At 46.3% G+C, this 57671-nt stretch carries 58 protein-coding genes and 1 tRNA gene (2 of these 59 cut by a window edge); 43 read left to right on the forward strand and 16 right to left on the reverse strand.

The features are described 5' to 3' along the window. On the reverse strand, positions 1-475 hold the 5' portion of the coding sequence (locus tag AC8GFK_RS00260; protein ID WP_506625243.1) for a CatB-related O-acetyltransferase. 188 nt of this gene lie to the left of the window's left edge; the window shows 475 of its 663 coding nt (coding positions 1-475); it begins with the start codon at positions 473-475; the stop codon falls past the left edge of the window. A 73-nt stretch (positions 476-548) separates the two neighbouring features. On the opposite strand from AC8GFK_RS00260, the gene AC8GFK_RS00265 reads away from it, so the two are divergent. From AC8GFK_RS00265 to AC8GFK_RS00275, 3 genes are read left to right on the forward strand one after another with little or no spacing between them, the layout of a single operon-like run. Continuing rightward, complete coding sequence (locus AC8GFK_RS00265) at positions 549-1733, forward strand: methyltransferase domain-containing protein (RefSeq protein WP_506625244.1); 1185 nt, start codon at positions 549-551, stop codon at positions 1731-1733. Positions 1734-1769: 36 nt separating this feature from the next. After that, complete coding sequence (locus AC8GFK_RS00270; protein ID WP_506625245.1) at positions 1770-2324, forward strand: SIS domain-containing protein; 555 nt, start codon at positions 1770-1772, stop codon at positions 2322-2324. 7 nt (positions 2325-2331) lie between these two features. Beyond that, positions 2332-3552 (forward strand): NAD(P)/FAD-dependent oxidoreductase, encoded by a 1221-nt coding sequence (locus AC8GFK_RS00275; protein WP_506625246.1) that lies wholly within the window; start codon positions 2332-2334, stop codon positions 3550-3552. On the opposite strand, the gene AC8GFK_RS00280 is transcribed toward AC8GFK_RS00275, so the two are convergent. Further along, positions 3533-4213: an HAD family hydrolase gene (locus tag AC8GFK_RS00280; protein ID WP_506625247.1), complete on the reverse strand. Its 681-nt coding sequence runs from the start codon at positions 4211-4213 to the stop codon at positions 3533-3535. The genes AC8GFK_RS00275 and AC8GFK_RS00280 overlap by 20 nt on opposite strands. A gap of 62 nt (positions 4214-4275) precedes the next feature. On the opposite strand from AC8GFK_RS00280, the gene AC8GFK_RS00285 reads away from it, so the two are divergent. Together AC8GFK_RS00285 and AC8GFK_RS00290 are read left to right on the forward strand one after the other, a co-directional pair. Beyond that, positions 4276-5679, forward strand: coding sequence for a TIGR04372 family glycosyltransferase (locus AC8GFK_RS00285; RefSeq protein WP_506625248.1), 1404 nt, complete (start codon positions 4276-4278; stop codon positions 5677-5679). 45 nt (positions 5680-5724) lie between these two features. Further along, positions 5725-7251: a glycosyltransferase 61 family protein gene (locus tag AC8GFK_RS00290; RefSeq protein WP_506625249.1), complete on the forward strand. Its 1527-nt coding sequence runs from the start codon at positions 5725-5727 to the stop codon at positions 7249-7251. Positions 7252-7261: 10 nt separating this feature from the next. Here the strand turns inward: AC8GFK_RS00290 and AC8GFK_RS00295 are convergent, their stop codons facing one another. Then, positions 7262-8131, reverse strand: a complete 870-nt coding sequence (locus AC8GFK_RS00295) for a sugar nucleotidyltransferase (RefSeq protein ID WP_506625250.1) — start codon at positions 8129-8131, stop codon at positions 7262-7264. Continuing rightward, complete coding sequence (locus AC8GFK_RS00300; RefSeq protein WP_506625251.1) at positions 8128-9099, reverse strand: dTDP-glucose 4,6-dehydratase; 972 nt, start codon at positions 9097-9099, stop codon at positions 8128-8130. Before AC8GFK_RS00300 ends, AC8GFK_RS00295 begins: the two co-directional genes overlap by 4 nt. A 42-nt stretch (positions 9100-9141) precedes the next feature. Here AC8GFK_RS00300 and AC8GFK_RS00305 point away from each other — a divergent pair, with 42 nt between their 5' ends. Genes AC8GFK_RS00305 through AC8GFK_RS00315 form a run of 3 tightly spaced genes read left to right on the forward strand, consistent with a single transcriptional unit; the run spans position 9142 to position 11844 of the window. After that, positions 9142-9549 carry a sugar 3,4-ketoisomerase gene (locus AC8GFK_RS00305; RefSeq protein WP_506625252.1) on the forward strand — a complete coding sequence of 136 codons (408 nt, stop codon included), beginning with the start codon at positions 9142-9144 and terminating at the stop codon, positions 9547-9549. Between the two features lie 25 nt (positions 9550-9574). Further along, on the forward strand, positions 9575-10657 hold the full coding sequence (locus AC8GFK_RS00310) for a DegT/DnrJ/EryC1/StrS family aminotransferase (RefSeq protein ID WP_506625253.1): 1083 nt from the start codon (positions 9575-9577) through the stop codon (positions 10655-10657). 23 nt (positions 10658-10680) lie between these two features. Beyond that, positions 10681-11844 carry a glycosyltransferase gene (locus AC8GFK_RS00315; RefSeq protein ID WP_506625254.1) on the forward strand — a complete coding sequence of 388 codons (1164 nt, stop codon included), beginning with the start codon at positions 10681-10683 and terminating at the stop codon, positions 11842-11844. Here AC8GFK_RS00315 and AC8GFK_RS00320 read toward each other — a convergent pair. After that, positions 11841-12812: a hypothetical protein gene (locus AC8GFK_RS00320; RefSeq protein WP_506625255.1), complete on the reverse strand. Its 972-nt coding sequence runs from the start codon at positions 12810-12812 to the stop codon at positions 11841-11843. The genes AC8GFK_RS00315 and AC8GFK_RS00320 overlap by 4 nt on opposite strands. Continuing rightward, positions 12809-13813, reverse strand: a complete 1005-nt coding sequence (locus AC8GFK_RS00325) for a hypothetical protein (protein WP_506625256.1) — start codon at positions 13811-13813, stop codon at positions 12809-12811. The genes AC8GFK_RS00320 and AC8GFK_RS00325 overlap by 4 nt, the downstream gene beginning before the upstream one ends. 185 nt (positions 13814-13998) lie before the next feature. Between AC8GFK_RS00325 and AC8GFK_RS00330 the strand changes: the two genes are divergently transcribed. The 8 genes from AC8GFK_RS00330 (at position 13999) to AC8GFK_RS00365 (ending at position 24950) form a co-directional block, all read left to right on the forward strand. Then, the gene (locus AC8GFK_RS00330; RefSeq protein WP_506625257.1) at positions 13999-14787 is read left to right on the forward strand and encodes a putative sugar O-methyltransferase; all 789 of its coding nucleotides are present in this window, start codon (positions 13999-14001) and stop codon (positions 14785-14787) included. A 38-nt stretch (positions 14788-14825) separates the two neighbouring features. Continuing rightward, entirely contained in the window at positions 14826-15701 is an 876-nt protein-coding gene (locus tag AC8GFK_RS00335) for a glycosyltransferase (protein ID WP_506625258.1), read from the forward strand. Then, the gene (locus AC8GFK_RS00340) at positions 15688-16626 is read left to right on the forward strand and encodes an alpha-1,2-fucosyltransferase (protein ID WP_506625259.1); all 939 of its coding nucleotides are present in this window, start codon (positions 15688-15690) and stop codon (positions 16624-16626) included. The genes AC8GFK_RS00335 and AC8GFK_RS00340 overlap by 14 nt, the downstream gene beginning before the upstream one ends. 25 nt (positions 16627-16651) lie before the next feature. After that, positions 16652-18499, forward strand: a complete 1848-nt coding sequence (locus tag AC8GFK_RS00345; RefSeq protein WP_506625260.1) for an ABC transporter ATP-binding protein — start codon at positions 16652-16654, stop codon at positions 18497-18499. Positions 18500-18617: 118 nt separating this feature from the next. Further along, positions 18618-19934, forward strand: a complete 1317-nt coding sequence (locus AC8GFK_RS00350) for an RNA polymerase sigma factor (protein ID WP_506625261.1) — start codon at positions 18618-18620, stop codon at positions 19932-19934. 141 nt (positions 19935-20075) lie between these two features. Next, complete coding sequence (locus tag AC8GFK_RS00355; RefSeq protein ID WP_506625262.1) at positions 20076-21959, forward strand: hypothetical protein; 1884 nt, start codon at positions 20076-20078, stop codon at positions 21957-21959. Positions 21960-22050: 91 nt separating this feature from the next. Then, complete coding sequence (locus AC8GFK_RS00360) at positions 22051-23748, forward strand: O-antigen ligase family protein (protein ID WP_506625263.1); 1698 nt, start codon at positions 22051-22053, stop codon at positions 23746-23748. Further along, on the forward strand, positions 23745-24950 hold the full coding sequence (locus AC8GFK_RS00365; RefSeq protein WP_506625264.1) for a nucleotide sugar dehydrogenase: 1206 nt from the start codon (positions 23745-23747) through the stop codon (positions 24948-24950). Before AC8GFK_RS00360 ends, AC8GFK_RS00365 begins: the two co-directional genes overlap by 4 nt. On the opposite strand, the gene AC8GFK_RS00370 is transcribed toward AC8GFK_RS00365, so the two are convergent. Further along, the gene (locus AC8GFK_RS00370; RefSeq protein ID WP_506625265.1) at positions 24947-25897 is read right to left on the reverse strand and encodes a GDP-mannose 4,6-dehydratase; all 951 of its coding nucleotides are present in this window, start codon (positions 25895-25897) and stop codon (positions 24947-24949) included. The genes AC8GFK_RS00365 and AC8GFK_RS00370 overlap by 4 nt on opposite strands. 90 nt (positions 25898-25987) lie before the next feature. Between AC8GFK_RS00370 and AC8GFK_RS00375 the strand changes: the two genes are divergently transcribed. The 3 genes from AC8GFK_RS00375 to AC8GFK_RS00385 all read left to right on the forward strand — a co-directional run bounded on the left by AC8GFK_RS00375 (position 25988) and on the right by AC8GFK_RS00385 (position 28778). Then, on the forward strand, positions 25988-27343 hold the full coding sequence (locus AC8GFK_RS00375) for a ferredoxin reductase family protein (RefSeq protein WP_506625266.1): 1356 nt from the start codon (positions 25988-25990) through the stop codon (positions 27341-27343). A 65-nt stretch (positions 27344-27408) separates the two neighbouring features. Then, the gene (locus AC8GFK_RS00380; RefSeq protein WP_506625267.1) at positions 27409-28023 is read left to right on the forward strand and encodes a hypothetical protein; all 615 of its coding nucleotides are present in this window, start codon (positions 27409-27411) and stop codon (positions 28021-28023) included. After that, entirely contained in the window at positions 28020-28778 is a 759-nt protein-coding gene (locus tag AC8GFK_RS00385; RefSeq protein ID WP_506625268.1) for an FAD:protein FMN transferase, read from the forward strand. The genes AC8GFK_RS00380 and AC8GFK_RS00385 overlap by 4 nt, the downstream gene beginning before the upstream one ends. On the opposite strand, the gene AC8GFK_RS00390 is transcribed toward AC8GFK_RS00385, so the two are convergent. Then, complete coding sequence (locus tag AC8GFK_RS00390; RefSeq protein WP_506625269.1) at positions 28775-29701, reverse strand: aldo/keto reductase; 927 nt, start codon at positions 29699-29701, stop codon at positions 28775-28777. The genes AC8GFK_RS00385 and AC8GFK_RS00390 overlap by 4 nt on opposite strands. 80 nt (positions 29702-29781) lie before the next feature. Here AC8GFK_RS00390 and AC8GFK_RS00395 point away from each other — a divergent pair, with 80 nt between their 5' ends. Genes AC8GFK_RS00395 through AC8GFK_RS00410 form a run of 4 tightly spaced genes read left to right on the forward strand, consistent with a single transcriptional unit; the run spans position 29782 to position 33256 of the window. Continuing rightward, on the forward strand, positions 29782-30210 hold the full coding sequence (locus tag AC8GFK_RS00395) for a heme-degrading domain-containing protein (protein ID WP_506625270.1): 429 nt from the start codon (positions 29782-29784) through the stop codon (positions 30208-30210). Continuing rightward, complete coding sequence (locus AC8GFK_RS00400; RefSeq protein WP_506625271.1) at positions 30207-31115, forward strand: carbohydrate kinase family protein; 909 nt, start codon at positions 30207-30209, stop codon at positions 31113-31115. Before AC8GFK_RS00395 ends, AC8GFK_RS00400 begins: the two co-directional genes overlap by 4 nt. Continuing rightward, the gene (locus AC8GFK_RS00405; protein ID WP_506625272.1) at positions 31115-31879 is read left to right on the forward strand and encodes an aldose epimerase family protein; all 765 of its coding nucleotides are present in this window, start codon (positions 31115-31117) and stop codon (positions 31877-31879) included. Before AC8GFK_RS00400 ends, AC8GFK_RS00405 begins: the two co-directional genes overlap by 1 nt. Before the next feature lie 15 nt (positions 31880-31894). Continuing rightward, positions 31895-33256 (forward strand): transaminase, encoded by a 1362-nt coding sequence (locus tag AC8GFK_RS00410; RefSeq protein WP_506625273.1) that lies wholly within the window; start codon positions 31895-31897, stop codon positions 33254-33256. A 32-nt stretch (positions 33257-33288) separates the two neighbouring features. Here the strand turns inward: AC8GFK_RS00410 and AC8GFK_RS00415 are convergent, their stop codons facing one another. The 4 genes from AC8GFK_RS00415 to AC8GFK_RS00430 all read right to left on the reverse strand — a co-directional run bounded on the left by AC8GFK_RS00415 (position 33289) and on the right by AC8GFK_RS00430 (position 36507). After that, positions 33289-34053: a formyltransferase family protein gene (locus tag AC8GFK_RS00415; RefSeq protein ID WP_506625274.1), complete on the reverse strand. Its 765-nt coding sequence runs from the start codon at positions 34051-34053 to the stop codon at positions 33289-33291. Positions 34054-34110: 57 nt separating this feature from the next. Next, positions 34111-35202 carry a DegT/DnrJ/EryC1/StrS family aminotransferase gene (locus tag AC8GFK_RS00420; protein WP_506625275.1) on the reverse strand — a complete coding sequence of 364 codons (1092 nt, stop codon included), beginning with the start codon at positions 35200-35202 and terminating at the stop codon, positions 34111-34113. A 115-nt stretch (positions 35203-35317) separates the two neighbouring features. Then, positions 35318-35791, reverse strand: coding sequence for a GNAT family N-acetyltransferase (locus AC8GFK_RS00425; protein WP_506625276.1), 474 nt, complete (start codon positions 35789-35791; stop codon positions 35318-35320). 2 nt (positions 35792-35793) lie between these two features. Next, the gene (locus tag AC8GFK_RS00430; RefSeq protein ID WP_426851983.1) at positions 35794-36507 is read right to left on the reverse strand and encodes a response regulator transcription factor; all 714 of its coding nucleotides are present in this window, start codon (positions 36505-36507) and stop codon (positions 35794-35796) included. 17 nt (positions 36508-36524) lie between these two features. Here AC8GFK_RS00430 and AC8GFK_RS00435 point away from each other — a divergent pair, with 17 nt between their 5' ends. The 10 genes from AC8GFK_RS00435 to AC8GFK_RS00480 all read left to right on the forward strand — a co-directional run bounded on the left by AC8GFK_RS00435 (position 36525) and on the right by AC8GFK_RS00480 (position 42989). Beyond that, a complete protein-coding gene (locus AC8GFK_RS00435; protein ID WP_506625277.1) occupies positions 36525-36938 on the forward strand; it encodes a thioredoxin family protein in 414 nt (137 codons plus the stop codon). A 56-nt stretch (positions 36939-36994) separates the two neighbouring features. After that, a complete protein-coding gene (locus AC8GFK_RS00440; RefSeq protein WP_506625278.1) occupies positions 36995-37441 on the forward strand; it encodes a DUF4395 domain-containing protein in 447 nt (148 codons plus the stop codon). A 26-nt stretch (positions 37442-37467) separates the two neighbouring features. Beyond that, the gene (locus tag AC8GFK_RS00445) at positions 37468-37875 is read left to right on the forward strand and encodes a Fur family transcriptional regulator (protein ID WP_095530744.1); all 408 of its coding nucleotides are present in this window, start codon (positions 37468-37470) and stop codon (positions 37873-37875) included. Between the two features lie 33 nt (positions 37876-37908). Continuing rightward, a complete protein-coding gene (gene ygfZ / locus AC8GFK_RS00450) occupies positions 37909-38814 on the forward strand; it encodes a CAF17-like 4Fe-4S cluster assembly/insertion protein YgfZ (protein WP_506625279.1) in 906 nt (301 codons plus the stop codon). A gap of 91 nt (positions 38815-38905) precedes the next feature. Next, on the forward strand, positions 38906-39040 hold the full coding sequence (locus tag AC8GFK_RS00455) for a hypothetical protein (protein ID WP_257789649.1): 135 nt from the start codon (positions 38906-38908) through the stop codon (positions 39038-39040). Then, positions 39040-39540, forward strand: a complete 501-nt coding sequence (locus AC8GFK_RS00460; protein ID WP_506625280.1) for a heme-binding beta-barrel domain-containing protein — start codon at positions 39040-39042, stop codon at positions 39538-39540. The genes AC8GFK_RS00455 and AC8GFK_RS00460 overlap by 1 nt, the downstream gene beginning before the upstream one ends. Beyond that, the gene (locus tag AC8GFK_RS00465; RefSeq protein ID WP_506625281.1) at positions 39541-40461 is read left to right on the forward strand and encodes an asparaginase; all 921 of its coding nucleotides are present in this window, start codon (positions 39541-39543) and stop codon (positions 40459-40461) included. Positions 40462-40481: 20 nt separating this feature from the next. Further along, a complete protein-coding gene (gene mshA / locus AC8GFK_RS00470; RefSeq protein WP_506625282.1) occupies positions 40482-41741 on the forward strand; it encodes a D-inositol-3-phosphate glycosyltransferase in 1260 nt (419 codons plus the stop codon). Continuing rightward, positions 41742-42221, forward strand: a complete 480-nt coding sequence (locus tag AC8GFK_RS00475) for a type III secretion system chaperone family protein (protein ID WP_506625283.1) — start codon at positions 41742-41744, stop codon at positions 42219-42221. Between the two features lie 18 nt (positions 42222-42239). Then, complete coding sequence (locus tag AC8GFK_RS00480) at positions 42240-42989, forward strand: phosphoglyceromutase (RefSeq protein WP_506625284.1); 750 nt, start codon at positions 42240-42242, stop codon at positions 42987-42989. A 3-nt stretch (positions 42990-42992) separates the two neighbouring features. On the opposite strand, the gene AC8GFK_RS00485 is transcribed toward AC8GFK_RS00480, so the two are convergent. After that, positions 42993-43487 carry a hypothetical protein gene (locus AC8GFK_RS00485; protein ID WP_506625285.1) on the reverse strand — a complete coding sequence of 165 codons (495 nt, stop codon included), beginning with the start codon at positions 43485-43487 and terminating at the stop codon, positions 42993-42995. A gap of 116 nt (positions 43488-43603) precedes the next feature. Between AC8GFK_RS00485 and AC8GFK_RS00490 the strand changes: the two genes are divergently transcribed. From AC8GFK_RS00490 to AC8GFK_RS00510, 5 genes are read left to right on the forward strand one after another with little or no spacing between them, the layout of a single operon-like run. Next, the gene (locus AC8GFK_RS00490) at positions 43604-44086 is read left to right on the forward strand and encodes a CarD family transcriptional regulator (RefSeq protein ID WP_095530736.1); all 483 of its coding nucleotides are present in this window, start codon (positions 43604-43606) and stop codon (positions 44084-44086) included. 19 nt (positions 44087-44105) lie between these two features. After that, positions 44106-45227 (forward strand): 2-C-methyl-D-erythritol 4-phosphate cytidylyltransferase, encoded by a 1122-nt coding sequence (gene ispD, locus AC8GFK_RS00495; protein ID WP_506625286.1) that lies wholly within the window; start codon positions 44106-44108, stop codon positions 45225-45227. A 19-nt stretch (positions 45228-45246) separates the two neighbouring features. After that, positions 45247-46650 carry a cysteine--tRNA ligase gene (cysS, locus tag AC8GFK_RS00500; RefSeq protein ID WP_506625287.1) on the forward strand — a complete coding sequence of 468 codons (1404 nt, stop codon included), beginning with the start codon at positions 45247-45249 and terminating at the stop codon, positions 46648-46650. 2 nt (positions 46651-46652) lie between these two features. After that, entirely contained in the window at positions 46653-47603 is a 951-nt protein-coding gene (gene rlmB / locus AC8GFK_RS00505) for a 23S rRNA (guanosine(2251)-2'-O)-methyltransferase RlmB (RefSeq protein ID WP_506625288.1), read from the forward strand. Positions 47604-47620: 17 nt separating this feature from the next. Continuing rightward, positions 47621-48400, forward strand: a complete 780-nt coding sequence (locus AC8GFK_RS00510) for an SGNH/GDSL hydrolase family protein (RefSeq protein ID WP_506625289.1) — start codon at positions 47621-47623, stop codon at positions 48398-48400. On the opposite strand, the gene AC8GFK_RS00515 is transcribed toward AC8GFK_RS00510, so the two are convergent. Continuing rightward, entirely contained in the window at positions 48397-51405 is a 3009-nt protein-coding gene (locus AC8GFK_RS00515) for a glycoside hydrolase family 2 TIM barrel-domain containing protein (protein ID WP_506625290.1), read from the reverse strand. The two genes, AC8GFK_RS00510 and AC8GFK_RS00515, sit on opposite strands and share 4 nt — an antisense overlap. 129 nt (positions 51406-51534) lie before the next feature. On the opposite strand from AC8GFK_RS00515, the gene AC8GFK_RS00520 reads away from it, so the two are divergent. Continuing rightward, a tRNA-Thr gene (locus tag AC8GFK_RS00520) sits at positions 51535-51609 on the forward strand. A gap of 32 nt (positions 51610-51641) precedes the next feature. Beyond that, complete coding sequence (locus AC8GFK_RS00525) at positions 51642-52160, forward strand: beta-class carbonic anhydrase (RefSeq protein WP_506625291.1); 519 nt, start codon at positions 51642-51644, stop codon at positions 52158-52160. Here AC8GFK_RS00525 and AC8GFK_RS00530 read toward each other — a convergent pair whose 3' ends face one another. Together AC8GFK_RS00530 and AC8GFK_RS00535 are read right to left on the reverse strand one after the other, a co-directional pair. Further along, the gene (locus tag AC8GFK_RS00530) at positions 52161-52931 is read right to left on the reverse strand and encodes an alpha/beta fold hydrolase (protein ID WP_506625292.1); all 771 of its coding nucleotides are present in this window, start codon (positions 52929-52931) and stop codon (positions 52161-52163) included. It lies immediately after the preceding gene. A gap of 2 nt (positions 52932-52933) precedes the next feature. After that, positions 52934-54166, reverse strand: a complete 1233-nt coding sequence (locus AC8GFK_RS00535; protein WP_506625293.1) for an NAD(P)/FAD-dependent oxidoreductase — start codon at positions 54164-54166, stop codon at positions 52934-52936. 23 nt (positions 54167-54189) lie between these two features. On the opposite strand from AC8GFK_RS00535, the gene AC8GFK_RS00540 reads away from it, so the two are divergent. The 3 genes from AC8GFK_RS00540 to groL all read left to right on the forward strand — a co-directional run. Further along, on the forward strand, positions 54190-55659 hold the full coding sequence (locus AC8GFK_RS00540) for an SDR family oxidoreductase (protein WP_506625294.1): 1470 nt from the start codon (positions 54190-54192) through the stop codon (positions 55657-55659). 51 nt (positions 55660-55710) lie between these two features. Further along, complete coding sequence (locus tag AC8GFK_RS00545) at positions 55711-55977, forward strand: DUF3263 domain-containing protein (protein ID WP_095673007.1); 267 nt, start codon at positions 55711-55713, stop codon at positions 55975-55977. Positions 55978-56104: 127 nt separating this feature from the next. Beyond that, positions 56105-57671: the 5' portion of a chaperonin GroEL gene (gene groL / locus AC8GFK_RS00550; protein ID WP_506625295.1), read on the forward strand. It continues 56 nt past the right edge of the window; only the first 1567 of its 1623 coding nucleotides appear in the window; its start codon is at positions 56105-56107; the stop codon falls past the right edge of the window.

Genomic DNA, 57671 nt, shown 5'->3' on the forward strand with positions numbered 1-57671 from the left:
CACTTCCGGCCCCGACTACACATCCGTGGCCAAGCTTCGTACCAGCAAGCACCACAGAATTATCGCCAATCCAGCAATCAGAACCTATCTCTGTTTGAATTTTAGTCGGACGTAATCCACTTTCAAAGTTCTTGGAGAAATCTTCTGAATAACCCCATTCTTCAAGGCTTTGACCCCACTGAAAAGCGCCGATAGACAGATAGCTTAGCGGGTGATTAAACCCACCAATTGACACCCTAGATCCGATTAGTGTAAATCGATCCACAATCGAATCTGAAATATAGCTACTCACCCCAATATTTGAAAATGATCCAAAGGTTGATCGGTTAATTGTTGAATACATTCCTACCACATTATGACCACTTAAAAAGGAATTTCGAATCTCGGCTAGTGGGCATAAGGTCAATGTCCCATCTAGTAACTTTTTTTCATTGGCTGTAGAGTCATTGCGTTCATTAATCGCTACAATAGGCATCGTACGCCTCCTTGATATCCAAGACTACCCGAGTGGAGTTTAAATGCGAAGCCGCCGATTGACGGAATGTAGATTGTGCGGTTCTGCAAATCTTAGCGCCATTCTGACATTCCCAGATTCTCCGGCAGGTGATCTCTACAAGCCTCAAAGAGATCTAGCAATCGAACTGCCCAGATTTCCATTGGGGTGTAACCTTTGTGTTGATTGTGGTCACGTCCAACTTAATTACTTCGTCGACCCATTTATGATTTATTCCGAATACATCTACATCACAAGTGATTCTGTAGGATTGGACAAGCATTTTGAGAGTTATGCGGATGACTTACTTGGTTATGTGCACTCGACCAAGCCTCGAACCATTCTCGAAATTGGGTGCAATGACGGAACGCTGCTAGAAAAATTGTGCCGCGCTGGACACACCGGAATTGGTTTAGATCCTGCGGAATATCCACTCAGCATTGCGGCCAGCAAGGGGCTAACGGTCGTTCATGACTATTTTTCTGCGGAGACCGCGACCCAGATAGAAGAATCCTATGGAAAAATGGATATCATCATTGCAAATAATGTGCTCGCAAACGTAGAAAATCTGAATGAAGTTTTTAGCTCCTTCAAGTCTCTAATCTCGAGTGATGGTGTGATTGTATTTGAAACAGGGTATCTTGAGCACGTCATTTCTAAGAAAGTCATAGATAACATTCATCATGAACACATTGATTATTTCTCAGTTACGCCCCTTATCGGTTTCTTGAAGAAATTTGACTTGTTTATTGACAGAGTAATAATCAATGAATCCAAAGGCAGTTCAATAAGGATTTTTGCTAAGCCAGGGGCAAGTACAAGAACTTCCTCGGATGTTGAGGCTATCGCATCAAACGAAGTGGCTCAAGGTTTCTTTGATGTTGAGAAATACTCTAAGTTAAACCTAGAAATTCAAGAAGAATCCATTCGTATCAAGAATTTAATTAAAAAAGCTCGCAGTCTTGGGCATCAAATAGTGGGATACGGAGCAGCCATAGGATCAACCACATTGATTTTGACGCTTGATCTCGAAAATGAGTTCGATTTCCTGGTTGATGACAATCCGAGACGAGTAGGTCAGTACGCACCCGGGACTGGAATAAATGTGAAGTCGCTAGCTGATGTTAATTCTGCAGAGTGCACTGTCGTCATTCTTGCGTGGAGGTATGAAGACTCTATTTTACCCAAATTAATGAATTTAAAAACAGTGCGATCTGTAACATCTATATGGTCCAAATGAATTTCAAGGTACGTTCATACTTAAGGAGAGACTCTTATGTCACTAAAGTCGATATATCTGCCTAGGCTGACTGACGCATTTACAAAATTGGATGCTGAAAAAGTTCTAGAATCTATAGCTTTAATGACTAAGAAACTTGATGAACGAAGAACCATATTCATTATCGGTAACGGTGGAAGTGCTGCTACAGCGAGCCATTTTGCAATAGATTTAGGGAAAACTAAAACGAAATCAGGAATGCCAGGTTCTGCAATAAGCCTTTGTGATAATTCAAGCATTATCACCGCGGTAGCAAACGACAATTCCTTTGAGAAGGTCTTTAGCAGCCAATTAGAGATGCTAGGCAAATCAGGAGATTTACTAATTTCTATTTCGGCATCAGGGAAATCACCAAACCTGGTCCAGGCTGTGGAGTATGCAAACGCAAGCGGCATTGACACTTTATCGCTCGTGGGGTTTGATGGCGGGAAATTGAAAGAAATTTCTTCACTCTGCCTTCACGTGCCAACCGAATTAGGTGACTATGGAATAGCAGAAGATGCCCATTCCGTAATATGTCACTTCATAACTGAGCAATTACGAAAGATCTGAATCTTTCGTGAGTAATGACGCCTCTTTCGATTATTTAATCGTCGGATCTGGAATTCTGGGGCTAAGTATTGGCATCAGAATATTGCGAAATAATTCTAAACTTAGAGTGGCAATAGTAGAAAAAGAAAGCACCCCGGGAAGCCATGCAAGCACTAGAAATTCCGGTGTTTTGCATGCGGGAATATATTATGAACCAAACTCCCTGAAGGCGAGATTCACTGCAGCCGGGAATGCTAGCCTGAAGAAATACATTCGTGACAATGACTTGCCTCTGCTAGAGACAGGCAAAATCCTTGTAGCAAAGAATGACGAAGAGTTATTGAGGCTTGAAAGATTAGCAGTGTTAGCCAAGAACTCAGGTGCTCGTGTTTCACTTTTGGATGAAAATTTACTTGAAAGTATTGAACCATTAGCTAAGACTTACAAGAAATTCTTGTGGTCACCTGATACCTGTATAGGTTCACCAAAGCTGGTATTGCAATCGCTAGTTTCTGATTTTCAGAAACACGGTGGGAAACTTTTTTTGAATTCTGAAGTAAGAATTATTCGGAACAGCAAGGTCGAAATAAACCAAAACCAGGCTATTAAGTATCGTGTCTTGATTAATTGCGCTGGAACAGGCGCTTTATCACTTGCCAAGATGGAAGGCTTGGGAGAAAAGTATAAACTTCTACCCGTACTGGGATCATATTTATCTTCGGATCTAAAGAAATTACCTTTAAACACCCTGGTTTATTCCGCCCCTCATCCCTTGAGCCCATTTTTAGGGGTGCACTTCACACAAACTATTGACGGCAAGATAAAAATAGGTCCAACAGCTATACCACTTCTGAATCGCGAGCAATACACAATTAAGACTCGATTGAAAATGAATGAACTGATGGAGTCTCTCGGATCACTTTACTTATTACTGACTAGGGATCCTATTTACGCCTCAAAAGTTCTAACAAATCAGTTAATGAACGGTACTGCAAAGGGAATGATCAAGAATTCAATTGAACTTGTTCCAGATGCAGCCAAGGTTGAAACCTGGAACCGTGAACCTGCAGGAATTCGTGCACAATTACTTAATTCCCAGAATGGAAAAATGGTGGATGATTTTATTGTTGAACGCAATTCAAGTTCGGTCCACATTTTGAATGCAGTTTCACCAGGCTGGACCTCTGCCTTCCCATTTGCAGATTATGTTCTAGAGAATTTTCTTGGGCTCAGTTCAAGCGAAGTTTAAGGAAATTCATTATCAGATGGGAATTTTCTAGAAAATTTGAAACCGTAAGATCTGGTTTTAATTTCGCCAGTTCGTCTAAATTGAATTTTCCAGACGCAACCGCAACAGAGTAGGCATTGAGCGTTCGAGCAACTTCGATGTCTGCAGGAGTATCGCCAATTACTATTATGGAATGAAATTTTCTGAAATCAATTCCTGCCTTGGCTTTTGCTGCAATTTGTTGCCGATTTTCTCCTACACCACAAGTAAACAGGAAATTTGAATTAAAAGTATCCACCAAATCCACCGCACCAAGTTTGCTCATAGTTCTTTTCGGTGTATTACCAGTAAGGATGCCGTGCGTAAATCTTCTTGCAGTTTCAGACTTGAAAAATCCTAGTATCCCGGGGCAAATTTCAAACTTGGATTCAGGATCAATTCTTTCGGATTCTCTATCAAGTGACTCAAGTGACTCGCGTAGTAGCGCCAGGTCATATTCAATCCCTTCTTGTTCAAGAATCTTAGAAAGGATTTCTGAATCCGTCACCCCGGGAGTCTTAAACTTAGGTTCATTGACGGGAAGCCCCAGATTACTTAGGGCTTGACAGTGGAGAGACTTGCCCGGGGGTCTCTGCGAGTTAAGAATGGTTCCATCGATATCCCAAAGAATAAGCGAATCCACTTTTTAAGCCTCAACTCTCTAAAGATCAGTTGTATCTCTACTTGCATTGTAGGATTCAATCCATGAATCGCCTCAACCAACGGATTAATCACCTGTTGAGAAGGTTGAAACAGTCGGCGATTTCGCGCTGGAATAGAGTATGGCTGACTTTATCTTGGAGTTTGATTCGCGGCAAATTAGTTATGCCGAGTCCAGTTGAGGAATTGAATTTTGTATCTTCAGGTCTGTTTCCAAGTAAATATTTTGACTATTATCGTTTGCAAGAGATTAATTGGTTTGAAGCAGAGAGAATCTCACGAGCTGGCAATTATCATGCTGCCGTCAGAATCAGACACGAAATCCTTGAAGAACTTTATACATTTAGTGAAGTCACGGCCCCTGGGTATTTCCCCCCAGTGCTTGGTACCCAATGGACGTCGAATTTCGGTCATCTCGCTTGTCTCGGTCACCATGTGCTGGCTCAAAAGCTTGGAGTTATTCCAGAAGGGCGACGCTATTTAATAACCGACGGCAAATCACCTAATGAACAGTTGTTGCAATCAGTCAGCCAGAATTTCACTCCAGTGTTTCAACCTTCTGGAACCCGATGGAGTGAAGCACCAAGTTTCTGGCACTTCAGCGAAAGATTGCGAACAGTTAGGGGCCATTCGAATTTCATTGACTTGAATGAATTGTTTGACACGATATTCATTTCAAGCAATTATCAGAAGCTTGTCAGTGAAGATTTCTTCTTGAAGTTAGACCTGGAATATACAGAGTCGGCACGAATTCAGCTTGAGAGTATGGGGCTCCCCCGAAATGCAAAATTTGTTGTACTGCATGTTCGGGAGAGTATTGACATTACAGATCCCCGAACTCAACCGCTGGACTCATTCTTTGATGCAGTAAATGAAATCACTTCTCAAGGGTTTTGGGTGATTCGGATTGGCGATCGTGGAATGAGAAAACTCCCAACTTCTAGGATGGTTATTGACCTAGTTGGAGCGATTGGTGCTGGAGCAAATCTGCACGCTTATGTTTTAGCAAACTGTCTATTCTTCTTGGGCACGGCATCGGGACCTTCTTGGGTCTCTCGCCTTTACGGGCAACCGTCCTTGCTCACAAATTTGAATTGCGTTGGCATCCAGGCGAATCGTGCACCAAAAGGCAGCATACATATCCCCAAGAGATACATCGGCAGAGATAAGCACGAACTTTCTTTGAGTGAACTTTACTCTACGGGACTCGCATTTGGAGAAATGAGCCTTAAAGAATTGAATGTTCGAGGAATATCACAAATCAGCAATTCCCCGCGTGAAATTTTAGAGGCAACCAAAGAAATTCTGTCGAATGTTAGCGGATGTTTTTCAAGTAAACTTCAGACTGAACAGCTGAGAATTCGCGAAATTAGAGAAGATTTCAAATCCATTGCTTGGGGGAATTTTGCAGACTCATTTATCGAAGAAAATCCTAACTGGCTGCGATAATTCCAAGGCACATCAAATGTGTCTAGTAGAGGAAGGAGCACAAATATGAGTCTTCTCCTGCTTGTGATTCCAACAAACAGGATGGCTCGGCAAGTATTGGACACATCTGAAATTGCCTGTACCTGTGGATCCAAAATTAACACCGGACAAAATCGTATTCGATTCCTAGTTGACTTCTTAGATGAACTATTGAACGCAGTGAATTACAAAAGTGGCTACAAAGTTAATGTGCGAAGAAGAGTGCTACTTTTGCTTAGAATTCTCATTAAGAGACCAGCCCTCCTATTCCATTTGTGTTTTAAATCAAAAACCTACACACATTCTCAACCATCAGTGAGAAGTGCTCATGAGATAGTTATCCAAGAAAAGCAGACATTGTGGTACACAACATCCGCAGGCAGATTTGGTTTCCCGTGGAATTATGAAGCGCAATCCAATTCTCTCAATGCAGTTAGACGTTTAGACTTGAGCTTCTTGATAGGTGTATATTCAAGTTCTGATTTAACATACGACAACCACGATAGCTATTTTGATATTGATATTGATACTTTTACAAAACACTCTGAATCTGACAGAAAGCTTTCTATTGTCAAATCAACTTGGAAAAAAACGGAACTCCGGCAGCTTTCGAATTCGAAAGTTTTGCATGGCACAGTTATTACCAAGGACGGAGTTGTTCACTTGCAGTACCTTGAAAGTTATAAGGCCCCAACAAGTCCTGACAAACTACCGAACTCTCTTTGGTACATAGAGAGTGAACTATCTCATCCTCAGTTTTCATCTCCAAAGCCGAGTCGAGACGCTGGCTACTTGTCTGAAGCAATTCTAATTTCGTCTGAAGGTGAAAATTTCTACCATTTTATCTCAGAATCTCTTAGGGTTCTTGCATTCTCGAGGATTTCCGGAAATAACTGTTCCAACATAATTATTCGTAGTGGTCTCCCGGAACAGTTCTATGGACTAATCCGAATGATTTCCCCTGAATCAAAAATAGTAAAAGTTGGCAAGAATGAGTCAATTGACGTTGGATTATTGCATTTCGCGCAATTCGAAAGCCCGCTTTCTCAAGACCCAAGATTCTTCTTTGACATGAAGCCATCGGAGGTACTTGACTCCGATGAGTTTTTGGTATGGCGATGGATTAGGAGCATGTTCGATACTAAATCTGGAGCAGTGCAAAGAGTTTATCTCCCTAGGGAAAAGTTTGAGTCTCGGGGTCTATTGAATTCTCAATCCTTAGGATCGAATCTGTCCGCCCTTGGTTTTCAAGAAATTAAGATGGGTGAAATGGATGCAAACGCACAGATTCAGTTGTTTAGGAATGCATCTATTTTCTTTTCGGCATCTGGTGCTGGTTTGCTAAATACAATATTCATGCCGGCTAATTCGACTGTGATTGAATTAAGGTACCCGACCGGTGCAAGTTGGGAATTCTTACCCCACTTGTTTGACATAAATTATGAATTTGTCGAAATCAATAAATTGTTTTCTGGAAAAATCTGGGAAAGTCTTGATGTCTATTTAGCTCCAACACGTGATGTTTTGGCTAATTTATCTAGATTTTCAGAATAGATGGAATATTTCAGTGTTCCATGGCTATCTTCATGACCTGAGTAGCATAGGAACAATCACCTAATGCATATAGAGAGCTTTTGAATTGATCGGATGAAGTAATTCCCGCTGAGTATGCTGCTTCCTCTGGGCTACCGATCAGAAGTCCTTGTCTTGATTGGAGAGATTCGACAAATGAAGCGGCTCTAAAAAGACTTTCAGGTGTTCCCAAATCAAACCAAGCGTTTCCTCGCGAAATTTTTCTGATTTCCAAGTTGTTATGATCAAAGTAGCTCTTTAGTAGATCAAGGATTTCCAATTCCCCCCTTGTAGAGGGTTTCAAGGTATTGGCTCTTTCCACTGCAGAATTGTCGAATTTATATATTCCTGGTATCGCCCAATTGGAAACAAAGGTTGATGGCTTTTCAACTAATTCTTGAATTGAATCGTCTTTGTCACTGAAAGCGACCACCCCGTAATCTTCAGGATTACTCACTCGGTATGCGAAAGCAACCGCACCACCTTCAAACTGAATATTCTTTAGATTTACACCAAATTCAGGTCCATGGAATAAGTTATCGCCCAGAATGAACCAAAAAGATTCGCCTTCCAAGAACTGAGAAGCGAGACTAATGCCTTGAGGAATCCCTCCAGGTCTGGGTTGTACTTGATACGAAATCTCAATTCCGAATTGTTCCCCACCGCGCAGTAAAGTTCGAAATCTATCCAACTCTGTTGGAGTAGTTACAACCAAGACTTGCGTTACTCCTGCATGAATGAGCGTTGAAAGGGGATAATAAATCATCGGTTTGTCATATACAGGCAAAAGCTGTTTGCCTGTAGCCAATGTGCACGGCCTTAGCCGGGTTCCTTGCCCCCCGGCAAGAATTATGCCCTTCATAAACTCAACCTTTCTTGGCTTGTCTTAACCCATTCCGGGTTGCCAAGGTACCACTCGTAAGTTTGAAGGAGCCCTTCATGAAGTTTGTAGATTGGATTCCAGCCAAGCTCTTGTCTTATTCGAGCATCATCTACTGAATAACGAAAATCGTGACCTAAGCGGTCTGGGATGTACTCGATTGACGAAGTTGATTTTTTTGAAATTTTGATCAATTCACCTGCAAGTTGGTTATTGGATAGCTCCGTTCCCCCAATATTGTAATGAAAATTCCGCAGTCTATCTTCTTTCATCAATAGATTAATCGCGCGGCAATGATCAATCACATGCAACCATTCCCGCCTGTTCTCCCCGTCTCCATAAACGCCGATACTTCTATTTTCGATAATTGAAGAGATGGCTGTAGGAATGAATTTTTCTACACTTTGTCTCGAGCCATAGTTATTTGCACATCTTGAAATGACTACATTCACTCCATGCGTATTCCGATATGCATCACAGAAGAATTCAGCCGATGCCTTAGATGCCGAGTAGGGACTTCTTGGAGCAAGCGGAGAATTTTCATTCCAGGATTCTGTCGCAGCTGAACCATAAACTTCATCTGTCGAAACTTGAATCATTTTCTTTGCAAAGCCTAACTTAACTAGCTCCAGAAGATTTACTGTGCCTCTAATATTTGACTCAATGAAGGGTGACGAGTCTTTTATGGAGCGGTCTACATGCGACTCGGCTGCAAAGTTCACGAAACAGTCAGAATCTTCAAAACCTTTAAGAGAATTTTCAAGTGAACCACGATCTGAGATATCTATTTTTTTCAAGGTAATTTCATCCCTCACGGCTGAACTCAAGTTCAAATCATTTGCCGCGTAAGTCATTTTATCCAAGACCAAAATCTGATGGTTATCTTGAAGCGCAAGTTCAACGAAATGTGACCCTATGAAACCCATTCCCCCGGTAATCACGATTTTCATGCTCTTAGAGTAGACGATTCATGATTAAGATATGATTTTAGGGTGAAGATAGATTTGAGAACGATTTCCGGTATCTTTCCCTCAATTTCTGGAACCTTAGGCGTGCTCGACGCCCCGGACCTCCCGTTCAATCCACGTCGCCTCTATTGGATTCATTCAGTTCCCAAAGATGAGAGTCGAGGAAATCATGCTCATAAGGAGTTGAATCAGTTTTTTGTTGCGCTAAAGGGTGAAGTGAGCATTGAAATCTCTTCCAATAAGCAGAAAGAAGTTGTGACTCTTGATTGTGACAGTAAAATTCTCGTTCTAAAATCTGGTTACTGGAGGAAACTTTTTAACTTTTCTCCTGATGCTGTCATATTAGTCGGGGCAGATTCTGAATACAACTCTAATGACTACATACATGACTGGGATGAATTCTCAGCGTGGAGGGAAGAGAACTTTGACTAGGGACGTTCCGTATTTTTCTTTTTCAATGGCTCCTGCAGAATTGAAATCTAAATGGAAGAATGCTCTTGGAAATGTTATTGACCTGGGAGTTTTTATTGGTGGCCGACAAGTTTCTGACTTTGAGTCTGAGTTTTCAGAATTCTTAGGTGTTCGGGAGTCAGTTGGAGTTGGTAACGGCCTCGACGGATTGACAATTGCTCTAAAGACCCTCGGGATTGGCCCAGGTCATAATGTTGCAGTGCCGGCCCACACATTTATTGCCTGTTGGTTGGCAATTGACTTGGTTGGCGCAACCGCGATTGGAATAGATGTAGATGCGAGTGGTCTGATTGATTTAGAAAAACTCAAGGACTGCGATGTAAAAATAGATGCAGTGATGCCCGTACATTTGCATGGTGCAATGGTTGACATGCAGGAATTAGTGACATGGACTTCTACCAAACAAATTAAAATAATAGAAGATGCTTCACAAGCACATGGAGCAGTTCTGCAGGGAAAATATGCAGGTACTTGGGGTGATGCGGGAGTATTTTCCTTGTACCCTTCAAAGAATTTGGGTGCTACTGGAGATGCCGGGATTGTCACTTTTAAAGAACTCGCTCATTCAGTAGAAGCTCGATCAATTCGAAATTACGGTAGTAACCCGCAGAATAAGTATGACCATAGAATTCCCGGTATGAATAGCCGACTTGATCCCATGCAAGCAGCAATTCTTTCAGTCAACCTGCCATTCCTCGATATGTGGAACGAAACGAGAATTACACTTGGAAGTCGATATACATCACGACTCAGCGGCACTTTCAAGATTCTTCAAGATGAGTCCCACTACTCCGTTCGGCACCATTATCCGATTTTGGTAGCTAATGCTTCAGATTCCATTGAGTACTTAAGCAAATTTGGTGTTGGTGTTGAAAGACACTATCCCGAAGTAGCGGCAAGTGCATACCAACGGTTTAAGGATTTGCCAAAACTAAACTTTGAGAACGCAGAGGCTATCTCAAGGCAAACAATCAGTTTGCCCATCTCCCAATGGCACACAATGGATGACGTGGATTATGTCTGTGATGTTCTCCTTGCAGGATACAACAAAGGAGTTATTAGAACTTGAAAATTCTGCATTTGGCTACTTCCATGGGCGGCGGTGCAGGTAGAGCGGCACTCAGGATTAAAACCGCACAAAATCATTTTGGGATCGAAGCAACTATCCAAAGTAGAGATGCGATACAACTCTCAGGAGGTGGAGAGCTAACGCCAATTCAGATTAGCCCTCTCAAGCAAATTGAATCTAGCACGTTAACTTTCTTACAGTCCAAGTTTATCCAGAACTCAAATGATCTTGTCACTCCACTCAGCATCTCCAGTATGAAACTTACCAAGAATGAATTAAACCAGTACGACTTGATTAATATACATGCGACATACAACTATTTAAACTCCAAAAGTATATTGAAGTTAAGTGAATTGAATAAACCACTTGTGTTTACCCTGCATGACCAAAGGAGTTTAACCGGTGGGTGCCACTACTCGCGGAGCTGCATGAATTACCAAATAGATTGCTCCCCTTGCCCCCAAGTGAGAAATCCGTGGAACTTTTTGATAAGTAACTCATTCAAGGCTCAAAGAGAAGCAATCGCGAAGATTAAGAGAATAAGTTTTGTCACGCCTTCTAATTGGCTAGCGAAAATATGCCAAGATTCAGCAATCGGACAAGGAATTTCAGTATCAGTGATTAATAATCCAATCCCATCGAATTACTTTGCTGACCAGCCAGTGAGAAAAGCAAGCGGGACCCTAAAGATTGGATTTATATCTGCAAATTTGGATAATCCGTACAAAGGCCTAGATGTACTGATGGCGACGCTAGATTTACTGTCCTCGCGGCCCGGTGAGAACTATTCTCTAAAGTTAATCGGTCAAGGCAAATTGCGCGAAGCTACAAAAACAAATCGCATTACGCAAGTTGTTGCCAACTCCGACGAAGAGGTAATTTCGGAAATAATCGATTTGGATGTATTAGTTGTGCCAAGCACAGAGGACAACTCGCCTAGTGTGATCGGCGAGGCGTTAGCCTTGGGGGTCAGGGTCATTGGCTCGAATGTAGGAGGAATTCCAGAGATTTTACAAAAATTTGGGATGCCTACGTTTGAATCTGAAGACTCAAAGTCGTTAGCTGGCCATTTGAGCAACTTAACGGATTCATTTGATCCCACCAACGTAAGGTCGTTAGCTAAGGAAGTTTTTGGTGAAGAAAATATCGCAAAACAATATTTTGAGTTGTATGACAGCTTGATCTAGAAATAGTTGAAGTTCCCTGCGGCTCGATTAGAGCGTTCTTTAAGTGAAATCGAACGTGCATGTTTTCCTGAGACTAAATCAAAAAATTGTGTAATTCTCGTTGAGAACAGGTGACGAAATGCAATTCCGTAAAAATGCTTTTTTAACCAGTCATTAACGTCGTGATTGAAACTTGGTGCACATTTGGGCACATTGAATGAGGCGGGCACATGATTCAACCATTGAGAGTGATTCTTTGTGTGCGTTGCCGCCGAATCAAAACCAACATTTGAAACTAGACTGGCTTGAGGCAGAACAGCTTCCGCGCCATGCGCGATCATTTGGGCGATTAAGACGTTATCCCATGCGTCGACTATTCCGAGAGATGAACGACGGGAACCTGCATTCCAATACTGACGTTCAGATGGATCAACAAGAGACGATGCGCCAATAGTTTTTGGATTCAAAATCAAATCCATAACAAGTCGCCACTTATCTCGACTCGTAGCCCACCCCCAAATCAATGCATAGCGCGAGGTAATCCATGCATCATCCATCAAATGTGACGGCGCAAACTGTGTTCCGCACGCCATCCATACATTCGAATGTTGCTCGATAATTGCTCTCGCTGAAAGCGCAAAATTCATAAAATCTTCAGAAGGAATGCAGTCATCTTCAAGAATTATTCCGTACTCCTCATTGGAAAAAAACCAATCGCATGCAGAGAGCACAGCAGCGGAGCAGCCAACATTCTCTGAATGTTTTGCAATTTTGATTTCAAGTGGCGAATTCTCTTGCATTCTTAAGAGCGAGAGAAATAGAGTTTCTGATTCAGCTTTAGCGAGTGCGTTCTCAAGATTTGCAGAGTCAAGCGCAATATAAATTTTGGTCACACCTGACTTAGCTAAAACTTCAATGATTCTTAGCACAGGTTCTGATCTTCGGTAGGCAATTATTAGTGCGGGAATTGAAGGATTAGACAGTGTCATTGCTTTATCATTCTCCTAATTCTTCTCCAGATTGCCTGCATTGCAGACTTACAAAAAACTGAGAACACAAAAATCTTTTGCGGTGGCAAACTTGAATTTTCAACCGCACGTTTGATTACTTGGGCTTCCTTTTCGGATTTGAACATAGATAAATTCTTAGAATGAATATGCAAACTATATAAAGGGATTAGCTCTCCATTAGACTTGAGACGAATAGATGGGAAAGTACGATTCTCTGTTGTGACCAATGTCAACTTGCCGACATCTAGGAAAGAATTTGGGTCTTTTTTTCTTAAAATTGAAAAACCTCTTGCATTTCGAGGATCATCACCAAAAAGGAACCTACCAAAATCAAAACCGTCAAAGGCGGCTTTAAAATAAATTTCAGAATCAATCACCTTCTGGCGGCAAGATAGAGCCTCTAAACTCCGTGCATGTGAAAATCCTGATGGTAGAATGGACACTAAATCAGGAAATTCAGTCATAAAGTTAAACAGAACCAGCATATCTGTGGTGGAAGAATTTTGCCGTGAGCATTCAAGTGAGTAATTTGCAAGCAGTTTCGCTGCGGAGTGATTTCGAATATATAAGGTACTTGCAATTGCCTGGGAATCACTAACAATAGGAAAAGCTAGGTCATACTTCAATTCACTCAAAGTATCGAATGGAAAATCATTCGAAATCAATACATCTGACTCAATATGTAAAAATGGCGCCTTATGTACCTCAGCAAAATCCGAGAGGGCAAAAAATCGTGCAAGGGAAGTCAACCAAAAATTTCCACGAAAATCTTTAGGGTGAATTAGTGAAGAATTCAATTCATGCCAACGATTATCTTGGCTTAGATGATGTATTCGTAAGTTTCTACCTCTTAAGTGACCAACATCCTGGTCTGTCAGCAGGTGAACATTCCTCGCGGGGAAAAGGCGCAATGATCGCTCGATGTTTAACTCTAAATGCCGGGGCAATTTAGTGTTGAAGTGTACAAAGACCAAATCCATGCTGAGTACTCTACAGGTGGCTTAGAGAGAGGAGGTTACTTCGTAATTGAACCCCGCTGTTGTACTGTTTGCAGATGATCCAGAATGTTAAATCTTTCTGCCTACGTATTATTGATGCACTACATAGATTTCTTCTGTCGACATTTGTGGGCTTTCACAGCCCTAGGTCACTAGGCTCTAGACGATTGAGTGATAGCGAAAAAACTCCTTACGTCAGATGTATCGGTGCAATAGCGAGCAGTAAAGACCTGAAAAAGAGATTCAGACGAGTGTTTATGTACAGGGAAATAGTTGAAACCGTCTCTTACGCACAGGGAAAGAGGTATCTAGATCGATTAAACACGCTAAATAAACAAGAAAACTTAGATATCTCTTCTTATGCTTTAAATGATTTGATAGGAAACCCTATTACCTATAAGTACTCAGCTTCCTTGAAAATTAGTCCAACAACGCTTAGGTACTTGAGTGTTTCAAGCGAATTGAGGGAAATCTTCGGAAATCAACTAGGCGGGAGTTTTGTAGAAATAGGTGCAGGTTACGGTGGCCAAGCCGCAATTTTGATGAAAGATTTCGACGTTACGAGTTATTCGATTTTTGATCTGCCAGATGCTCAGTTAATTACAAAGTATTTTCTGGAAGAACTTCAAACATACGCGCTTGTAAGAATGTGCACTCTAAGTGACAACGCCAAAGAAAACTATGACCTTGTCATCAGCAACTATGCGTTCTCGGAACTCCCAAGGGAAATACAGGACCTTTACATCACTCAAGTACTTCAGAAATCTAAACGTGGATACTTAATAATGAATAGCGGGCTGTCAGACATTACTGGCCGCCAAAATGGGAAACACACCCTGACTGAACTCAAAGAGAAATTGCCACCCTTTGATGTTTATGAGGAGTCGCCAAGCACCGGTCCCGATAATTACGTAATTGTTTGGGGTCATGAGAAATCTCGAAACCCAGTAGTTTGATGGCGAGACCTGTGCTAAAGCGAAGCGTTGAACTTACCGTGGTTGTTCCTGTCACTCTAATGGCCGGGAGGCTTGCGAGATTAGAAGAGTGGTTGAATATTGCGAAAAGGTATCCAATTCAAGTGTTGATAATTCATGATAAGCGAGACCTTGCAACTGGTGAGCAATTAGCAACACTTATTCGTCAGCTAAGTACGGAATTCATTGAAGTTATTGAAGGCAATTACGGAAATCCCGGTACGGCAAGAAATCAAGGAATAACTAGGGCGAATGGGAAATGGATTACATTTTGGGATAGCGATGATTCCCCTTTCGTTGAGTCAGTTATGTCCGAAATCGAAACCATCCCCAATTCCATAGAAATAATTGTTGGGAGTTTCAGAAAAGTCGACGAGAACACAGGAGTAATTTCGAATTGGGATAAACCAAGAAATCTTCAAGATATCGCAATGAATCCTGGAGTGTGGAGGATGATTTTTCGAACTTCTTCAATCGAGAGTTTTCGTTTTCCTGGATTGCTCATGGCTGAAGATCAAGTCTTTTTGAGTAAAATTAGAATTGCAGAAAGACGAATTCAATTTACTTCTAGTGAGTTTTACACATACTTTGTAGGAAATTCAACACAGTTGACAAAATCCAAGTTAGCGCTGGCCGACTTGCCGCGAGCCATGCTTGAAATAGGAACTCGAAATTCTCAAGTGAGCAACCACCAGTTGAAGTTTGACATGTTCTTAATTGCAAGACAATTTATTACTTCCTTAAGAAAAGCGACCAAGGAGATTAAGATTGCAGCCATCGTGGCAATCTTAAGAATTGGTAAGGGTAATAGTTTGATTTCAAGTGTTTACTTGACACAATCAGTCATTTATATATTTGCGGGAAAAGCACGGTGGAACAAGCATGAAAAAAGTTAGACTCGTTTCTTTGACCGGTGGGCTAGGTAACCAATTGTTCCAATACGCTGCCGTTCTCTTTGAAAATTCCGAGTTCAATGTACATCTAGTATCTTCACTTGGAAATCCAAGACTTTCAAAGTCCGGAAAGGCCGAAATCTACTCTTTCAAAATCAAAGAAACCGAAGTTTCCACTAGTGCAAGCCGGTTTACGAGAAAAGTTGCAGGTTACTTACTCCGCCAGGGTTTATACACAAGAGGGCTCGAGCGATTGAGAAGTTTTAAAGCGGCAACAATTCTGGCGGGCACAATAATTTTAAGCTTTCACTTCCGGCAGAAAATTAAATTAATAATTGCCAAGGGCGTTGGATTCTCGGAGTTAGGGCAGTCAAATGGAGCCCAACTATTAATTGGTTATTTTCAAACTTACCACTGGGCCTCCGCGCCTCAAGTATTGGAGAAACTGCAAAGTTTAGAGCTAAGCGTGGAATCTACGAAATTGCAACAGTATCGCGATTTAGCATCAGTTGAAAAACCGCTTGTAGTACATGTTCGTCTAGGTGACTACAAGAACGAGAACAATTTTGGAATACCTACTCAAAAGTACTACACCACAGCAATTCAAAAACAGCTGGCGAGCAAAAAGTATGGCGCTATTTGGTTGTTCTCAGATGAATTGGACGAGGCACGGCAGATTCTCCCCCTTGATCTAAACATGGAAATTCGGTTAATTCCTGAAGTCGAGGAATCCGCTGCAGCAACTCTTCAAGTCATGAGACTTGGCTACGGGTATGTAATCGCAAATTCAACCTTTAGCTGGTGGGGTGCCTTCTTATCCTTTAGTAAAGATTCATCAGTCATCGCTCCTTCTCCGTGGTTCAGGAATTCGCCTGAGCCAGCACAATTGATACCGCCTCATTGGACACGTTGCGATGCTGGGTGGTAGTAATTTCGGACGTAGTATTCGTAACATGAATCTATCGCCTAGCGTAATTCGCAAAACTCTTGCAAATTCTGTCTTAGGGCGTTCAATCTCTTTACTAACCCAAAGCGATAGAAGAAAAATCTTGGCCGTCGTGGTACTACAAATATTAATGGCATTGTTAGATTTAATTGGTGTTGCCGTTATCGGTGTGCTGGGTGCCTTGGCTGTAAATGGGGTTCAATCAAAGCAACCAGGTAACAGGGTTAGTGCGGCATTAAACCTGCTAGGTCTGGATGGGTATTCTTTTCAGGAGCAAGCTGCGATTTTAGGCTTAGCCGCTGCAACTATATTAATTGGCCGGACAATTTTTTCAATCATCTTCACAAAACGAACTTTGTTGTTTTTAAGCAGAAGAGGCGCAGTTATTTCCTCTACTTTGATTTCGAGACTTCTTGCCAAATCATTGCTAGCAGTTCAAGAAAGAACTACTCAGCAAACGCTTTACTCTGTAACTCAAGGCGTTAGAGTAATCACGCTTGGAGTCTTGGCATCTGCTGTTTCATTAATTGCAGATGCCGCCATTCTGATAGTAATGGCCGCAGGTCTTTTTGTAGTTGATCCATCGATTGCCATTAGTTCATTTCTAGTATTTGCCCTAATTGGATTTGCACTGTACAAGTTAATGCACGAAAAGGCACGAACTTTAGGAATTCAAGAATCAGAATATACAGTTCAAAGTTCGGAGAAAATCGTAGAGGTCCTAAATTCTTATCGTGAAGCAATCGTTAGAAATCGTAGAGAATTTTATGCCAGAGAAATTGGAAACATCCGGATGCAATTGGCGGATACCCTCGCAGAAGTTTCGTTTTTGCCGAGCGTGAGTAAGTACATTGTTGAAACAACTGTAGTGATAGGCGCGCTGTTGATAAGTGCAGTCCAATTCTATTTACAAGATGCGAGTCACGCAGTGGCAACTCTCGCCGTTTTCTTGGCAGCGGGAAGTAGAATTGCACCAGCCGTATTGCGTGTTCAACAAAGTTCAATCTCTATTCGAGGGTCACTAGGGGCAGCAACTCCGACCTTAGATTTAATTGATTTCCTTGGATCTGAAACTTCACCAGAGCCTGTGAATGATTTTGTAAGTATCGACCATGATGGATTCAATTCAACTGTTGAATTGAATAACGTCTCATTTTCTTACCCTGATGCACACAAGCAGGCGGTTTCAGGTGCGACCCTTCTCGTAAGCGCGGGTCAATCTGTGGCAATCGTCGGCGGTTCTGGTGCAGGAAAAACATCTCTCGTGGATTTGCTTCTGGGTGTCCTGACCGCAGATTCTGGGGAAGTTAAAATTTCGGGATATCCACCACTTGTAACTATAAGTAAATGGCCGGGAGCAATTTCTTATGTTCCTCAAGATGTGGCGATTTCAAACGGAACAGTTCGGGATAACGTAGCACTCGGGTTCTCCAGACAATATGTCGACGATAATTTGGTGTGGGAAGCACTGGAAATTGCCCAGCTGTCTGAACATGTACGCGAGTTGCCAAATGGTCTCGATACCGAGGTTGGGGAAAGAGGTACAAAACTTAGTGGTGGACAAAGACAGAGACTTGGAATAGCCCGAGCTATGTTCACAAGACCCAAGATGCTGGTGCTTGATGAAGCGACAAGTTCGCTAGATGGACAAACTGAGTTTGATATCTCAACAGCAATCTCGAATCTTAGGGGGACAGTTACAGTAATTATGATTGCCCATAGGCTGTCTACCGTGAGGCATGCAGATCAAATCGCCTACCTTCGAGATGGGCAAATTCTCGCCACAGGAACCTTTGACGAGGTAAGAGGCCTGATTCCTGACTTCGACCACCAAGCCGGCCTGATGGGCCTCTAGTCAATTTGTCCGTTTTGTCCCCTTCCCGCGACAATCTAGACTGGGATTCGTAGTAGGGGATAGAGGCAGCGACGGTTGGCTCTGTAAGACCATAACCGGTTAATGAAGGATCAATAAAGTGGCACTTAGCGTATGGACTGTTGCTGAACTGGGGGCTTTTTACACTGAGCACCGTTCAGAGCTACTCGCGCATGCCAATCGCGTATTGAAGGATTCAGCTAAGGCTGAAGAGATCACTCAAGACTCTCTTATTAAGTTCATGCTCGCTGCCCCTGAGCTTGAATCACAGGAGCACGCACTCTCTTATTTGCACCGCACCATTGAAAACCTCTGCATCGACTACTTCCGCATGGAAGGGCGCCGTCCAAACCTTGTGGTTATCGATGATGCCCAGGCTGAAGTTGAGGCTGCATGGCAGGTTTCAGGTGATCATTCAGAAGTTCTTACTCAGGCGGAAGATGCAGCAATTATTCGCCAGGCTTTGGCACTTCTCTCCCCTGCTGAGCGTGCAGCGCTTGTTATGTGGGAGATGGAAGGCCGTTCAACAGAGGAAATCGCAGCGGAGCTTGGAATCAAGGAATCTGCAGTGCGCCACACTGTTTCGCGCGCTCGCACATCTCTTCGCCGCGTACTTTCAGAGCTTGTTATCGATCAAGAGCGTGGCCTTACTGCTCTCGACATGCTTTCAACCACCTATAAGAAGGCATCTGAGCTTGCAGCCAAGTCTTCAAAAGTTGCTCTCTCCCTACTATTAGTAGTGACAGCCTTCCTTGGCTTTAACTCGATGACTGGCCGTGAAGGCGTTCTTCCAACGGTCAGCTCAAACGATTCTTCAGGTGCGGTTGCTGGGTCTAGTTCAACAGACTCACCATCACCAGCTCCATCTATCTCGATGCCAGCCAAGAAGTCATCAACCATGGTTTCTGGCGTATACGTCAAGAGCGCAAAGGCCTACTGGCCTGGCCTTGATAATGAGGGCGTCCCAACAGGATTCACCGTCGCAGGTGAAAATGGTCCAATCGGGAAGATCCGCGTAAACCGCAATACTCCGATTGCGACCGAAGAAGGCACAATTTTGGCCACCCAGGCCATCACATCTGGGGGTGGACCAAACGTGATGATCGATCAGACCATCACAGTCGATGGCAACGGCACAAAGTATGAGGTCGGTTACGTTTCCTTCGGAATCAACGGGAATTGGGCGGTAGCTAACGCTGACGCCACGAGCGTGGATTTTGAGCGTATGTCCAATGGCCAGTACCTTATGACCGTTACAATTTCCCTACTCTCGACCCCAACTTCAGAGTTCGTAATCCCCGTGGGCGACCGCGGCTACGACCTTGTTGGCGCACCTAAGACAATCACGTCTCGTCTCTTGCTCAATGCGAGCAAGACCCAAATTTTGGCTCAGGCGGTACTTGTACCCGGAGCATAATTAAATAAGTTTCTTCACCGCGTCCGGATACACGGTGGAGAATTTGATTCATCAGCACGTGCGATGAATCGAGAGGAGTTGAGAAATCAATTCCAAGCCGACCTACGGAAATTCCGTAGATCGACTATCGAAAGGAAACAAATGTCTACAAAGACAACATTCAAGCGCATCGCGCTTGTAGCTGTTGCTGCGTTGGGCCTCGGAGTTCTCTCTGTTGCACCATCATCAGCGAGCGTTGCGAACTTGTCACTTACAGTGACAAACGGAACAGCAGCTAATGGAAAGTCAGATTCATCAACTGCAGCAACAATTTCTGTTGCGGGACTTGTTGATGTTGGAGCGGGAGATTCAATTACCGTAACATTCATCGCCAAGGACATCACAGCAAATACATCTGCAATTGCACGCATGAGCTATATGGACACAACAACTGGCTCATCATCATCAACTCTCGTTTCAACTAGCCGTGGCGCTTATGCTGCAGCTACAAAGTGGGGAAGCACAAACGGCGTTGAATCCATTACAGCAAGCTCTGCGCCAATGGTTGTATTCTCAGGTTCCGCTGGATACATCGGTGCTAAGTTCGGTGTTCAGCTAGAGTCAAAGACTGCTGGTCTTGATACAGCTGGTGTATTTACATACACCGCTCTTGTATCTTCATACGCTGGTGCGACACTAGTTTCATCAACATCTGCAGACTTCACAATCACAATTGCTGCTCTGGCTTCAGCATCAACAGCTGTTGATGTAAGCCGGACAACTTCATTCATTTGTGCTGGTGACGTTTCAACATGTACTGCAGATGCTGCAGTAACAGGTGAAGCTACAAACAACACAGGCGTCGATGCAACAATTATCTTGAACCAGTACAACGCTTCAGGCGTAGGTACAGCTACAGTTCTTGATTCAGTAACAGCAACTGTCACAGGCGCTGGATTGATCAGCTTCGATGGAACCACTTACGGTAAGTCAGTAAAGATTGCATCTACAGGAAGCCAGCGCATCCGTGTGCTTGCTGATGGAACTGCGGGCGTATCGACTATCGCAATCTCAACACTAAGCGGATACTCAGCATCTAAGTCAGTGACTTTCTACGCTAAGGCTGCAAAGACAATCACAGCTGCTGTTAACAACCCAGTTCTTGCTGTTGGTGCTAACGCAGGTGCAGTTTCAGTAGCAGCAGTTGATGCTAACGGAACTAACTGGACAGGAACTGCATACATCGTTGCTTCAGCAGCAGCAGATGCACTTGTTGCTGGTTCAGCTACAACACCAGTTCAGTGTGCTGCTTGGAACTCAACAGACGGAATCCTCTGCCCAGTAACAGCTATTGCAGCTGGTACAGCAAAGTTCAAGGTCATTGATGCTTCAACAGTTGCTGCAGCTACAGCGACTTCAAACGAAGTTACAGTAACTGTTTCAGCTGCTGCACCAGCGTCTGTAAAGATTGCTTTCGATAAGGCGTCATACGCACCATTCGAGAAGGCACTCATCACAGTGACACCTTTGGATAAGGATGGAAAGACACTTGCAGGCGCAGATCGTCAGAACCTTCTTGCTACAGGTGGTATCACAACAAATATCGCATTTGGTTCACTCAGCGATACTTTGACTGCGACACGCGTAACATCTGTTGCTGCTAACGGCACAGGTGCTACAGCAGGATCACAGACATACGTTGTATACATGCCAGCACAGGGTGATGTAACAATCAAGGCAACAGGTGGAACAGCTCTTCCACTAACAGGCCAGGTTGCAATTTCAGCAACAGCTTCTGTTGTGAACTCATCAGTTGATGCAGCTACAGATGCAGCTAACGAAGCTACAGATGCAGCTAATGCAGCTACAGATGCAGCTCTTGCAGCAGCAGATGCAGCAGATGCAGCAACAGCTGCAGCTCAGGATGCATCAGATGCAGTTGCAGCACTTTCAGCAACTGTTGCTAAGTTGGTCGCAAGCCTCAAGGCTCAGATCACATCATTGACTAACCTAGTCATCAAGATCCAGAAGAAGGTTCGTGCTTAATTAGCCGCCTTTGACTGAAAAGATCAGAACCGAATCCCGGTTCCCCTTCGGGGGAGCCGGGATTCGGCCTTTCTACAGATAGAATTTGTCCATGAGTACTGCGATTAGCGAAAAATTAATAACTAAAATTCTCTCAGTAGGCGCGGCGTTAACTACAATTTTGATTATCAGCGGTTCGGTAACTGATCCAGTTAACACACCAAAATTTGTGGCAATCGGCGTAATAGGCTTGTCCGCCCTGGGTGTCCTGATTTCTTCAGCTACTCGCAACTTGCTTAGGGCGCACAAGCTCACCCTTCTATTTGTATGCCTGTTCATGCTTTCAATGTTGTTCGCACTAATTTCGAGCGATTCCCCGGTCACGCAAAATTTATACGGTAGCTACGGGCGCAACAATGGGTTCCTGACGTACCTGTTCTTGGCTTCTATTTTCTTGTCAGCGTTAATTGTTAGAAGACCATCTAATTTTGAAGCTGTAATTAATGGCCTGCTATTTGCCGGAATCATAAATATCGCATACTGCCTTTGGGTGATTATGTTTGGAGACTTCGTAGGATGGTCTAATCCGTACGGAAACATTCTCGGAACATTGGGTAATCCAAACTTTATTGGATCCTTCCTTGGCATATTCTTTACCGCGTATCTAGCTTTTGCATTGAGATCCTCAGCTCCAAAAATGATGAGATATTCACTTCTTGTAGTTCTCCCAGTTACAGCTTTCGAAATTTATGACTCTCATGCCATTCAAGGACGGGTTGTCGCAGCCCTTGGAGTAGGAATTCTCGGATTTCTCTTCATCCGTTCTCGATTCGGCAATGCAGCAACAATTGGTTATTTGCTGGTGAGTTTTGTGACGGGCTTATTTGCACTCCTAGGAGCCTTACAAATCGGTCCATTAACTAGCTACATTTATAAGACTTCTGTCTCTTTGCGAGGCCAGTACTGGCTTGCAGGCTGGAATACTGGCGAAAGTCATCCAATTACTGGCGTCGGAATGGATTCCTTTGGTGATTGGTATCGACGGTCTCGCGATCTCCATGCGATTGAGCTTCCGGGTGTCAATACAGTGGTCAATGCAGCCCACAATGTTCCACTCGACATGTTTGCCTTTGGTGGGTGGCCGCTATTCCTTACATATCTATCAATTATGGGACTCGCTGGTTTAGCCGCGATAAAAATGATAATTCGAACCAAGGCATACGACCCAATTCTTGCCGTATTGGTGACCGCCTGGGTGGGATATCAAGTGCAATCAATCATTAGCATTAACCAAATCGGGCTTGCGGTCTGGGGATGGTTGCTGAGTGGCTTGCTTATTGCGTATGAGTGTTCAACAAGATCCGAGACTAAAGAATTCAACCAATCAGAAAATCAGGCAAAGAGAAAGACGCAAAGCCAGTCAATCCAACCGCAGATGTTTTTGATTGGGCTCGTTGGGGGGGTTGTTGGATTGCTGATTGCCCTTCCACCTTTTGCGTCAGATGTAAAATGGAGGAGCGCTCAATTGGCGCGAACGGTTCCCGCCATTGAGGAATCCATGCAGGCCAGCTACTTTAACCCTCAGAATTCGACGATGTATGTGAATAATATTCAAACCCTCGAGCAGAGCAATTTATTTAATCTGTCACACAAGTATGCACTTGAAGCTGTGAATTGGAATCCCGAGGCCTTCGACCTTTGGAAAATTCTTTATTTAATCAGGGATTCAACTGCAGAGGAAAAAGCGCTAGCACTTGAGAATATGAAGCGCTTAGATCCACTAAACCCAGATGTAACTTCTATTCAATGAAAGTTGCAATCATTGGACAGGGGTATGTCGGTCTCACAATTTCTGCATTTGCGGGGGAATTCTTTGAAGTAATCGGGTTCGACAATAACCAACGGGTTGTTGATCAGTTAAATTCAGGAATTTCACATATTGAAGGTGTTGAAGGTTCGGTGTTGCAAACTTGGATTAAGGCTGGCAGATACCGCGCTACCACCAATGGGATTGAGATTGCAGATGCTGACCTCGTTGTCATTGCGGTTCCAACGCCACTTACCAAAGATCGCCAACCAGACCTAGCGTTTATTGATGCTGCTTGTAGAACAATTGGTGAAAATGTCACAAAACCAGTTTTGGTAATAAACGAATCGACATCATTTCCTGGGACGCTTCGTAACTACATCAAGCCAGCGATTGAAAAATACTCAAAGAACTTGATTGAACATTTATACGCAATCTCCCCTGAGCGAGTAGATCCAGGTCGTGGGGATTACAACCAAAAGAACACACCTCGTTTATATGCGGGATTAACACCTAAAGCCAATGAGATGACGCTTAAGTTCTATTCCAAGTTCTGCGATGAGTTAGTTGAAGTTTCTTCTCCAGAGGTAGCAGAGGCTGCGAAGCTGTTTGAGAATACATTCCGTCAAGTAAATATTGCCCTCGTGAACGAATTTGCTCAGATTGCTCACTCATTAGGAATCAGCGTTTATGAGACTTTGGATGCAGCAAACACAAAACCTTATGGTTTTATGAAATTTACACCGAGTGCTGGTGTCGGTGGCCACTGCATTCCGGTGGATCCAACATATTTGGCAGCAGTAGCTGAGGAACATGGGGCTCCTGCCACTTTCATTCGTCGAGCAAATGAAGTGAACCTTGAGATGTCGAAATACGTAGTTGATCGAGTTCAAACTGATAACGGTGGATCACTTTCAGGTAAGAGCGTTCTTGTGGTCGGTGTTGCCTATAAGCCGAACGTGGCAGATGTTCGAGAAACTGCCGCAGAGCTCGTCATTGAGCACTTGCGTAAACGTGGCGCGGTCGTCTCTTGGCACGACGATGTAGTCGAAAGCTGGAATGGCGAGTCATCATCGCTTTTGTCAGGGGCGGATATTGCTCTCGTAATAACCAAGCACGATGACGTTAAAGAACGCGATATTTTGGCCAGTGCACCGTATGTATTTGATACGACTGGAAAAGTTGCTGGAGCTAAAGGGCTTTAAGAAAAACTCTTTGCAACGCTATCGATAATTGAATCGAGAGTGTGGGTTGGAGTCCAACCAACCGCTTTCTTGATTTTTGAGACATCTGGCACTCGGCGCTGCATATCTTCAAAGCCTGCAGGGTAAGCATCTGAATATGGGATGAACTTAATTTCTGACTTTGAATTGGTCTGCTTGATGATTTGCTGGGCTAGTTCTTTGATTGTGGTTTCGCCAACGCCACCGACATTAAAGTAGTCACCAATTGTTGTGTCGGAATCGAGTAACGAAAGCACTGCGCGGACGGCATCTTCTACGTGACAGAAAACCCGTGATTGACTGCCGTCGTCGTAGATGGTGATGTCTTCGTTCTTGAGAGCAGATTGAACAAAGCGGGGAACAACCATTCCGTATTGGCCGGTTTGGCGCGGTCCGACGGTGTTGAAAAAGCGGACTGTGGTGACTTTGAGGCCGTGGGTCTTGTGAAGGGTGTGTGCAACAGCTTCTTCTAGTGCCTTTGCGTCGGAGTATGTCCATCGAATCTTTTGTGGGGCGCCGACTACACGATCTGATTCTTCATGAAGAGGTTGGTTTGGGTTCTTGCCGTAGATCTCAGATGTTGATGCTATGAGTAGGCGCTTGTCATGTTTGGTTGCGGCGTTTAGAACTACTTCAGAGCCTGCGAAGTTGCGGTCGATGGATTCGATGGTGTGTTCCATGATGTTCTTAACACCAAGGGCTGCTGCCATGTGAAAGATGGTGTCTGATTCAGAGACCATCTTGTCGACGAGTTCTTTATCGCGGATGTCACCTGCGTGGACAATGATTTTGCCTTCGAGGTGAGTGATGTTCTTCCTTGAGCCAGTGGAAAGGTTGTCGAGGATTGTGACGCTATCGCCACGGGCGATGAGGGCATCGGCGAGGTGAGAGCCAATGAAACCGGCACCACCGGTGATGAAAGCGCGCATGGGCGTGAGTCTATCTTTTATGCTGCTTTGTTAAGTGGTGGCTCGGGTTACTTGCAGGTGGTTCTCAGGAAAGTAGGGGAAGGTTTGGGTATGAAAAGCACTGGGGCCACCTATAAGAAGCACTCATCGGCTGGGGTTGATTGGGCTTCGTGGTTCTTAGGGATTGGCTTGGGGCTGACGTTGGCTCTGCAGGTGACGACGATGAGGAAGAGCGATATCTCATCGGTCTATGCGGTGGTCGCATCTGTATCGCGCTTGGCGGCCCTTACAGGGACTTTCTTTGCGGTGGTGGGCATCTTCTTGATTGCGCGCATTCCGTGGGTTGAACGCGGGGTGGGGCACGATCGATTGGTGACCTGGCATCGAAAGCTGGGGCCATGGAGTTTGTATCTCATTGGGACGCACGTGCTCTTTATCGTGGTGTCATCTGCTGGCCAAGACGGCGTGATGCTGGCTGTCGAGATGTGGCGGATGGTTAATTCGATGGCGTGGATGTGGCCGGCGCTGGCGGGATTTATCTTGATGGTAATGGCGGGAGTGACTTCATATAAGAAGGCGCGAGCGAAGATGAGTTATGAGACATGGTGGATTATCCATATCTATACATACATTGCTATCGCTGTTTCATTTATGCACCAGGTGCTTAATGGTCAGATGTTTGTGGGGCATCCACTTAATCGACTGTACTGGACTTCTTTGTATGTGTTGATGGCAGTCTGTGTTGTCTGCTACCGATTTGGTATTCCACTGTGGCGCTCGCTAGAACTCAATTTAGTTGTGGACAAAGTTGTGGTTGAAGGCCCCGGGGTTATCTCGGTGATCATGAAGGGGCGTAATCTGCATAAGCTTTCGGCTGAGGGTGGACAGTTCTTTGGGTGGCGCTTCTTAATTCGTGGTCACTTCTTGATGTCACACCCCTATTCTCTCTCGGCTGCGCCGACTGAGAATTTCTTACGTGTGACTGTGAAGGATTTGGGTGATCACTCTCGCTCACTTGCATTCTTAAAGCGAGGAACACGAGTATTCGTTGAAGGTCCATACGGTGCATTCACTGCGGGGCGTGCAACAAGACCACATGTGGTGATGGTCGGTGGTGGCGTTGGTATTACGCCGATTCGTGCGCTGATGGATGAGTTTAAGAATGGCGTGCAGCTAGATGTTATCTATCGCGTATCGCGTAAAGAGGATTTAGTGCTGAAGGAAGAACTTGATTACTTACAGGCTAATTCGGGGGGCACGATACGGGTTCATTACTTGGTGGGATCTCGCAACGAACATCCGATGGATGCGAAGGCGCTTGAAGAATTGGTTCCACGGATTGCTGACTCAGATATCTACATCTGTGGCCCTGGGCCGCTTGTAGAGACCGTGAAACAGGCTGCTGAGGACCTAGGAGTGCCTAAGAACCGCTTCCACGATGAAGCTTTTGCCTTCCACTCTGAGTGAGGATTGGTAGATATGACACCGTTCGGACTCAGTTACCTCTCAGGGTTGAAAGAGATAGTTACCCCATGAAACGCGCATTATTAATTGCAGGTGGCACAGTCGGTGGGCTTGGTGCTGTCTTGGCCATTACACCGCCGCAGTTCACGTCGACTCAAGATGTTAGTGGGCTGACTGGATCACTTGGTGCAGTAACTGGATCTACTCAACCAACTGCACCAGTTGCGACTCAATCTGCAACGACTGTGGCGCCTACTCCTGCAGCAACAAAGGCTGTTGGAACAAAACAGCCAAATACTTCTGGGGCACCAGCAACTACGCAGAGTGCGACTCCGTCGGCTACGCCGACGGTTGCAACCCCTAGTGGCGGATATTCAGGAACTGTTACGGGTGCATCTTTTAATGCGCGTAACTACGGAACACTTTCAGCGACAGTGACATTTAGTAATGGATCTATTACAAATGTAATTGCTTCGCAATCCCCGCGATCATGGAGTCAGAATTCACTCTCTGCAATTATTCCCTTTGTAAATTCGGGCAAGATCACCGTTGAACAGGTGAAGCAATATTCAGCAGCAAGCTTGCCTTGTGGAACTTCCAATAGCTGTAAATCGCAAGCATCATTTACTGCCGATGCATTCTGGTCATCAGTGAAATCTGCAATCAACAAGGCAGGGTTGTGACAGTAAAAAGACTTGTTGAAACCTGGGGAACGGTTGTCGTCATTGAGGCAACCTCGTCAGGGTTAGATGAAGTTGCTGTTAGTGCTGCGATTGATGAAGTAGAAGAATTCTTTTTTCAAGTAGATCGAGATTTCTCGACATATATATCTGATTCACAAGTTTCACAGATTCGACGTGGTGAGTTATCGATTGAAGATGCAAGTGAATATGTGCAGCAAGTTTGGGCGCTCTGTGAATTTTCTCGTGAGTTAACTTTGGGTGCATTTGATCCTTGGAAAGCAGTAGGAGGATTTGATCCGTCTGGGCTAGTTAAAGGGTGGGCTGCTGAAGTCGGTGCGCAGATGCTGGTTTCGGCAGGGGTTGAAAAGGTATTGATTAATGCCTCTGGCGACATTGTTCTGCGGGGTGGGAAGCCTGAAGGTGGGCCGTGGAATATAGGTATTGCTAGCCCTGATGATGTTGAGAAATATGTGAAGTTCTTTGATGTGGTTGATGGATCAGTTGCTACTAGTGGTGATTATGAAAAGGGTGCGCACATCGTAGATCCACATACGGGGCTGATTGCTATCGGTGCGCGCTCTGCCAGTGTTATTGGACCTGATGGGGCTATCTGTGATGCGTTGGCAACTGCGTTGATGGTTGATGGTGTGGATGCACAGAAGTGGATTGGACGACCTGAGTTAGCTGAATACTCTTTTTGGACAATTAATCGCCACGATGGAACAGCCTGGTCGTATGGAGCTAATAAAGGTTAATAAGCGCTAGCTGCGTTGAGTTTCTTTACTTCGTACTCTGAAAGATGAACAACTTCGATGATTTCATTCAGTTGTTCGACTGTGCGAGCCGATGTAATCGGTGTACTGACAATTGGGTTTGAACGAAGCCAAGCGAGAGCAATTGCCGAAACTGATGAGTTATGTGCCTTTGCGATTTCATCGAGGGCTGCAACTACCACCCAGCCTTTATCGGTTTGATATTCCTTAACGCCATCTGCGCGGACAGAATCAACGGTTACACCAGGGCGGTACTTGCCTGAAAGGAATCCGCGGGCGAGTGAGTAGAAAGGTAGGGCGCTGATGTTGTTTGTTGCGAGAACTTCTTGTTGTTCTGATTCAAATGGGTTGCGCTCCATTAAGTTGTAGTGATCTTGAAGAGCGATGTATTGAGGCAAGCCTTCTTCTCTAGAAATATTGAGGGCTTCTTGTAATCGTGCGCCTGTGTGTTGTGAGGCGGCGATATGGCGAACTTTTCCTTCGCTGATTAATTGAGCGTAAGCACCCAAGGTTTCTGCCATGGGTACTTCGGCATCGTCGTGATGTGAATAGTAGATATCGATGTAATCGGTTTGTAGGCGGCGGAGTGAGTCGTTGCAGGCGGCGATGATGTTCTCAGGGCGAAGGCCGGGGCGGGTGGAAAGCTTGGCGACCTTGGTTGCAATCACGAACTTGCTGCGATCTTGTGACTTAAGCCAGGTGCCGATGATGGTTTCGGATTCGCCGCCCTTATTGCCTGGTTTCCATTCGCTATAGACATCGGCGGTATCGATGAAGTTGCCACCGTGGGAGGCATAGGCGTTTAAGACATCGTGAGACTGCTTTTCGTCTGCGGTCCAGCCAAATACGTTTCCGCCGAGGCAGAGTGGGTGAACAACGAGGTCAGTTTCTGGAATTGTCAGCATTGAGCCATGATACTTGCGTGGTGGCGACGACTGGTGGGTTTACAAGTGAAGGTTTGGCTCTTGAGGCCAAGGCTTTGCAGTTGTCATCGTTGACGCAGGCAGAGGCACTTGAAATCGGTGCGATTGGGCAGGCGATTGGTTTAGAGCGAAAGCTCCCGATAGCAGTTGAAGTACGGATGAAAGATTGGATTGTCTTCCATGCATCACTGCCTGGATCATCACCAGAAAATGATTGGTGGATTGGTCGCAAGGCCCGCGTTGTGAATTTAACAGGGCGTTCAACAATTCATGAGCGAGTGATTGCTGAAGAGCAAGGCATTGATTGGCATGCGGAAAAAGGATTAGAAGATGAGTTGTATGCAATTCATGGTGGTGGGCTTGCGCTCAATGTCGTTGGGTTGGGTTTAACTGGGGTCTTGATTATTAGTGGGTTGCCACAAGTGGAAGATCACTTGTTAGGCGTCGAAGTCATTACCGAATATTTAGCGCGCAAGGGAGAACAGCAGTGAGTATCTGGGTTTGTGGTGAGGTGCTTATTGATTTAATTCCTGGCGCTGATGGTGTGCGCGTTCCGCATGTGGGTGGCGGGCCAGCAAATACTGCGAAGGCACTAGCGCGCTTAGGTCGCGATGTGCAATTTATTGATGGTATTTCTAATGATCAATACGGAGTCATGTCTCGTAAAGAATTGCTTGATGATGAAGTGAAGTTAGATCTTGCTTTAAAAAGCGATAAGCCAACATGTTTAGCGATTGTGTCACTGGCTGAAAATGGCGGGGCGTCGTATGAATTTGAAATCGATGGAACAGCAACCTTTGATTTCTCACTTGATTGGTTGCCAGACCCATTTCGCTATAAGCCGAATGTGCTTCATATAGGCACTCTGGTCACGGTTATTCAGCCAGGGGCAGATGTTCTTTATGACTGGGCTATTCGCGTGGCTGAGTTTGCCCCGATTGTCTTTGATCCCAATATTCGCCCTGCAGTAATGGGTGATCGCGATAAGTATCAGATGGCCGTTGAAAAGTGGGCTGCTATCTCATCCGTTATCAAGGTCAGTGATGACGATATGGCGTGGTTATATCCAGATCAGAAATATCAAGATGTTGCACAGCGCTGGATTAGCGATGGTGCTGCGCTCGTTGTGATTACACGTGGTGCCGATGGACTACTTGGAATTACCGCTGATGGTTCTGTAGAAGTACCGGGTGTGAAGATTGAGGTCGCAGATACCGTTGGTGCAGGAGACACGGTGGGTGCAATTATTGTTGAAGCGATGATTGAAAAGGGAATTCTTAATCTAACTGCTGAAGTATTGAAGGAGACTCTGCACCGTGCAGCTGTTGCTGCAGGAATTACATGTTCTCGTAAGGGCGCACAGCCTCCTTACAAACATGAGTTGAAGGGTATTTGATGCAATTTATTGATGATGCAGAATTTCAGGTCGCTATCGATCTCGATGGCGGAGGAAAGATCACATCCATTAAATGGCGCGAGATGGAATTTACGGTTCCATTCCGCGGCAACTTCCTTTCCAACGGTTGGTATCCAATGGCTCCGTGGGCGGGGCGCATTCGTGATGGTTTGATTACATCTGGTTCTGGTATTGAACATCAGCTGCCTACAAATATTGATCCACCGAATGCGATTCACGGTTTTGGTATCACTTCATCGTGGCAAGAGATCGGCCCGGGGCGCTCTTTATTGCATCTGCCAAAGCCGTATATGGGTGCAACAGTCGAACAGACAATTGAAGTTCTTGATGATGCAATTCGTTGGTCACTTGAATACGACGACAACGGATGCGATATCCCTGTCTGGCTAGGAATGCATCCGTGGTTTGCGCGTGATCTAGAACGCGGCGGAGCGGCTGAAATCGAATTTAGCGCTGCAAAGATGTTAAAGCGTGGCTCTGATGGACTGCCAACGGGTGAACTCATTTCACCAACGCCAGAGCCTTGGGATGATGCCTTTACGGAAGTTCGCGGAACTCCATCGGTAATTTGGGAAGATGTTGCCCGTATCGATATTGAATCCGATGCTCCGTGGTGGGTTGTCTATAACGAGGATCCAGATGGGGTTTGTATCGAGCCACAGACTGCGCCACCGGATGCGGCTAATTTAGGTATTAGTGGTGAGAACTACATCGAAGCCCTATTCGTTTTCTCTCAAGGGTAAATAGAATCGGCTCTTATGAGCACACAGATAAATCGCCAACACCTCAAAGAACTTCGCGCAAAGGAAGAACAGCGCTTTCTTGATACCCATAAGAAATCTGCTGCAGCCTTTGAAGATTCGAAGAAGGTCATGCATGAAGGCGTGCCGATGTCATGGATGGCTAAGTGGCCAGGCTCGCATCCCGTATTTGTGAAGGAAGCTAAGGGTGCGCGCTTTACCGATGTTGATGGTCATACATATGTTGATTTCTGTTTGGGCGATACCGGGTCGATGACAGGTCACTCACCTGATGCGACTGTGGCTGCAATCCGTGAGCAGGTTGGTAAAGGCATTACAGCGATGTTGCCTACCGAAGACGCTGCAATTGTCTCTGGGCTATTGAAAGAACGCTTTGGTCTGCCGTTGTGGCAATTCACTGTGTCAGCTACCGATGCGAATCGCCACGTAATTCGTTACTCACGCATGATCACAGGCCGTAGCAAGATTGTTGTAATCGATCGTTGCTATCACGGCTCTGTCGATGAAACTTTTGCAACTCTTGATGATGCTGGGTTTACAGTAAAACGTGAAGGAAATATTGGCGCGCCTGTTGATTTAGCCGAGACCACTCGCGTTGTTGAATTTAATGATTTAGCGGCGATGGAAAAAGCTCTTGCGCACGGTGATGTCGCAGCAATCTTGATGGAACCTGCGATGACCAATATCGGAATAGTTCTGCCGCAAGATGGTTACTTGGCTGGCGTGCAGGAATTAGCAAAGAAGTACGGCACCTATTTAATTATCGATGAGACTCACACAATCTCTGTGGGTCCTGGTGGAATGACAAAGGCACTTGGTTTGAAGCCTGACTTCCTTACTATCGGTAAGGCACTAGCGGCCGGTATTCCAACTGGAACATTCGGGATGACTCAACAGATAGCGGATGCAATCAAGAAGATGGTGGAACTAGAAATCATCGACCTCGGTGGCATTGGTGGAACTCTTGCTGGAAATGCGCTTTCACTTGCTGCGATGAAGGCGACGCTCACTGAAGTTCTCACAGAGGCAAGCTTTGAACGAATGGTTGCTTTGGGTAATCGTTGGTGCGATGGCATTGATGCTGCGATTAAGGAATTTGATCTTGATTGGCACTGCAACCGTTTAGGTGCACGCGGTGAGTACATCTTTAAAGGTAAGCAGCCTGTGACAGGTAAAGAAGCCGCTGATTCAGGTGATTTCGAACTCGAGCAGTACATTCACTTGCGCCTACTTAATGATGGCTATTTGATTACGCCGTTCCACAACATGGCTCTGATGTGTCCAGATACAACTGAGGCAGATGTCGATGGTCACACTGCAGCGTTTAGAACTATGTGCGCGGAATTAAATAACTCCTAGGTTGTGATTCGAGGGCTTATTCTCACCTTCACCTAGTTGGAATTGGGATGAAATTCCATCCCATTCAGTTGTATGTGAAATTCCCCTGCTTCTGTTTCAATCCAGAATCCGTTGCCTTTGTTACAGGTCGCTCTACAAAGTTTAAGAAGCTGTGCGATTTGAATACTCGAATTCTCCTTCAATGTTGTTTCATTCTTAATTTCACGTTTCAAATGTGAGGTTCCACCTTCTTGAGCCATTAATTCATAATCGCCACTAAAAATTCTTTTCAAGTTCACTCTGAGTAAGTTTATGCAGCTGCGAAGTTGTCGAGATTGCAATTCCTCTGAAGTCATCCAACTTGGAATGGGAAAAGTTTCTTGATAAAGAATTGCTCCTTCATCCACTCCAGCCGTCATTTGGTGAAGAGTTCCTCCACCGGCCGTCTCATCCATAATTGCCCAGAAACTCTGGTGAGAACCGCGATTGAAGGGAAGGGCAGATGGATGGGTATTAACACAAAATCTACTTGCAAGAAACTGTTCGGGGATGATTTCACCGAGACCCAAGGAAAGACCCAATAAATTTGGACCACTAGTTTTTTGATAAAAATCAAGATCTTCCCATGGCCTTTTGTTACAGCTGATAAGTAATCCTGGGAATTTTTCTTTGAGATTTAATCTATTGGCGATTTGGGCTGCCCCTTCTCCGCCAATCGCAACCAAGGGCAAATCGTGTTCAAGAATGACTTGAACACAATCCGTACTATAAGCCGAGTCATCGCCCACCATTGCATAGACTGCATGAAATGATTTCAACTTAACATTTTCCTATCCACATCTAGTTTATTTGATTTCAGTAAAGGCATTAGTTATTTAATTCTCGAATTCATTAAAGAAATCTTGCACAACTTCACACACGTAAGCTACCTGTTTATTAGAAATAGCAGGTCCCGATGGAAGATAAATTCCAGTTTTTGCATACATATCAGCATTTGGCGTGCTTCCGAACCCGCCGAGATACTTTGCTTGCGACGTACTTGGATAGAATGGCCTTATTTCAACATTTCTAAATTTCGCAAATTCAATTAGTTTCTCTCTAGATTTTGTCACAGTCGCCTCAACGTATGGCCCGACTTCTCCACTGGGAAAATCTAATTCAATTAAACTAATGTGGGATGAATCCTTCAGTCCCTCACGGTAAAGATTCATCACCTCATTAGCCCTTTGAATTCTTTCAGCCAAATACTTTATTTGATTATTAGCTATTGCAGCGTGGAAATCTGTTAAACGAAAATTAAATCCAATTGACTCCCATTTCGCGGCAAAGGGATCCGCTGTTCCATGAATGCGCATGAGAGAAATCTTATTTCCCAAAGGTTGGCTGTTCGTGACGCAAAATCCTCCCTGCCCGCTACCTACGATTTTTGCAATTGAAAGTGAGAAACATCCAATTTCTCCAAAAGTTCCTAATGGTTGATTCTTTATCTTACTTCCGAGTGCCTGCGCGGCGTCTTCAATCATAGGTAAATAATTCATTTTGCAAAATTGTAAAACTTTGAGAAATTCTCCGTGTCGACCATTCATGTGGACTACAACCAAGGCTTTGCAATCTGGAGTGAATTTATCAATCAAGTCGGTGACTGAAATTACGGGAGAGTCAGCACGAACGTCTACATAAATTGGAATAGCCCCAAGAATTGCAATGGCATTTGCAGCTGCAATCCAACTTCGATCCTGCACGAGCACTTTGTCGCCACGACCGATTCCCAAAGCCATGAGAGAAATAAGAATTGCATCGCTTCCAGATGAAACGCCAATAGCGTATTTTACACCCAGCAAATCAACCAAAGTAGTTTCGAACTCTTCGCAGTATCTACCCATGCTAAAACTACGTTGTTCGGCGACGCTCTTTACCAACAGGGGAATGTCCTCCCCCAAGTCGACTTGCCAGTATGGAACCTTCATAGTGTAAATCTACCTTGTCTGAAGGGTCTCACATGTGAACTAGAGTAAAATCTAATCGAATTCCATTATTTTCCAAATTCATTAATTCGACCTGGGAATTATTCGCTACGTGAATCTAGAAAAATCTTAGTGACTGATACAAGCCCTTGCCTGCTTCGTTATCGTCATCGACATACAAGATTGATTGCTTGATGCCCTTTTCTTTCAGGTAAATAAGGCCTTCTGTGCAGACTGCTCGACCTATGCCTTTCCCTGATTCAGAGGGATCTACGCCAATTACATACAACTCACCGATGGGATCTTGATTGACGAATGCATTGTGAATCTTGGTCCAGCAGAAACCAACAATCTTGTCGTTGTGAACACATAGGAAGAACCCTTCGTTATCAAACCAAGGTTCAGCCATTCTGTTTTCGAGATCTGCCATCGCCCAATTACCTTGGTCGGGGTGCTGAGCGAAGATGAGGTTATTCAGCTCTAGCCATGCTTCAGGGTGAACTTCGGGATTAAAGGTGATGAATTGGTAACTGTGTTCGATGTGTGCGATGGGCTCTTGAAGAGAACGGTTGAGCTTAAGGATGTGGCGCATGGTTAAACGAGTTCAGAGATAGAAGTTTCCTTGCCACCGTTTTGTACGGTGAAGCGGTATCCGACGTTGCGGACAGTGCCGATGATTGATTCAAATTCAGGGCCGAGCTTTGAGCGAAGGCGACGGATGTGAACGTCGACTGTGCGAGTTCCACCGAAGTAGTCATAGCCCCAGATCTCTTGAAGAAGCTGTGCGCGAGTAAAGACGCGACCTGGGTGTTGTGCGAGGTACTTCAGTAATTCGAATTCCTTAAATGTTAAGTCAAGGGAAGTGCCCTTGATCTTGGCTGTGTAAGTATTTTCATCAATGACAACATCGCCTTGGCGGATTTCAGATGATGTGGGATCAAGTGACTCAAGTTGCGCCGCATGTGCGCCAACTGCGATGCGGATACGCGCATCTACTTCTGCAGGTCCTGCAGTATCAAGGATGACATCGTTAACGCCCCAGTCTGCAGTGAATGCAGAGAGGCCGCCTTCAGTGGTGATTGCAATAATGGGCGCACCGACTCCGGTTGTTGAGAGAAGTCGTGTGAGTGATTTTGCTGTTGGGAAATCGCGACGAGCATCGACAAAGACAACATCCATAAGTGGTGTATCAACGAGAACAGATGCTTCAAGTGGCATCACTTTGCAAGTGTGTTGCAAGAGGCCGAGAGCAGGAAGAACTTCTGCGCTCGCTCCTTGTGAATTAGTAAGTAGCAACACCTTGGCCATTGTGTGAGAATACTCTTGTGAAAACGTATCTACCACTCGCGATTGTGCTGGTCCTTGCATCGGCATATGGCTTCTGGTGGAAGCGTAAAGAGGGCGCGATTCGCTCGAATAAAGCTATTCCGGGCCATCGCTTGAGCGCTGATGTCTTGGGCGAGGCTCTGGGATCACGAGCCACTATGGTGCAGTTCTCATCAGCTTTCTGTACACCGTGCAGAGCTACCCATTCATTGTTGTCTCAGATGGTCATTCCAATGAACGATGTGAAGCATGTGCAGATCGATGCCGAGTCACATCTTGAATTGGTCCGTGAATTAGATATTCGCTCAACTCCGACGACTTTGTTTATCAACAAGGACGGCATTGAAGTAGGGCGTGCTGCGGGCACACCTAAGCGTGAGCAAGTTCTGGCTGCGCTCGCTGCCATTCAGTAATTACTGCGAATTGTTCGCAACTCGCATATGTCGGGGCGGTTCTCTACCCTTCAACCATGTCTGAAGTCCTTGATAACAAAGATGTGCAGAAGATCTATATCGATGCACGTGGTCCACGCTTTTCAGCAAGCATCACAACAATTGTTCTTGCGATTGCGCTCGTTACCCAAAATAAGTGGGTACTTGTTGCACAGGGACTTGTCTTCTTAATCGGTGCAACTCGTGGTCCGCAGTTCACTCCATACGGATTGATCTTCAAGAACGTTATTCGTCCGCGCCTTAACAAGGTTGCTCCAACTGAAGATGTTCGCCCACCGAAGTTTGCGCAGGCTGTTGGATTTGGTTTTGCATTGGTCGGATCCATTGGCGCATTTGCTGGAGTAGATGCAGTCTTCACTGTGGCCGTTGGGTTTGCGCTGGCTGCCGCGTTTCTCAATGCGGCATTTAATTACTGCCTAGGTTGCGAGATGTATCTGCTGGGCTTGCGTTTTACTTCGAAGTAACCGAGATAAGAAAGTAGACTTCAAACATGGCTGAAAAACACGAACTCCACGAAAAGGGCTTACGCCTTACTCCGCAGCGCGAACTTGTTTTGTCTGCTGTTCGTGCGTTGGGACATGCGACACCTGAAGAAGTTGCCGAGAAGGTGCGCCAGACACATCCTGGTATCAACCTCTCAACTGTTTATCGCAACCTTGAAACACTTGAAAACGTTGGCCTTGTTCAGCACACACACCTTGGACACGGTGGAGCGACGTATCACGCAGCTGAGGAGCTCACGCACTTGCACCTTGTCTGCGGTACTTGCGGATCTGTAGGAGACGCACCAATCGATGTTGCAGCGAACTTCGTGCAGAATCTTTCTGATGACTACGGCTTTAAGACCGATGTCACGCACTTTGCCATCTATGGCACCTGTGCTGCCTGCGTTAAATAGCAGTTATCACCTGGCGCTCGTAGACTTACGAGCATGACAGCCGTATTTGTTGAAGAAGGCCCCGATAAGGGCGCTATCTGGCATTTCGGTGAACCGAATAAAGAACAACGCGCGCTTGCCGAAGGTAAAGCGTGGGCAGATTTATCTCATCTTTCAGTGATTGCAATTTCAGGTGAAGATCGCCTGAAGTGGTTACATGATTTAACGACACAGTACTTAGTTGATTTCGGTGCAGGTACCTGGACATCAGCGATGGTCTTGGATCCGCAGGGACATGTTGAGTATCAATTCAATGTAGTTGATGACGGAACTTCTTCTTACCTTGTGATGGACCCACACTTTGTTGAAGGTCTATCTGCTTACCTGAACAAGATGCGATTTATGTTGCGCGTTGAAGTACGAGACGCAACCGAAGATTTTGCAGTGATGCGCGCCCCTGGTGTTGCTAATGAAATTGGTGGGCCGTTTGCTTTGGTACCGCGTGCAGAACTTGAAGAGATGAAATCTGCATTTGATTCAACTGCAATGCAGGTTGGTACATGGGCACTGGATGCAGAACGAGTTGCTGCAGGACGCCCACGACATGGGATTGATACTGACTTTAAGACGATTCCCAATGAGCTCGGTGTATTAAACGGTGCGGTCCATATGAATAAGGGTTGCTACCGCGGGCAAGAGACTGTGGCAAAGATTTATAACTTAGGCAAGCCACCGCGTCGTTTGGTGATGTTGCACCTTGATGGCCATGCTGTTGTGATGCCACCGTCAGGAACTCCTGTCATGAACGGTGAAGTCCAAGTTGGTTTCCTAGGTACCGTGGCTCGCCATCATGAATTGGGTCCGATTGCTCTTGCGATTGTTAAGCGCAATACGCCAGTTGATGCGCAGCTCACCGTTGAAGGAGTGGCTGCCGCACAACAGATCATCGTGGAGGCGTAAGTGAAATTTCTTGGTCAACTCTTTCTTGTCTCACTGGCATGCCTTGCAATCATGTGGGCTGTTCGTAAGTTCTAGCCGTTACTCTTAGCCCATGGAGCTCTTCACAACTGTGGTACTGGCGCTAGTCGCACTTGTTGTGGGTGTGGGGCTCGTTATTTATGGGATCCGCGGTACTCGCGAATCTCAGGCACGCGATGGACGTACATATAAGAGAGGCAGGCTCTAATGGCCTTCACAATTCCCGAAGGACTACATCCTGATCTCAATCCGCTTGCGTGGATGATCGGTACTTGGCGCGGTAAGGGCCGTGGTGAATATCCAACGATTGAAACCTTTGAATATGCGCATGAAGTGGTCTTTAACCACGATGGTCGCCCATTTATGAATTACTACTCACGTTCATGGATCATCGATAAAGATGGCGAAATCATTCGTCCGGCGGCATCAGAAGCTGGTTTCTGGCGCGTGAAAGAAAACAAAGTCTTGGAAGTTGTTATCTCGCATAACACTGGCATTACTGAAGGTTGGGTCGGACAGTTTGATGGCCCAAAGATTCAGTTGGTAATGGATCAAGGTTATTCAGCGCCATCAGCAAAGATTGTTACAGCAGGCGTGCGTTTATACGGTCTTGTTGAAGGTGAATTGTTCTTTGCTTATGACATGGCTGCTGAAGGACAAGAACTTCAGGCACATATCTGGTCAACTCTCGAGCGTCAGAGCGAATAAATGAACGACGCAGTATTAGCTGAGTACGTACGCGATGGTGTTGTTGAATCTGTACACCGCGGTTATTTGGTTGCGCTGAATTCAGATGGTTCAGTGAATTTAGCGCTGGGCGATATCGAACATTTATTCTTTCCACGTTCTACAGTGAAATCAATACAGGGCGCAGCAATGGTGCGTGCTGGGTTGAAGTTAGAGCCACGTTTATTGGCACTCGGATGTTCCAGCCATTCAGGTTCTGAAGAGCATTTATCTGCCGTTCGTGAGATCTTGGGCATGGCGTCACTCGATGAAAGCGCTCTGCAGTGCATGCTTGATAAGCCACTGGGCGAACCTGAAAGACGTGCGTGGGGCGATAAGCCAGCGACTCGTATCTCAATGAATTGCAGCGGAAAGCATGCAGCGATGTTGCTGACCTGCGTTACTAATGGCTGGCCGATTGAGAATTACTTAGACCCAGCACATCCGCTGCAGGTTGCGATTAAGGCTGAACTCGAAGCACTTGCAGGAGAGACAATCACGCTGACTTCAACTGATGGTTGTGGCGCTCCGCTATTTTTGATTTCTGTAATTGGTTTGGCTCGCGCGATTCGTGCAATCACAATCTCTGTTGATCCAATTCACCAATCGGTTTTGGAAGCTTCCCGTGCATTTCCTGAAATGGTTGCAGGTAAAGGTCGCTTAACAACGCAGATGATTGAGGCTGTTCCTGGTCTGTATATGAAGGATGGCGCTGAAGCAGTTGAGATTGCATCGATGCCTGATGGACGCACACTGGTATTTAAGGTTGCAGATGGTTCTCTTCGACCATTCCGCGTATTGGTGCATGCAGGTTTGAAGCGTCTGGGTATTGATAGCCCATACGAGGCTGAAAACGTGCTTGGTGGTGACCGAATCATCGGCACCATTCGCGCTACTTTCTAGACGCGCGTACCCTTTCACCTATGACTTCCCGCCGTATCGCCACCTTGATGGTGCATACCTCACCGCTTGATCAAGCGGGAACTGGCGATGCCGGTGGAATGAATATCTATGTTTGTGAAGCTGCGCAGAACATGGCAGCGATGGGCGTGCAGGTAGATATCTTTACGCGTCGTACAAATAACGAAGTCGCTGATGTTGTTGAGGTTGCACCTGGCGTGCGGGTTATTCAACTAAATGTTGGGCCGGTATCTGGTGTAACAAAAGAACTTTTACCAAAGCTGATTCCTGATTTATCTGTTGCCTTTAAAGAGGCTTTGCTTGCTACTCGTTACGACATAATTCATTCGCATTACTGGATCAGCGGCAAGGTCGCGATGCCAGTTGCGAAAGAGCTCAAAATTCCTTTGGTGCACACAATGCACACGATGGCGCGAGTCAAGAATTTAAATTTGGCTGAAGGAGAAGTTCCTGAGCCAATGATTCGTGTTCAGGGTGAAACCCAGGTTGTGGCAGCTGCCGATGCGCTGGTTGCTAATACCGATGCTGAAGCTGCCAGCTTGGTATCTCTCTATGAAGCATGCCCAGATAACGTTCTGGTTGTAAGCCCTGGTGTGAACCTGAAGGTATTTACCCCGGGTGCAGGCCGTGCTGCAGCTCGTGAAGTTCTGGGCCTTGATAAAGATTCACACATCATCACCTTTGTGGGCCGTATTCAGCCACATAAGGGCCCTGAGGTATTGATTAGATCTATCGCTGAACTTGTTTCGCACTCACCGCACCTACGCACCAAGTTGATTTCCAACATCATTGGTGGCGCATCAGGTGCGAACCAATCAGAAGTGGAACGTTTGAAAGAGTTAACAACCTGGCTAGGCATTGATGATGTTGTTCGCTTTGCTCCTCCTGTTCCACGTGAAGAATTACCTCAGTGGTATCGCGCATCTGATTTAGTCTGCGTGCCAAGTTATTCCGAAAGCTTTGGTCTTGTTGCACTTGAAGCACAGGCATGTGGCACACCTGTTGTAGCTACTGCAGTTGGCGGACTTCGCACCGCTGTCGCTGACGGTATTTCAGGTGTTCTTGTAGACGGACATGATCCACGTGCGTGGTCATCTGTTTTGGCTCGTTTGCTGCAAGAACCACAGCGTCGCGTGCTTCTTTCCATGGGCGCAATCGAGCATGCATCGCACTTCGGCTGGGATGCTACATCTCGCGGAACTCTTGATATTTATGACCGTGTTTTAACTGCACGTGCTGAGCAAGCGAAGAACATCGGCTAAATGGCACTTGATCCACGTGAGGTCATTGAAGATTTTCTTCAATCCCATGATTTAGATTTCGACCGTTCAGATAACAACACCTTTATGGTGACTCTGCCGGGTGAGAATAAGTTACAGACTCATTGTGCGCTGATTGTTGGTGATCACTCTTTGAGTATTAACGCTTTTGTTATTCGTAAACCAGATACCCATGAAGATGCAGTGCATAAATGGTGCATGGCGAAGAATGCTGCGCTGTATGGAGTTGCCTTTGCGATTAATGAATTGGGCGATATTTACTTGGTGGGGCGATTGCCACTCGATGCAGTCAATGCGAAAGAGATTGATCGCTTGATTGGTTCGGTGCTTCAGTATTCGGATTCATCATTTAATCCATTGCTCGAATTAGGCTTTGCAGATGCAATTCGCCGCGAATGGGCTTGGCGAGTAAGCCGTGGAGAATCTTTAGCGAATCTTGAGGCATTCAAACACCTCGTTTAATGTGAGAGAATTCGCCTCATGTCGAACTTCAAACTAATCCTCCTGCGCCATGGCGAATCCGAATGGAATGCCCTCAATCTCTTTACCGGTTGGGTCGATGTCAGACTCTCGCAAAAAGGTGAAGCTGAAGCTGCGCGCGGTGGAAAGTTATTGGCAGAGCGCGGGTTGTTGCCTGATGTAGTTCACACATCATTATTGCGCCGTGCGATTCACACATCGCAGTTGGCTCTTGATTCATGCGATCGCCACTGGATCCCAGTGAAGCGTTCATGGCGTCTTAATGAGCGTCACTACGGGGCCCTGCAGGGCAAGGACAAGGCGCAGACCTTGGCTGAATACGGCGAAGAGCAATTTATGTTGTGGCGTCGTTCGTATGACACCCCACCACCGCTGATTGAAAAGGGTTCTGAGTTCTCACAAGATGCCGATGCGCGTTACGCGGACCTTGGTGCAGATCTGCCTCTGACAGAGTGCCTTAAGGATGTTGTGGTCCGTATGGTTCCGTACTGGACCGAGTCAATCATTCCTGACCTAAAGAGCGGCAAGACAGTCCTTGTTACTGCTCACGGCAACTCATTGCGTGCGTTGGTAAAGCACCTTGAAGGTATCTCTGATGAAGATATTGCCGGGCTAAATATTCCTACAGGAATTCCACTGCTCTATGAATTAGATGCAGATTTCAAGCCGGTAAAAGCTGGCGGCGAATACTTAGATCCTGCAGCTGCTGCTGAAGCAATCACTGCGGTTGCGAATCAGGGTAAGAAGTAAAAGTTACTTAGTAACGTTTGCATAATCATCGCGCTTATCGCGGATGATTGCATTGACGGTGACTACGCCAGCGCGAGCAAAGGCAAGCTGCAACGAAACGTTACGTCCAGCTTGTGCGCCAACTCCTGCAAAGACAGCCTTTGATGTTGCTTGTTCGCCTTCAAAGCGAAGTGGCTGGTTCTTCACAAGGTTCTGTTCGCCAGTAATTGTTGCTGATGTTCCGCCTGCAGAAATTCCAAGCAGTGCATCGTTCTCGTCCATGTAGTTAACGATTGTTCCGACAACTACTGCTGAACCATCTTCAGTTGCAACGAGTAAAAGGTTTGTAATGGAGAGGTCGTTTCCATCTGTCTTCACCATTGCTTCAGCACCATCTGTTACCTGCTTGATCAAACGTGTTGAAGCGTTTGGACCAGCGCCTGAACATGCTGTCAATGAGAGAGCAAGTGCAGATGTAATGAGTGCAATTGAGAAGTTCTTAATATGTGGACGACGCATGGGGCAAATTATCGCATGTCAAATAAGCGTTATTTGACGCTGGTTTAGGGCTGATAACTGGGGTTTTCGATGTCAGTGATGGCTGGTAGAATTGGACGTCTAACGAAGGGCAATACATGACATTCAAGGTCGGCGAAACCGTTGTTTATCCCCATCACGGAGCAGCTCTTATCGAGGCAATCGAAACTCGAGTAATTAAGGGCGAAGAGAAGACCTACCTCGTTCTCAAGGTTGCTCAGGGCGACCTCACTGTGCGCGTACCTGCGGATAATGTAGATCTCGTCGGTGTCCGCGATGTCGTCGATTCAGCTGGCCTCGATCGTGTATTTAACGTACTTCGTCAGCCATATACCGAAGAGCCAACAAACTGGTCACGTCGCTATAAGGCAAACCTCGAAAAGCTTGCATCCGGAGACGTCATTAAGGTCGCAGAAGTTGTGCGCGATCTCTACCGTCGCGATCTCGATCGTGGACTCTCTGCCGGTGAAAAGCGCATGCTCGCCAAGGCGAAGCAGATTCTCGTCTCTGAGCTCGCACTTGCTGAGCGCACAGATGAAGAGAAGGCTGCAACTCTCCTTGACGAGGTTCTCGCTTCTTAAATTTCGTTAGCCTCACATCATGATCGCCGCAATCGTCGCTGCCGCAGGTAGTGGCGAACGCTTCGGTGCGCCAATTCCAAAAGCGCTTATCCAACTTGGCGATCGCACACTCCTTGAACATGCTGTGTCATCGTTGTCTGCTGTCGTTGATCAGATTGTTGTCACCGCTCCCGCTGGATTCGAAGATCAAATCCGTGCACTCGTAGGAGATGCAGTCACTGTTGTTACAGGTGGCGCTACTCGCTCTGATTCAGTACGAGCAGGGCTTGCCGCAATTGATAACGCAGATTTTGTCTTGGTTCACGATGCAGCGCGTGCGCTGGCAACTCGCGAATTAGCAGCTTCTGTTGTTGCGTCACTTAAGGCAGGCGATGTTGCAGTTGTTCCAGCACTTCCTGTTGTCGATACTCTGCAGAACGTTGGCGCAGATGGTTATGTAATCAATGCAGTTGATCGTGCTCCGTTACGTCGTATTCAAACTCCACAAGGTTTTTCATATTCAATCCTCAACGCAATTCATCAGGGTGCGCAAGATGCAACAGATGACTCAACTCTGGCGCTCAGCGCGGGCCATAAAGTGCGCGTTATTGCTGGTGAAGAGCGAGCACTGAAAATTACAACTCCCTCAGACTTAGCAACAGCTCTTACATTCTTAGGCGATGCCACAACATTTAGTACTGGTGTGGGCGTTGATGCACATGCATTTGGAGAAGGTCGCGAGCTCTGGCTTGCTGGTCTTCATTGGCCTGATGAAGTTGGCGTTGATGGCCACTCTGATGGCGATGTGGCAGCCCATGCAATCTGCGACGCACTCTTTGCAGCAACTGGCCTTGGTGATTTGGGTAGCAACTTCGGAACATCACGTCCTGAATATGCAGGTGCATCAGGAGTCACGCTCTTGAAGGAAACTCTGGCAATTATTACTAAGGGCGGATATTCGATCTCGCATGTTTCCGTTCAGATCATCGGCAACCGTCCGCGCATCGGTGCTCGTCGGGCCGAAGCTATCGCAACGCTTTCGCAGGCGCTTGGTGGGGCAGAGGTTGCCATCCTTGCAACAACGACCGATGGAATGGGCCTTACCGGTGAAGGCAAGGGCATTGCAGCGATTGCATCTGCGCTAGTTATTAAGAACGCTTAAGTAAAGATAGAATTGCCTAATGAGTTCGCTATCTTTATATGACACGCTAACGCGAACCACCTCTGAATTTGTTCCCTTGAAAAAGGGCGAAGTTGGTATTTATCTCTGTGGTGCAACTGTTCAGGCGCCTCCTCATATCGGCCATGTGCGCTCTGGTGTTAACTTCGACATTTTGCGTCGCTGGTTAACAAAGTCTGGTTACAACGTCACATTTATTCGTAACGTCACAGATATCGATGACAAGATTTTGCATAAGGCAGTGCACGAGGAAATGCCTTGGTGGGCAGTTGCTATGAAGTACGAGCGTGCATTTACTGATGCATACGCCGCTTTAAACGTTTTGCCACCAACATATGAACCACGCGCTACAGGCCATGTCACTCAGATGATCGAACTTATGCAGTTGCTCATTGAAAAGGGCGCTGCATACGCGCCTGGCAATGGCGATGTCTACCTTGAAGTTCGCAAACTTTCTTCTTACTTAACTCTTTCTCGTCAGAAACTTGATGATCTTCAGCCGGCAGCGGACGCGGATGAGACTTACAAGAAAGATCCACGCGACTTCGCGTTGTGGAAGGCTGCAAAGCCAGGTGACCCATCATGGCCAACTCCGTGGGGACCAGGACGTCCCGGATGGCACCTCGAATGTTCTGCGATGGCGCATCAGTATTTAGGTGAAGCATTTGATATCCACGGTGGCGGACTTGATTTGATCTTCCCTCATCACGAGAACGAGATTGCACAATCTGAAGCTGCTGGCTTTGCCTTTGCTAAGCGCTGGTTACATAACGCGTGGGTGACCGCGTCCGGTGAAAAGATGTCGAAGTCTTTGGGTAACTCACTCCAGGTGCATGAATTGCTGAAGAGTGTTCGCGGAATCGAACTTCGTTGGTATTTGGGTTCTGCTCACTATCGTTCAATGCTCGAGTTCTCACATGAAGCGTTGGCAGAATCTGCAACAGCGTTCCGTCGCATAGAAGGATTCCTCACTCGTTCAGTTGAAATTCTTGGTACTCAGCCAACACCGGTTATTAGCCAGGCATTTACCGATGCTATGAATGATGATTTAGCTGTCCCGACAGCGCTTGCTTCGATCTCTGAAGCACTACGTGCGGGAAATAGCGCGATTACTGCAGGAGATCAGGCTGTTATTGCTGCCTCTGCCAATGAAATCCGCGGGGCTCTTGAAGTCCTTGGCTGCGACCCATTTGATCCAGCATTCGCAACTGCGGCCGCTGGTGAAGATATGACCACAGCCCTTGATGGCGTTATTCAGTTGGCACTTGCTCAGCGCACAGCAGCGCGCGAGCGTAAAGATTTTGCGGCATCAGATTCAATTCGCGATGGCTTAGCTGCACTTGGAATTACTATTGAAGACACTGCACAAGGGCCACGTTGGTCAATCTCTAGAGATGGAAAATAACAATGGCCGGTAATGCAAAACCTCGCGGTGCAGTTCGTAAATCCAAGAAGGGCCCATCAGCTGGAACTGGCGGAAACAATAAGCGCCGCCTTGAAGGTAAGGGACCAACACCTAAGGCTGAAGACCGTCCTTATCACGCAGCTGCAAAGCGTAAGAAGGCTGCTGAAAAGTCTGCTGCAAAGAAGCCAGCAACAACTCGTAAGTTTTCAAAGGGCGATGCACCACGTGGTGAAATCGTGGCAGGTCGTAACGCAGTTCTAGAAGCGCTGCGCGAATCTGTTCCAGCAACTGAACTCTTGGTTGCACGCAGCATCGATGTCGATGATCGCGTTGCTGAAAGCTTGCAGATTGCTCTGAACCACGGACTTTCTATCCGCGAAGCACATCGTGCTGAAGTTGAAGGAATTTCTCCTAATAGCCAAGGAATCATCCTTGCGATTAAGCCTTTCCAATACTCATCATTTGAAGAGATTGTTCAGCGCGCAAAGAATCCAATGTTGCTCGTTGCACTCGATGGCGTAACTGATCCACGTAATTTGGGAGCAATTGTTCGTTCTGCGGCTGCTTTCGGTGCCTCTGGTGTCTTGATGACAGAACGTCGCGCAGCAGGAATGACAGCATCTGCTTGGAAATCTTCTGCCGGTGCTGCTGCTCGTCTGCCAATCGCTCAGGTAACAAACCTTGCTCGCACTATCGATGAAGCAAAGAAGCTTGGCTGCTTTATCGTCGGTCTTGATGGCGAATCAGATGTAGCTATTGCAGATATGAAGGTAGCAACTGAAAAACTCATGATTATCGTGGGTTCAGAAGGCAAGGGACTTGCTCGCCTAACTCGCGAAAAGTGCGACCTGATTGTCTCTATTCCAATCAGCGCATCAACTGAATCACTTAACGCATCTGTTGCAACATCAATTGCTTTGTACGCAGTAGATGAGGCTCGCCGTAAGGGCTAAGGCTTAGGTATACAACAATGGCATTTCAACGTTTCATCGTCTGCGGAGATTCATACTCTGAAGGAATGACGGATGAAGTCGTTGATGGCAAATACCGCGGATGGGCAGATCGCGTTGCCGATGTGATGGCTGATGCACATGCTGATTTCACTTATATGAATCTGGCAGTGCGCGGAAAACTTATCGGCCAGGTTGTTGAAGACCAGGTTCCAACAGCACTGGCATTTGTGACGGGCCCTGACACTTTGGTTTCGTTCCACGCAGGCGCTAACGATGCACTCCGTCCTGGATACCAAGCATCGATTGCTATTCCGTTGTATCAAGAAGCTGTGCGCTTGATTGCAAAGTCCGGTGCAACTTTGATGCTCTTTACCGTTCTCGAAAACACTGGCAATAAAGGTAGAGGTTCTGAAATTTGGGAGAAGCGATTCTCTGAATTTAATAAAGGTGTTCGTGCAGTGGGCGCTGAAGTTGGCGCAATTGTTGTTGATGCCAACCAAGAGAAATTCTTTAGCGATCGCCGCTTCTTAGCATTTGATCGCCTGCACTTAAATGCTGAAGGCCATAAGCGATGTGCTGACGCTGTGCTCGAAAGACTTGATCTTCCATTTGATCCAGGTTGGCGCACACCGTTGCCACCGGCAAAGAAGACACCGTGGATTGTTGAAAAGGGCGTCACTGTTGCATGGTTCTTTGTCTTTGCATTGCCATGGATCTTGCGACGCATTCAAGGCAAATCATCTGGCGATGGGCGTAGTGCTAAATACCCAACGCCAGTGAAGTGGCCTCTTAACTAAATCGCTCGAACGGTCCAGGTAAAGCTATAAGTACCGCCAGATACTAGGTATGCAGGCAGGGTATCTGGACCACAGGAAGCGGTTCCAACACCGCGGTGTGCAGCATCGATATGAACAATTGTGTTTCCTGTTGGAACTAGCTCAACATCGTGGGTTGCATCAGCAAGCTGCGCAGCTCTAAATGGTGTTGCCGATACCTGACGTGGCTTATCTAGATCAATACGAACGCCGTGGCCTTCGTTGTTAGTGAGTGCAAACCAACGAACTCCTGCATGGCCACCATTTTCTTGTGGGCGAACATAAGGAACATATTGATCTTCAACAGTTGAGACCCACTGGTGAACGCGTCCAATCTTGCGATCTGGATAGGTTTCATTTGAACCGGTACCGAAGTAGGTGTAATTACTTAATGCACCATCGATTTCGAAGTTAATACCAACACGTGCTAAGTCTTCGAACTGCTTTGGAACCGTGATGGTCTCCTTGACTGAATAACCGCCAGCAACTGGTGTGACAAGTTGAACCTGCTTGACCTTAAAGCCGGTGCTTGTCTTCCATTCGCTCGTTACCTTGTAAGACTTTGTAGTCTCAGTAATTGTGCAATCGGTGCGCTCGAGTTTGCGAACGCCGTAGCGCTCCCACTTTGATGCAATTTGTGCGATGCGATCGTTATCTGTTGGTGCGCGCCACAAGGAAAGTTCTGGGGCGAATACTCCGTAAGGAATCTGAATCTCGCCAGCATCATCAACAGCGTTTTCAAAGAGCTCTGATGTCTTTGCTGTTCCGATTGTTTCCTTACGTGAAGGAAGTGCGAATTGGTTCCAGCCGACTTCATGTCCTGCTGGTGCCCAATCAGTGCGGTTCTTCTGCACGATTGTGAAGTTAATGAAACGTTCGCCAGTTCCATCTGGCTTAAGAAGTGCCTTGGATTTGATTGAAATCTTTGCGCTCTTCTGTGGAGCAATCTTTGGCAGTACAACCTTGCCGCTATCGATTACTTCTCCGTTGCGATTGATACTCCAAAACGCTTCAAAATCAGCTACATCCTTGAAGTATTGGCGGTTGGTGACAGTGAAAGTTCCTGTTGATGCCTTGGTTGTTGAGATAACGACGGGAGATGCAATCGCTTTCATCTCGTGCATTGCAGGCTTTGGTGTGCGGTCCGGGAAGACCATTCCATCGCAGACAAAGTTTCCATCGTGGCGAGTTTCGCCGAAGTCTCCGCCGTATGCAGAACGCTTAGAACCGTCGGCAAGTGTCTGTTCGATTCCGTGATCCCAGAATTCCCAGATGAATCCACCTTGTAGACCAGGTGTGGAATGGATTGCATCCCAATATTCCTTGAGATTTCCATTGGAGTTACCCATCGCATGCGAGTACTCGCACATAATCAATGGGCGATCTTGGCGACCTGATTTTGCGTAGGAAAGAATTGCTTTGATTGATGGATACATTGGGCTGACAACATCGGTCATTGAGTGACCGCCGCGCCAATCTCCATTGATGCCACCTTCGTAGTGAAGTGGACGTGATGGATCGAGTGCACGAGCAAAGGCCGCAGCAGCTTCATGGTTCTTGCCGCGACCTGATTCATTTCCGAGTGACCAGAAGATGACGCAGGGGTGGTGCATATCGCGCTGGACCATACGGCCTACGCGCTCAACGAAAGCTGATGCATAACGTGGATCATTTGAGATTGAATCGTAGAAAGCATGTGATTCGATATTTGCTTCATCGATGACGTAGAAACCGAGTTCATCGCAGAGATCGTAGAAAGCAGGATCATTTGGATAGTGCGATGTGCGCACTGCGTTGAAGTTCCATCGTTTCATCTCAAGCAAATCTTGACGCATATCTTCACGGCTTAGAACGCGGCCTGTGTGGCGGTTGAAGTCGTGGCGATTAACGCCGTAGATGTAAATAAGTTTGCCGTTAACCAAGAGTTCGCGACCCTTGATTTCAACTGAGCGGAAACCGATGCGCTGCTGTGAAACTTCTTTAACGATGCCGTTAGGGCCGACCAGTTCGATGCGAAGTGTGTATAAATTAGGGGTTTCAGCAGACCAAGCAGCCACCTTTGGAATCGTTGTTTCAAGCACGATTCGGCCTGGCCATGGCTGCTTAATTGCTTCAAGGGCCAAACGATCGCTTTCCGGCATATTGCCATCCCAGAATTCGCCAGCAAAGTGCTTGCGGTTGGCGTTGATCATCTCGGCTGTCATCTCGGTCCAGATAGGAGCGACATGCTTCTTGAGCGTCTGCGAAAGCTGAGCGCTCTTTACCTTAGGCAACTCTTCAATCGATGTGCGAAGTGTGTAGCCATCTGTCGCCTTGCCGTTTATAGAACCGATGATTGCTTCAACTTTCAAAGTACCGGTTGTGCCATCTGCCTTAAGGCCGGCAGTTGTTGCAAACTTTTCAATGAAGACATGTTCTGTTGCATAGAGCTTTACTGAACGAGTGATGCCACCGTGCCACCACTGATCTTGATCTTCAATGTATGTGGCATCAGACCACTTGGTCACCGCAATACGCATCACGTTGCGATCGCGCTTTACAACAGAAGTGATGTCGAACTCTGCGGCGAGACGAGAATCCTTAGTCATACCAACTTCAACACCGTTGACATTAATGACTGCAACGGATTCAAATCCACCTAAGTGCAAGACAACGCGCTTGTTATCCCAAGACAGTGGCAAGTCGAAGTCGCGCTCATAAATTCCTGTTGGGTTCTCTTGCGGAACTTCTGGTGCAATGTGATCCCATGGCATCTGCACGTTTGTGTAGATCGGCTTATCGAAAAATACATCGCTCGTTGGTTGCATCGTCCACAAACCAGGAACTGCAATCTTGCTCCAACGTTTGCGTACGCTCTCTGTTGGTGAGTGCAGTAGCTGGAAGCGCCAAGTGCCATCTAGTGAAAGAGTTTCGAAGTGCTCGATATGAAGCATTCCAAGTCGGTTGATTGAATTTGTCTCGGGGCTCATCCAGTAGTTAGGCAACATGTCGGCAATCCTCTCACCCCACTGCGCTTAAATGAATGTAAAAAAAGGTCACGAAAAGGTTGCTTTTTAGGGTGGAAATCTACGATTTTTACAATCTGCCAATAACTGCCATAATTACGCCCGCAGTACGCCTCCCTAGCTCAGTGGTAGAGCAGCTCACTTGTAATGAGCAGGTCATCCGTTCAATCCGGATGGGGGGCTCCAGTATTACTCCATCGATTACGGGAGGAGTCACAATGTCTAATAACTCATTTCCTCATGATTCTTTCGATGATCTCTTGGCAGCAAATGTTGAATACCAGAAGACATTTAAATACTCCGGACTTACAGGTTCAGCTGCAAAAGGCTTAGCAATCGTCACCTGCATGGATTCACGCATCAATCCATTGTCAGTAATTGGTTTGCGATCAGGAGATGCCAAGATTCTTCGTAACGCAGGTGCTCGAGTCACAGAAGACGTAATTCGTACCCTGGTTCTTGCCACCTATCTTCTTAACGTCAATCGCATCTTGGTAATGCCACATACAGATTGCAAGATGGCAGAAAATGATGAGGCCGATTTCCATAAGTTGATCGATGAGCAATATGGCGTCAATACATCAAGTCTTGAATTTCGCACATCTCGTGATCAGCGCGGATCTCTTGCTAGCGATTTAAACCGTATTCGCTCGTATCCGCTGTTGCGTGAAGGCGTTGTTGTTGCTGGCGCTATTTATGATGTGAAGACAGGATCAATCGAACCTTTTGAAGGTTAATTAATTTGCAGGGTTTGTTCTGCGAATTGGCATCTTGGTAATTGGGTAGCTTAAATCCTCAAGAAATTCTGTAATCAGGAGATTGACAAGGCCTGGTTTCTCTTTTGGCAAGATATGCGAAGTTCCAGGGACAATTGCTAATTGACCAAGAGGTAAGGCGCGAAATAATTCAAGTGTGTGTTCATGTTGAATGACATCATCATCGCCGGCCATCACCAGTACTGGGCACTGTATCTGTGCAATATCGCTCAGTGGAATATCTGGCTCTGATTTCCACATCTCATGGAAATGTTGGTGGATACGATCGAGCGTTTCAGGGGAGTCAGGAGAGTAGGTCGCAAATTCAGCGCGATCTTCTTCGGAGATCGGATTCATCTCAAACTCAGGAACTGTTCCGGTGAAGTGGAAGTTTGCTGCGATGGAAACTAGGGATTTCACTAAATCAGGGCGTTGAATCGCGATAAAGAGTCCGATAATGCCACCGTCGCTCCACCCGATGATATGTGCGGGCTCTTTCACAACAGTTTCGAGATAGGCGATAGCTTCGCGAACTTGATATTTAAAGTTGATACTCTCTTGACGGTACGAGGTGAATCCATGGGACGAACGGTCGTATCCGTACACGTGATATCCATCGAGATCAGGAACAATCTGATCAGCCCAGTGAGCAGTCTGGCTTAAACCACCGTGAAGCAATAAGACTGCTTCGCCATTGTTATCCCATTCGTATGAATAGACCTGATGGCCATCAACGTTTAGGTATTGCGGCATTGTTAGAGCGTATCCATGATGTGGCGGTTGCCGCGATCGAAGGTGAGGTAGTTCCAAGTCCAGTCAGCGATAGTGCCGATCTTGTTACGTCCACCTAAGAGATAGAACAAGTGAAGCCATAGCCACGCATACCAAGCGAGCGGACCTGACATTCTAAATTTACCGACTTCAACAACTGCTTTGTGGCGACCGATGGTGGCCATAGAACCCTTATCAATGTATTTAAATGGCTTTAGAGCAACGCCAGCATGCTTGCGCAAGATCTGCTTTGCAACCCACTTACCTTGCTGCATCGCAACAGGTGCAACCATTGGATAGAAGCGTCCATCAGCGTTCTTTGAACCGTTGATATCGCCAATCGCCCAGATATTTGGGTAGTGATTTACTTCTAAGTTTTCATCGGTATCGATACGTGATCCGACGATAGGAAGATTCAAAAGTCCTGCAGTGGGTTCACCCTTAACGCCAGCCGCCCAAATTGTTACTTCTGCTGGAATTGGTTCGCCTTCTTTAAGAATGATTTTGCGAGATTGAATTTCGCGCACTGCCGTATTGGTCTTAACGAAGACGCCCAACTTATGTAGATCTGATTCTGCGCGAGCAGATAACTTCTCGCTAAACATTGGAAGGATGCGCGGGCCAGCTTCAATCAAGTAGATATCGATGTGGTTGGCAGCGTGCGCGAGATCGTTCTTGAGTGGTCCGCGCTTTAGCTCGGCAAGAGCGCCAGCCATTTCAACTCCTGTGGGTCCGCCGCCGACGACTGCAATTGATAGGCGAGTGTCATCTTCAAAACGGGCCAAGTCTTCAAAGCGGCGCATTACTTCTGCGCGAATCGTGATTGCCTCATTAACGCTCTTCATTCCAAGGCCATGTTCAACAACGCCCGGAACTCCGAAGTCAGCGGTTGCTGAACCGAGAGCAACGATGAGGTGATCGAATTCGAGAGTTTCAGATGAATCAAGTTTGACGGTCTTGTTCTTGTGATCAACAGAGATTGGTGAGCCCATACGGAATTTGATTCCGGTCTTGCGAAGGGCTCCGCGCACTGGGTGAACTACGTGATCAGCAGCAAGGCCGGCAGTTGATACCTGATAGAGAAGAGGTAAGAAGGTTTGGAAGTTATGGCGGTCAACGACGGTGACATCGGCCTCTTTAGCTAGCGCCTTTGCAGCTCCAAGCCCACCGAAGCCGGCTCCGAGAATGACAACGCGCGGTCGAGTAGAAGAAGGCATGGGGTAAGTCTAGGCTGACTTACATGGATACGCAGAACCGACTCTTTCTCGTAACCGGTGCATCCGGTTATGTAGGCGGGCGTCTGGTGCGCGATTTATTGGGCGATGGCAAGAAAGTGCGCGTGCTTGTGCGCGATGCAAAGAAGATTCAAGGCCAAAGTTGGGCCAATGCCGTTGAAATCATCGAAGGCAATGCAAGTAATTCGCAAGACCTTGATCGCGCGCTCGCTGGTGTGCACACTGCTTATTACTTGCTGCACTCAATTAACGTTGCAACAGATTTTGGCGATATCGAAGCTGCGATGGCAAAAGGTTTTGCAGAGTCTGCCCAGCGTCAAAACGTTGCACAGATTATTTACCTTGGTGGAATTGCAAATGATGAAAATCGCAGCCGCCATTTAACTTCTCGCATGAATACCGGAACACAGTTGGCATCGACTTCTGTTCCTGTTCTTGAACTTCGCGCTGGAATCATTATTGGATCGGGTTCTGCATCCTTTGAAATGTTGCGCCACTTAACGCACCGCTTGCCGATCATGACAACGCCAAAGTGGGTATCAAATCGCACCCAGCCAATCGCTATTCGCGATGTTCTGTACTACCTGCGCAACGTGGCTAATCTCGAACAACCCGTAAGCCGCATCTGCGATATCGGGGGACCCGAGGTCGTTACCTACGCTGCCATGATGCAGAAATTTGCTGAGATTTCAGGGCTTCGTAAGCGCAAGATTATTCAAGTGCCAGTGCTTACTCCAAAGCTTTCTAGTTTGTGGATTGGCTTTGTAACCCCTGTTCCAACTTCACTTGCGCGCCCTTTGGTTGAATCACTGATTAGCGAAGTTGTTGTTGATTCCCGCAAAGCAATTACTGATTTGATTCCACTTCCATCTGAAGGACTGCTCACTGTTTCGCAAGCGATTCAATTAGCGCTTACTCGTACTGCCGAAAACTCAGTAGATACACGTTGGTCTGATGCTGCATTTCCAACAGCTCCTTGGCAGAAAGCACAGAGCGATCCTGATTGGGCAGGCGAACTCACTTTGAAAGACCATCGCGAAATTACAACGGAAGCATCGATTGCAAAAGTCTGGGAACAGATTGAAGGAATCGGCGGAGAACGCGGATGGTTCGGTTCCGGTTGGTTGTGGTACTTGCGCGGATTACTCGATCGCATTGTTGGTGGAGTTGGTCTTCGACGCGGTCGTCGTGATCCGCAACATCTTCGTATCGGTGACAGTTTAGATTTCTGGCGCGTTGAAGGTTTAGAACATGGGAAGCATCTGCGTCTCTATGCCGAAATGATTCTGCCGGGAAAAGCGTGGCTCGAATTTAATCTGACTGAAAAAGATGGCCAGACTGTTGTTACGCAAGATGCTCTCTTTGAACCTCGCGGATTAGGTGGCCAGATTTATTGGTATGTGGTCTCGCCATTTCACTTCTTTATCTTTCCAACGATGCTTCGCAATATTGTGAAGGCCGCCCGAAAATCTTAAGTGCGCGCTAAATCCCACACTTTTTAGAAACTCCAATCTAAGATTGCCCACATGTCAGCGCTCGAGAACCCAGGAACTACAGGTTCGACTTTGACTGACCTCGAAACTCGTATCCTCGATTTCGAACGTAACTGGTGGCGTTTTGCCGGTGCGAAAGAGACTGCAATTAAAGAGCTCTTCGACCTCACAGCCCCTCGTTACTACCAACTGCTCAACGACCTCATCGATCGTGATGATGCCCTCGAGGCCTCTCCGATGCTGGTGAAGCGCCTTCGCCGCCTGCGTGAAGCCCGCATGCAGGCCCGTTCAGCCCGCTAAAGCCCCTCACTCCACCCTCTCGTTTTGCTAGGGGGAATAAACCCGTCTAGATTTGGCGTTAGCACTCGAGGGTCGAGAGTGATAATTCGACCCGTTGTAACCAGACGATTAATAGGAGCTAACAACTATGGCAAAGATGATTGCCTTTAATGAAGAAGCCCGCCGCGGTCTAGAGCGCGGAATGAACGTACTCGCTGATGCAGTCAAGGTAACCCTTGGACCCCGCGGACGTAACGTCGTACTTGAAAAGAAGTGGGGATCACCAACAATTACTAACGATGGCGTATCCATCGCTAAAGATATTGAACTTGATGATCCATGGGAAAAGATCGGCGCAGAGCTCGTTAAGGAAGTTGCTAAGAAGACAGATGATGTCGCAGGCGACGGAACAACGACTGCAACAGTTCTTGCTCAAGCGCTCGTTCGCGAAGGTCTTCGCAACGTAGCAGCAGGATCAAACCCAATGGCACTTAAGCGCGGAATCGAGAAGGCAGTAGCTGCCATCGTGACCGAGCTCGGTGCAATGTCAAAGAGCGTTGATTCAAAGGAACAGATCGCAGCAACTGCATCAATTTCTGCAGCGGACGCGACTATCGGCGAGATGATCGCTGAAGCGATGGATAAGGTCGGCAAGGAAGGCGTTATCACTGTTGAAGAGTCAAATACTTTTGGACTCGAACTCGAACTCACCGAAGGTATGCGCTTCGATAAGGGTTACGTTTCACCATATTTCGTAACAGATACAGATCGTATGGAAGCAGTTCTTGAAGATGCGTACATCTTGATCACAAGCAACAAGATTGCAAATATCAAGGAGCTCGTACCTGTACTTGAGAAGGTCATGCAATCAGGTAAGCCACTTGCGATCCTCGCTGAAGATATTGAAGGCGAAGCACTTGCAACTCTCGTTGTTAACAAGATCAAGGGAACATTTAAGTCAGCAGCTGTTAAGGCTCCTGGCTTTGGAGATCGTCGTAAGGCGATGCTTCAGGACATTGCAATCCTTACAGGTGCAACAGTGATCTCTGACGAAGTTGGTCTCAAGCTAGAAACAGCTGGACTTGAACTTCTTGGTCGCGCTCGCAAGGTTGTTATCTCTAAGGATGAAACAACAATCATCGAAGGTCTCGGAGATGAAGCGCAGCTCAAGGGCCGCGTTACACAGATTCGTACCGAAATCGAAAACTCAGATTCAGATTACGACAGGGAAAAGCTTCAAGAGCGCCTTGCAAAGCTCGCTGGCGGAGTTGCTGTCATCAAGGCAGGAGCTGCAACAGAAGTTGAACTCAAGGAGCGCAAGCACCGCATCGAAGATGCTGTTCGTAACGCAAAGGCTGCAGTAGAAGAAGGAATCGTCGCCGGTGGTGGCGTTGCACTTCTTCAGGCAGCAACTGCAGCATTTAAGAAGCTCAAGCTTGAAGGCGATGAAGCAACTGGTGCAAAGATCGTCGAACTTTCAATCGAAGCTCCACTCAAGCAGATTGCGGTTAACGCAGGACTTGAAGGCGGAGTCATCGTTGAGAAGGTTCGTAACCTCGAAGCAGGTTTCGGTCTCAACGCAGCAACTGGAGAATATGTAGACATGATCAAGGCTGGCATCATCGATCCAGCTAAGGTCACACGTTCTGCACTTCAGAATGCAGCATCAATCGCAGCTCTCTTTATTACAACAGAGGCAGTGATTACAGATAAGC

This window comes from Planktophila turicensis (SeqCode), assembly GCF_965234405.1.
Taxonomy (GTDB): domain Bacteria; phylum Actinomycetota; class Actinomycetes; order Nanopelagicales; family Nanopelagicaceae; genus Planktophila; species Planktophila turicensis.

Bases quoted from the DNA above. Each gene is read 5' to 3' on its own strand.
- AC8GFK_RS00270 (WP_506625245.1), top strand. From the start codon at position 1,770: ATGTCACTAAAGTCGATATATCTGCCTAGGCTGACTGACGCATTTACA.
- AC8GFK_RS00285 (WP_506625248.1), top strand. From the start codon at position 4,276: ATGAATCGCCTCAACCAACGGATTAATCACCTGTTGAGAAGGTTGAAA.
- AC8GFK_RS00290 (WP_506625249.1), top strand. From the start codon at position 5,725: ATGAGTCTTCTCCTGCTTGTGATTCCAACAAACAGGATGGCTCGGCAA.
- AC8GFK_RS00295 (WP_506625250.1), bottom strand. From the start codon at position 8,131: ATGAAGGGCATAATTCTTGCCGGGGGGCAAGGAACCCGGCTAAGGCCG.
- AC8GFK_RS00300 (WP_506625251.1), bottom strand. From the start codon at position 9,099: ATGAAAATCGTGATTACCGGGGGAATGGGTTTCATAGGGTCACATTTC.
- AC8GFK_RS00310 (WP_506625253.1), top strand. From the start codon at position 9,575: ATGGCTCCTGCAGAATTGAAATCTAAATGGAAGAATGCTCTTGGAAAT.
- AC8GFK_RS00315 (WP_506625254.1), top strand. From the start codon at position 10,681: ATGGGCGGCGGTGCAGGTAGAGCGGCACTCAGGATTAAAACCGCACAA.
- AC8GFK_RS00320 (WP_506625255.1), bottom strand. From the start codon at position 12,812: ATGACACTGTCTAATCCTTCAATTCCCGCACTAATAATTGCCTACCGA.
- AC8GFK_RS00325 (WP_506625256.1), bottom strand. From the start codon at position 13,813: ATGGATTTGGTCTTTGTACACTTCAACACTAAATTGCCCCGGCATTTA.
- AC8GFK_RS00340 (WP_506625259.1), top strand. From the start codon at position 15,688: ATGAAAAAAGTTAGACTCGTTTCTTTGACCGGTGGGCTAGGTAACCAA.
- AC8GFK_RS00345 (WP_506625260.1), top strand. From the start codon at position 16,652: ATGAATCTATCGCCTAGCGTAATTCGCAAAACTCTTGCAAATTCTGTC.
- AC8GFK_RS00355 (WP_506625262.1), top strand. From the start codon at position 20,076: ATGTCTACAAAGACAACATTCAAGCGCATCGCGCTTGTAGCTGTTGCT.
- AC8GFK_RS00360 (WP_506625263.1), top strand. From the start codon at position 22,051: ATGAGTACTGCGATTAGCGAAAAATTAATAACTAAAATTCTCTCAGTA.
- AC8GFK_RS00365 (WP_506625264.1), top strand. From the start codon at position 23,745: ATGAAAGTTGCAATCATTGGACAGGGGTATGTCGGTCTCACAATTTCT.
- AC8GFK_RS00370 (WP_506625265.1), bottom strand. From the start codon at position 25,897: ATGCGCGCTTTCATCACCGGTGGTGCCGGTTTCATTGGCTCTCACCTC.
- AC8GFK_RS00375 (WP_506625266.1), top strand. From the start codon at position 25,988: ATGAAAAGCACTGGGGCCACCTATAAGAAGCACTCATCGGCTGGGGTT.
- AC8GFK_RS00380 (WP_506625267.1), top strand. From the start codon at position 27,409: ATGAAACGCGCATTATTAATTGCAGGTGGCACAGTCGGTGGGCTTGGT.
- AC8GFK_RS00390 (WP_506625269.1), bottom strand. From the start codon at position 29,701: ATGCTGACAATTCCAGAAACTGACCTCGTTGTTCACCCACTCTGCCTC.
- AC8GFK_RS00405 (WP_506625272.1), top strand. From the start codon at position 31,115: ATGCAATTTATTGATGATGCAGAATTTCAGGTCGCTATCGATCTCGAT.
- AC8GFK_RS00410 (WP_506625273.1), top strand. From the start codon at position 31,895: ATGAGCACACAGATAAATCGCCAACACCTCAAAGAACTTCGCGCAAAG.
- AC8GFK_RS00420 (WP_506625275.1), bottom strand. From the start codon at position 35,202: ATGAAGGTTCCATACTGGCAAGTCGACTTGGGGGAGGACATTCCCCTG.
- AC8GFK_RS00425 (WP_506625276.1), bottom strand. From the start codon at position 35,791: ATGCGCCACATCCTTAAGCTCAACCGTTCTCTTCAAGAGCCCATCGCA.
- AC8GFK_RS00430 (WP_426851983.1), bottom strand. From the start codon at position 36,507: ATGGCCAAGGTGTTGCTACTTACTAATTCACAAGGAGCGAGCGCAGAA.
- AC8GFK_RS00440 (WP_506625278.1), top strand. From the start codon at position 36,995: ATGTCTGAAGTCCTTGATAACAAAGATGTGCAGAAGATCTATATCGAT.
- AC8GFK_RS00445 (WP_095530744.1), top strand. From the start codon at position 37,468: ATGGCTGAAAAACACGAACTCCACGAAAAGGGCTTACGCCTTACTCCG.
- ygfZ (WP_506625279.1), top strand. From the start codon at position 37,909: ATGACAGCCGTATTTGTTGAAGAAGGCCCCGATAAGGGCGCTATCTGG.
- AC8GFK_RS00455 (WP_257789649.1), top strand. From the start codon at position 38,906: ATGGAGCTCTTCACAACTGTGGTACTGGCGCTAGTCGCACTTGTTGTG.
- AC8GFK_RS00460 (WP_506625280.1), top strand. From the start codon at position 39,040: ATGGCCTTCACAATTCCCGAAGGACTACATCCTGATCTCAATCCGCTT.
- AC8GFK_RS00465 (WP_506625281.1), top strand. From the start codon at position 39,541: ATGAACGACGCAGTATTAGCTGAGTACGTACGCGATGGTGTTGTTGAA.
- mshA (WP_506625282.1), top strand. From the start codon at position 40,482: ATGACTTCCCGCCGTATCGCCACCTTGATGGTGCATACCTCACCGCTT.
- AC8GFK_RS00475 (WP_506625283.1), top strand. From the start codon at position 41,742: ATGGCACTTGATCCACGTGAGGTCATTGAAGATTTTCTTCAATCCCAT.
- AC8GFK_RS00480 (WP_506625284.1), top strand. From the start codon at position 42,240: ATGTCGAACTTCAAACTAATCCTCCTGCGCCATGGCGAATCCGAATGG.
- AC8GFK_RS00485 (WP_506625285.1), bottom strand. From the start codon at position 43,487: ATGCGTCGTCCACATATTAAGAACTTCTCAATTGCACTCATTACATCT.
- AC8GFK_RS00490 (WP_095530736.1), top strand. From the start codon at position 43,604: ATGACATTCAAGGTCGGCGAAACCGTTGTTTATCCCCATCACGGAGCA.
- ispD (WP_506625286.1), top strand. From the start codon at position 44,106: ATGATCGCCGCAATCGTCGCTGCCGCAGGTAGTGGCGAACGCTTCGGT.
- cysS (WP_506625287.1), top strand. From the start codon at position 45,247: ATGAGTTCGCTATCTTTATATGACACGCTAACGCGAACCACCTCTGAA.
- rlmB (WP_506625288.1), top strand. From the start codon at position 46,653: ATGGCCGGTAATGCAAAACCTCGCGGTGCAGTTCGTAAATCCAAGAAG.
- AC8GFK_RS00510 (WP_506625289.1), top strand. From the start codon at position 47,621: ATGGCATTTCAACGTTTCATCGTCTGCGGAGATTCATACTCTGAAGGA.
- AC8GFK_RS00515 (WP_506625290.1), bottom strand. From the start codon at position 51,405: ATGTTGCCTAACTACTGGATGAGCCCCGAGACAAATTCAATCAACCGA.
- AC8GFK_RS00525 (WP_506625291.1), top strand. From the start codon at position 51,642: ATGTCTAATAACTCATTTCCTCATGATTCTTTCGATGATCTCTTGGCA.
- AC8GFK_RS00530 (WP_506625292.1), bottom strand. From the start codon at position 52,931: ATGCCGCAATACCTAAACGTTGATGGCCATCAGGTCTATTCATACGAA.
- AC8GFK_RS00535 (WP_506625293.1), bottom strand. From the start codon at position 54,166: ATGCCTTCTTCTACTCGACCGCGCGTTGTCATTCTCGGAGCCGGCTTC.
- AC8GFK_RS00540 (WP_506625294.1), top strand. From the start codon at position 54,190: ATGGATACGCAGAACCGACTCTTTCTCGTAACCGGTGCATCCGGTTAT.
- AC8GFK_RS00545 (WP_095673007.1), top strand. From the start codon at position 55,711: ATGTCAGCGCTCGAGAACCCAGGAACTACAGGTTCGACTTTGACTGAC.